Source organism: Bariatricus sp. SGI.154, from assembly GCF_050313795.1.
Lineage (GTDB): Bacteria > Bacillota > Clostridia > Lachnospirales > Lachnospiraceae > CAMBRQ01.
The window spans coordinates 1-53,350 of the sequence record NZ_JBNPMC010000025.1; the positions used below are offsets into that span (position 1 = coordinate 1).

Here is a 53,350-nt window from a genome sequence, read left to right on the forward strand (position 1 = left end):
CCAATATCTTCTGACTCCCAAAACCGTCCTGTAATTTGCCGGAGAACTTGTCTTAATTCCTCCCGCCGGATATGGCTTACTGTTAGATGCATGTACAATCGTATTGTTTCCAATATAAATCGCCACATGGTTGCTATATACAATAACATCGCCCGGAAGCATATCAGAATAATTCACCGCTTTTCCTCCTGCTAATTGTCCCCAGGAATCTCTTGGTGTTGAGATACCAAATAATCTATGAATCTGCTGCACAAACCCTGAACAGTCAATACCATTCGTCAAACTATTACCGCCATATACATATGGATTCCCAATATACTGGCATGCGCGGTTGGCAATCTGCTGACCAAGCGACGCATTACTAGGCTTAGATGGTGCTGGCGTGCTATTATTATTATTTGTATTAGTATTTGTGTTAGTATTTGTATTATTGGTATTAGTATTTGTATTTGTGTTAGTATTTGCATTAGTTGGCTTTGAGGTATTGTTGGAATTATTGTTTGTAGTATTTCCAGTTGTATTAGCCGGTTTATTCGTTGCGGCCGGTTTTGAGGTCTGTCCGGATGAATTGCCATTTCCCTTACCGTTATCCGCTGATGCGACCACCGTCTCCGTCTGCTCGATCAACTGATTCAACTGTGCCGCTGCTTCAGCCCTGGCGATCTCCAACTGACTGTCAAAATCCGCAATCTGGCTTCTCATGCTGGCAAGCGTGCTTTCCATCCCAGCCTGCTGCTCGCTTAATTCCGCAGCCATCACTTCCATATCCGCCTGTCCGGATTCCAGTTCAACCTTAAGATCTGCTACTTGCTGCTTAGTGTCTATGTATTCCTGCAACTGCTGCCTGTCATAATTATGTACATTCTGAATATACTCTGCTTTATTCATCAATTCTGAGAAAGAACCTGCTGTGATCAGTGTCTCAAACAGAGAATCTTCATTCTCCTCATAAATGTACTGAATCCTCAGTTTCATATCTTCATACTGTTTTCTTTCTTTCTCCTCGGCTGCCGCAAGATCCACTTCCGCCTGAGCAATTCTCTCTCCCTGATTCTCAATATCTTTCTGTAAAGCCTCATAATTCAGCAGCAAACTTACCAACTGACTCTGTATATCATTGGCCTGGCTTTCCATCTCGCTTTTCTGAATCTCCAATGCCTGAACTTCATCATTCGGTTCTGCCATAACAGGCGTTACAATAAAAGAACTCATCACAAGAGCTGTGATGAGCGTCTGTACATATCTCTTCTTCATATTCTCACCCATCCCGATTAATTATTATGTATACCAGTCATTCTCCCTCTCACCAGCATACTATACTCTCCCAAGTACATCTTAAAGTCAGGATACTACATTATTAAACTATTTTCAATCTTTTTACTGAAAATTCCTCCAGAAATTGTAACAGTTCAGCCCGCGCCATTCGCAAAACGCATCTGCGATGCTTCTCCGCTGCTACGCAACTCTTTTTGCTCATAAAATGGCGCTCTGCTCATAAGCCGGATTGTGTGTTCATTCATGCAAGCATGATTCGCCCACAATCTGGCTTATGGCTGAACTGTTACCAGAAATTCAAAAGATATATTACAGTTCAACCATAATCGACCTGTAATATATCTTTTCCTTCTAATCTCTATACGCTTTCCATTCTATCGACGAACATAAATCATACCAGACTGTACCGGAGAGATCTTAACCACATCACCAGTATGCGGTGCATGAATCATCATTCCTCCACCGATATAGATACCACAATGGGTAGCCGTTGTTACTACATCACCCGGCTGCGGATTACTTACTCTTGTCCAACCCATGAACGTCATCGTCGTTCCGATACGTGTGTAACTTCCTGTCAGACAGTAGCCTACCAAACCAGAGCAATCGAAACTATTCGGTCCTGATGCTCCCCATACATACGGCTTTCCAAGCTGACTGTATGCTCTGCTGACAACCGTGCCGCCATCAACAGAACTGCTGACATTACCGGAAGAAGTCGATCCACCCGGTTTGCTAGTTGAAGTTCCTGTAGAAGGAGTATTGGTGTTACCAGAATTATTCGTAGTTGCCGCCTGCTGCTGACGCTGGCGTTCTGCTTCTTCTCTTTGCCGACGCTCTTCCGCCTCACGCGCTGCCTTTTCCGCTGCTTCCTGAATCTCTGCATCCAGATTCGCAACCTCTGCCTGCTTAGACTCAATCGTTGTATTCAGTTCTGTTTCTTTCTCTTCATATTCAGCCTGCTTAGACTCCATCACCTTCTGATCTTCTTCAAGTGTTGCCTTCAAGTCTGCAATCTGCTGCTTCGTCTCTACGTATTCCTGCAACTGCTCTCTATCATAATTATGTACATTCTGAACATATTCGGCTTTATTCACCAATTCTGAGAAGTTCTCTGCTGTTACCAGAGCCTCAAGCGCTGAGGTATCTCCTTCTTCATACATGAACTTGATACGTTTCTTCATCGCCTCGTACTGTTCTTTTTCCTTCTCTTCCGCAACCACAAGATCTTCTTCAGCCTGGGTAATCTCCTGTCCTTTCGCAATCAGTTCTTCTTCCAACGTTGCAAGTTTTGACATAAGATTTGTCAATTCATCCTGCAAAGATTGCACCTCACTTTGCTTCGCTGCTTTCTGATCTTTCAACTCATCAACTGATGGCGCTGCCATAACCGGAGTCACAATCAAAGAACTTGCAACCACCGCTGTCAATAATCTTGCTCTAAATCTTTTCATCATTAAATCATCCTTTTTATTTACTTTTATACTCTTTATACCTTTGTTCGGTATGAATACTCTTATACCCAGTACCCATTATACTCTACAGCGCCAAAATTTGCAACATTTTTTAATATTTATGTAACATTTTCCATTTGGGGAACTGGGAGATGTCAGATAGAAGATCAAATCATGAGCAACTTGACCTTCCACCGTCCACTTCCCACAATCCCCCAATTTTCCCATCAAATTCCTACTGCACATTCATATTCGTATACCCCATAAGACTGATATCCACTTCCTGTGCCACTTCCCGACCTTCACGAATAGCCCATACGACCAGGGACTGTCCTCTGTGCATATCACCCGCGGTGAATACATTCTTTACATTCGTATGATATTCGCCTGCTGGTGTTGCCACATTCGTCCGTTCATTAACCTCAACGCCGAATGCTTTCGTGACATAATTCTCGCTTCCTAAGAATCCGGCTGCGATCAGTACCAGATCTACATCTACGGTATATTCACTGCCCGTAACTTCTGCCATCATCATGCGTCCTGTCTTCTCATCCTTCTTGGATTCCAGTTTTACAAGAACTGCCTTACATACATTGCCATTTTTATCCTTTTTGAATTCTTTGACTGTCGTCTGGTATTCTCTCGGATCTTTACCGAAGACTGCCGCTGCCTCCTGCTGACCGTAATCCGTCTTGCAGACTCTCGGCCACTCCGGCCACGGATTCATCTCAGTACGCTCATCCGGGGCTTTTGGCATCATTTCTAATTGAAGGACAGATTTCGCACCGTGACGCATGGAAGTACCCACACAGTCATTACCAGTATCTCCGCCACCGATTACCATAACTTTCTTACCTTTTGCAGAGATATATGTGCCGTCTTTTAACTGCATATTATTAGACCAAAGTGCTTTTGTCGTCGATTTTAAGAAATCAACTGCAAAATAGATTCCTTTTGCATCACGTCCAGGAACTTTGATATCCCTTGGATTGGATGCGCCACAACAAAGAATCACACGATCGAACTCTTTTAATAAAGAAGCAGCCTTTTTATCCTTGCCGATATTGCAATTCGTCACGAAAGTAATTCCCTCTTCTTCCATAATACGAATCTTACGATCAATGATCTGTTTCTCAAGTTTCATATTCGGGATGCCATAACGAAGCAGTCCCCCCACTTTATCCTCGCGCTCGAATACAGTAACGCTATGTCCTCTTCGGTTCAGCATATCCGCTGCCGCAAGTCCGGACGGACCGGAGCCTACGATTGCCACTTTCTTTCCGGTGCGTACTTTGACCGGCTTTGCAGCGGCATAACCTTTCTCATATGCATTTTCAATAATTCCATACTCATTCGCCTTTGTAGAAACAGCATCTCCATTCAAAGAGCAGGTACATGCTGCCTCACACAGCGCCGGACATACTCTTGATGTGAATTCCGGAAAATTGTTCGTCTTCTTCAGACGGTAATACGCTTCCTCCCAGTTGCCATGATAGATCAGGTCATTCCACTCCGGCACCAGATTGTGCAGCGGACAGCCGCTTGCCATCCCCATGATCATCTGACCAGCCTGGCAAAATGGAACTCCGCATGCCATACATCTGGCTCCCTGTCTTTCCTGCTCTTCTTTAGACAGAGGCGTGTGGAATTCGTTAAAATGCCTGATTCTTGATTTCGGTTCTTCTGCTAATTTATCCTGTCTTTCATAATCCATAAATCCTGTTGCTTTTCCCACTGTTCTCGCCTCCTATCTTCCACCTTTGATTGCGTAAAATGCTTCAATCTTCGCCTGCTCACTGTTCATGCCTTGTTCTTCCATCTGCAGGATTGTCGTCAGCATCCGTTCGTAATCAACCGGTATAATCTTCTTGAATTTTGGCAGATAATCTGTGAAATTATCCAAAATCTCTTTTCCAATCTCTGAATTGGTGTAAGATACATGTTCTTCAATCATGCCTTTTAGCTCATTTACATCGAATTTTGAAGTAATCTTTTCGATGTTGACCATCTGTTTGTTGACGTTCATATACAAGTCATTATTCATATCCAGAACATATGCCACGCCACCGCTCATACCTGCTGCAAAGTTCTTGCCAGTCTTACCGAGGACAGCCACGCGTCCTCCGGTCATATACTCGCATCCATGATCACCTACGCCTTCGACAACAGCCGTCACGCCAGAGTTACGTACTGCAAAACGTTCTCCCGCGACACCATTGATGAATGCCTTGCCGCTGGTTGCTCCGTAGAGCGCAACATTTCCTATTATAATGTTCTCATTATGTTTGTACTTCACTCCCTTTGGCGGATAGACGATCAACTTACCGCCGGATAATCCTTTCCCGAAGTAGTCATTGCTGTCTCCTACCAGTTCCAGAGTCAATCCCTTCGGAATGAATGCACCGTATGACTGTCCGCCTGCACCGGTACATTTGACCACATAACTGTCTTCTGCAAGTCCTTCCGGATACCGCTTCGTAATCTCCGATCCAAAGATAGTTCCAAACGTACGGTTGATATTCGTTACATCTACTTCGATGATTCTCTTCTGTCCTTTCTCCAGGGATGGAAGCAGTTCTTTCACCAGAACCTTCTCATCCAGTGTCTTCTCTAATTCAAAATCGAATACCTTCTTCGGATTGAATGTAACCGGAGTCTTGGTTCCTTCATATGGATTATAAAGGATCTGCTCCAGATTCAAGGTTGCTGCTCTGTCAGAAGTCGCATGTTCCTTCACTCTCAGAAGGTCGGTACGTCCAACCAGTTCATCGATTGTGCGTACACCTAATTTTGCCATATATTCTCTTAAATTCTCTGCCATGAACCGCATAAAGTTCACAACATATTCCGGTTTGCCGGTGAAACGTTTCCTTAACTCAGGATTCTGGGTTGCCACGCCGACCGGACAGGTATCCAGATTACATACCCGCATCATCACACAGCCCATCGTTACCAGAGGTGCTGTTGCGAATCCGAATTCCTCTGCTCCAAGGATCGCTGCAATCGCCACATCACGTCCGCTCATCAACTTACCGTCTGTCTCGATACGGACCCTCTCTCTTAAGCCATTCTGAATCAGTGTCTGATGGGTCTCTGCAAGTCCCAGTTCCCAAGGAAGCCCTGCATTGTGGATAGAACTCCTCGGAGCCGCACCGGTTCCTCCGTCATATCCGGAGATCAGGATCAACCCTGCACCCGCCTTCGCAACACCTGCCGCAACCGTACCAACACCTGCCTCAGATACCAGTTTTACAGAGATTCTGGCATCCTTATTCGCGTTCTTGCAGTCGTAGATCAACTGCGCCAAGTCCTCAATGGAATAGATATCATGATGAGGCGGTGGCGAGATCAGACTTACTCCCGGCGTGGAGTGACGAGTCGTAGCAATCCAAGGATATACCTTTCCTCCCGGAAGATGTCCTCCCTCTCCCGGTTTCGCGCCTTGCGCCATCTTAATCTGAATCTCTTTCGCACTTACCAGATATCTGCTGGTCACGCCAAAACGTCCGGATGCCACCTGCTTAATCGCAGAGCATCTGTTTGTATCCAGACGGCTGGTCTCCTCTCCACCTTCACCACTGTTAGATTTACCATGAAGCTGGTTCATCGCAATCGCCAGCGTCTCATGAGCCTCTTTGGAAATAGATCCGTAAGACATAGCCCCCGTTTTAAATCTGGTCACAATAGAATCCACGCTTTCTACTTCCTCAATCGGGATTCCTTTCTTCGGATAATTGAACTCTAACTGTCCTCTAAGATTGATATGCTCACCTTCTGCGTTGACCATCTCCGTATATTTCTTGAACATCTCATAATCGCCGCGTCTGGTAGACTGCTGCAACATATGTATGGTCTGCGGATTATAGAGATGCTTCTCCCCTCCGCTCTTAGACTTATGCTGTCCCACGCTGTCCAGTGTCATATCCACTTCCAGTCCCAATGGATCGAATGCCTGGGAATGACGCGCTACATAATCTGCTGCAATCTCTTCGATTCCGATACCGCCGACACGGCTGACCGTATCTGTAAAATATTTCTGGATAAATTCTTCTTTTAATCCAAGTGCCTCGAAGATCTTCGCACCCTGATAGGACTGAATCGTAGAGATACCCATCTTGGATGCAATCTTTACAATGCCATGGATCACTGCATGGTTATAGTCATCCACTGCCGCATAATAATCCTTCTGAAGCATATTCGTGTCGATCAACTGTTTGATAGACTCATGTGCCAGATATGGGTTGATCGCACAGGCGCCATAGCCAAGCAGTGTCGCAAAATGATGTACCTCACGAGGCTCTCCTGTCTCCAAGATGATCGCAACCGAAGTCCTCTTCTTCGTACGTACCAGATGCTGCTGCAGTCCGGATAGTGCCAGAAGTGACGGCATCGCAACATGGTATTCATCCACGCCTCTGTCTGAGAGGATCAGGATATTGGCTCCTTCACGGATTGCACGGTCCACTTCGATGAAGAGGTAGTCGATCGCTTTCTCAAGCCCGGAATTCTTATAATAGACAATCGGAATCTCTGCAACTTTGAATCCATCCGCCTTCATATTCTTAATCTTCAGAAGGTCCGTGTTCGTAAGAATCGGGTTGTTTACCTTCAGCATCTTACAGTTCTCTTCTTTCTCCTCAAGAAGGTTACCATCCGATCCAATATAAACGGTAGTTGAAGTAACCACTTCCTCGCGAATCGCATCAATTGGAGGGTTCGTAACCTGAGCGAAAAGCTGCTTAAAGTAGCCAAACAGATTCTGGTGCTTATCTGACAATACTGCTAACGGTGCATCAATACCCATAGCAGCCGTTCCTTCTCCGCCGTTCGTTGCCATGGTCAGGATTGAGGATTTTACTTCTTCATAAGAGTAGCCGAATGCTTTCTGAAGCCTCTTGCACTCTTCTGCTGTATAAGTCGGCACTTTCTGATTCGGGATCTTCAGATCTTCTAATTCCACAAGATTGCTGTCCAGCCATTCTCCGTACGGCTGTCTGCTGGCATACATCTCTTTTAATTCTTCATCATCTATCACTTTGCCCTGAACCGTATCAACCAGCAGCATCTTTCCGGGATGCAGACGTTCTTTTACCAGGATCTTTCTCGGATCAATATCCAGGACTCCAACCTCGGATGACAGAATCAAAGTATCATCGTCCGTAATGTAATATCTGGAAGGACGAAGTCCGTTACGGTCAAGAACAGCACCCATACAGTCACCATCACTGAACAGGATAGATGCCGGACCATCCCAAGGCTCCATCATAGTTGCATAATACTGATAAAAGTCCTTCTTCTTCTGGGACATATTCTTCGTATTCGCCCATGGCTCCGGAATTGCGATCATAACAGCCAGCGGCAGATCCATTCCGCTCATAACCATGAACTCAATGGCATTGTCAAGCATCGCAGAATCAGAACCCGCAATATTAATAGCCGGGAGGACTTTGTGCAGTTCACCTTTCAGATGTTCGGATTCCATATTCTCTTCTCTGGCACGCATCTTATCCGCATTACCACGGATAGTATTGATCTCACCGTTATGTACGATGAAGCGGTTCGGATGTGCGCGCTCCCAACTTGGATTCGTATTAGTACTGAATCTGGAATGCACAAGCGCAATCGCAGACTCATAGTCCTCGTTCTGCAGATCCTCGAAGAAGGAACGCAGCTGGCCTACCAAGAACATTCCCTTATAAGCAATAGTTCTGCTGGACAGAGAAGCCACATAAGTGTCATCACTGCTCTGTTCAAAGATCCGGCGCACAACATACAAACGTCTGTCAAAATCAATTCCTTTCGCAATCTTCTTCGGACGCTCAATGAATCCCTGCATAATACATGGCATACATTCTACCGCACGGCTTCCAAGCACATCCGGCTTCACCGGAACCTCTCTCCAGCCAAGGAAATTCATTCCTTCCTTCTTAACGATAACCTCGAAGATCTTCTTTGCCTGATTCTTCTTCAGTTCATCCTGCGGGAAGAAAAACATACCCACGCCATAATCTCTCTCTGAACCTAAAAAGATGCCGAGAGGTTCACAGACTTTGGTGAAAAAATTATGGGAAATCTGTAATAATATTCCAACTCCATCGCCCGTCTTACCTTCGGCATCCTTGCCAGCTCTATGTTCTAAATTCTCTACAATCTTCAAAGCATTCGCCACCGTATCATGGCTCTTCTGCCCCTTGATATTAACGATCGCGCCAATTCCGCAGTTATCGTGTTCAAACTGGGAACGATACAGCCCGACCTGATTGTTTACAATCTGTTCGTTCATATATCTATTCCTTTCTTTATTTTTTTCCTACTATACTACTTTTCTTCCCAGTTGTAAATAGGAAATTTTTATCAAATTATCAGATAATTAGAAAATATCGTTTTATTCTATAAAAAATCTGACATCTTATGCAGATGCCAGATTTTCATTCTCCTCTGAGGTACCGGATTGATCCGGTTTTTCTTCAATTCTCTGTACCAATACAAACATTGTCGACGCTACTGCCGCACACACCACTGTTACAATACCAATCCGCATAGGATCTTCCAGCATCCAGTCCATTAACTTGAACTTTGTTGCTAATACGGACAAAAGATTCATCGCCATATGCGCCGCAATCGGCGCTTTAACTGAGCCGTATTTTTCATACAGATACGCCAACATCATTCCCAAAACAAATCCATAGAGCATCTGTACCAGATTCATATGCATCAGCCCAAACACAACTGCCGAATACAAAGCCGCCTGCATATACGGAGCGCGTTCTCTTAACCGTTTAAAGAGAAGACCTCGGAATACCAATTCTTCACTGATCGGCACCAGAATGGCCAGACAGATAATCTGTACCGGAAGCGCCGCTGAATAGAACGCATTGATCGTCTCCTGATATGCTTCGCTGACATCTGACAGATTGCCAATTGCAATCAGGTTATTCAGTGCCAGGCTTAATGCAAGCGCCATAAGAATTCCGGCCGCATATTGCCAGATCGGCGCTTTTTTATTCGGTATCACACCATTCGCCTTCTCTCTCACGCGATCCCGGTGAAAGAGATACCACATAACCGGAATCGAGAATGCTGCCGCAACGCCTTCAATCAATGTCGAAAAAGACAGATATAGTTCTAATATCTTATCATAGAGCCCCATCATCTGCGCTTCGCTTTGCATGGCTTCCATTGCTACGTCCGAATGTATCGATACATATATAAAGGTCAGTACTCCCATCGCAATCATGCTAACGCCAATCCCGATTCCCCACTTGATCAGAATCGGTCCCCATAATTGCCACATACGCTTCCCATAATTCTCAGGAGATATAGGAGGCACCTGCCTGTTCTGCTGTTCCATAATCGCCCTCGCTTTCATCTATTGCTAATATCTTTAGTTATCATTACTGTACTATTCTACTTCTAAGGGTGGGAACATGCAATAAAAAAAGTATTAAATTTGTCTATAAGGTGATATCCTACAACTTAATCTTCACCACATCCACATCCAGATCCCACAAGAATTTATCCAGATCCTTGAATGACAAGAATACCGTCGCCGTATTCTCCAATGGATGAATTCCCAGGCTCTTACATCTGCTCAAGTCCTTATCGATAAAGAACTCCACCGCATGATCCGTATCATTCATCAGACCAAACGGAGACACGCTTCCCTGCTTCAAGCCAAGGTATTTCTCCAGGCGATCCTCGGATGCAAAACTCAGATTGCCACCACCAAGTTGTCTGCCAAGTGCCTTTAAGTCAACCTTCTTGCTCTCCTCGCAAGTTACAAGAAAATGTCTCTTCCCTTTCGAATCTCTCAGAAATAAATTCTTACACAACGTTCCTTTTGCGGGAAGTCCCAATCTATCCATATCTTCCATTGTATGCACAGGCTCATGCTCTACAACCTCATACTTAATCTTCAACTTGTCCAATGCGTCATATACACGCTGCTTCTGGTTCTCCATGCTGCATAACTCCTTTCTAATCCGGATAATGGACCACAATGCTTGCAGTTACCATACCCTTTCCTGTGTTTTTATATATGTATTCATCGAAAGCATTGTAAGATGCCGCATCCCCTGCTTCCAATACATATTCCCGATCCTTAAATATCAGGGTAAGTTCCCCGGCATATACGGTAATAAACTCCCTGGTTCCATTCATCTGCCTGTTTCCCGGCATCATACCGCCTTCGTCAAACTCCAGGTCGAATATCTCAAAGTCCTGTCCGTCCCTGAAACTGAAGATCGGATATAGACGGTACTTGCCATCATTCCCCACAAGCGGTGTGACTTCTGATTTTCCCGTTCTAGAAAAAGGCTGGGGCTTATCCGCGGTAAATGCCGTAACCGGAACTTTTAACCCAAGTGAAAGTTTATATACGGTTGAGATCGTCGGATTCACTTCACCACGCTCCAACTGGCTTAACATGCTCTTACTAATCGAAGTCAGGGAGGATACCTGTTCCAGGCTTAATCCCTTTTTCTTACGCATTTCCTTCAAATTGTCTGCAATAAGTTTATTTAAGTTATCCAATCAGAGCCCTCCTCAGAATTCCTGTATACAAAACTTTTTTCTATTATATTGCATTTTTCTATAAAAGTAAAGGTAAAAATAAAGACTCCCCTTAGCACCTTTCCACAACAAATTCTTTGGCTGCATTATGCAGAAACTTGAGCAGATCTTCCACATCAAAAACCTTCAACTCTCCAATTGCACTAACCGGAACCACCAGATATTCCTGGAGTTCATCCAGCACACGGCTGATATCTGCATAATCCACTTCCTCAATCCCTGGATTCTCCACGCTAATATCTAACGCTCCCGGGTATATTGGAAGATGATAGCGCTCCATCAGATATGTATTCATGTTCGTGTAATCACCATAATAATATATGTCCGAAAAAAACTTTCTTACAGGAATCTTCTCCCCTGTTCTTCTTATGTGCACCCATGCAACTTCAGCCGTCCGTATCGTCATCCGCCCTTCATAATCCATGAATTCTACGATTTCCGGCAGATATTCTCGAAAGAATCTACGATCGATATACAGATGAAAATAATATCCAAGGCAACTGCGATTCCCCATCAGATGCCTATATTTCCGAAAAAACAGATCAAGATCCGGATATTCAACAATATTCCCACAACCATCAGGATTGCGGAAATGTGATACCGCCTTCTCTTTTACCACGTCCGGAAGAAGACTACCTATCAGAAAATCATTCTGCGATTTCGGATTGCGGTGCAATTCACTCGACTCCGGCAGCATATCCAGAACCATACGCGCGGCAGTCAGATGTAATATATATCCCGGCATATCTTTCAACTCCCTTTTATCATTCAATTTTCTTTTTTAATGATAGAATCTCACAAACAGCATCTTCATACCGGTCAAAATGCTCTGCTTTTTTAATCTTCTTCAACAGTTTCTCACATCCCGAAAAAGACTGCCCCAGATAGCACCAGATCTCTTTCATCTTAAAAAGCACATTCTTCTCCCCCATATTAAGTTCCTGATACTCTTGATAAATCTGATCATGAAACTTACGGATCTTTTCTTTCGTTGCTTTGCCTTCACCTACAATCTCATCCACCAGCCCCGGATTCGAGATAATTCCACGTCCCAGCATAATGGTAGACACTGTTTCAAATCGCTCTGACAGACTTTTCGCATCCTCCACGGTAAATATATCACCGTTATAGCATACTGGCATCTTACACGTCTCCAACGCTTCGCCAAATACCTCAAGATTCGGATGATTCTTATAGAAATCTTGCTGCACTCTCGGATGAATGATCAGTTCTTCCACCGGGTACTGATTATAGATGGCAAGAATCCGCTCGAACTCCTCCGGGCTGTTCTTTCCAATCCTTGTCTTGATAGAGATTCTCGCTTTGGTTCCTTCATAGATCTGATCCAGAAACCGATCCAGTTCCTCCGGCTGCGCTAGGAATCCAGACCCTCTATACTTTGATACAACCGTCTTGGACGGACATCCAAGATTCAGATTAATCTCATCATATCCATAATATTCTAACTTTTCTGCCGTCCTTATGAAATCCTTGGCATGATTCGTTAAAATCTGCGGAATCAGCCGCATCCCTTCGTTGTTCTCCGGCAGAATCTCCCTTAACTCCTTAGCCGCAAATCCTTTCTTCTCATGCGGCGACAGAAATGGAGTAAAATACTTGTCCATGGGGTGAAAATATGTATGATATGCCTTTCGGTATATGCTCGTGGTAATGCCCTCAAGCGGGGCAAGATAATATCGCATCTTAATCCTCCTATCCTGGGAGGGGACGGGGGTTTTTTCAATTTCCCCCGTCCCCAATTAAAATATCCCTGTCCCTTTTTCAATTTGCCCTGTCCCTTTTTGATTCTTCGTATATTCTTACGCAAAATCCCTTGTCAACAGCGTATCGTCCTGAAGCAATCCTTCCACCGTCTCAAACCCAAGTTCTTTCAATATCTTTAGCACATATGGATTCTCAAGCGGTGTCCGAAATTCTGATTTACTCCCGTATTCATCTACATGTCTGGTGCCTTCTTCCACATCCAGTATGGCTTTGGGACCACCTACGCATCCGCCGGGACATCCCATTCCTTCGAAGAAATTAGCAGTTGTCTTTCCTTCTTTGATCCTTTGGATCATCTCCATACATGCTTTTGTTCCATCTGCCTGTTCTGCATGGACGGTGATGCTTCGATCCGGTCTCAGTTGCTCTACCATCTCGGAGACCGCTCTGCTGACTCCTCCGGTTCTTGCGTAGAGCCTGCCGGCTTTTGATGCATGTTCTTTCTCATCGTCTGCCAGTTCTTCAGGATGAATGTCTGCCGCCTCGAATATATCCTTCACTTCCCGAAACGTAAGCACATAATCAACTGCATCTGCAATATCCGCCTCTTTTGCCTCTTTCTTCTTCGCCAGACAAGGTCCTGCAAATACCGTTATCGCGTCCGGATGAATACGCTTGATCATACGGCCGCACGCAATCATTGGAGAGACCGCTCCAGGTACGTGTGGCATCAATTCATGATAGATCTTACGGATCATAGCAATCCACACAGGACAACAGCAGCTTGTCAACTGATAATCTCCTCGATGCTTTACGTGTTTATCGAACTCCAACGCCTCTTTTAATGTAAGAATATCTGCAAATAACGCCACTTCCACCATTCCGGTAAAACCTAGCGCCTTGAATGCCGTTCGTAACTTTCCCGGCGTCACCGCCTCGCTGAACTGTCCCAAAAACGCGGGTGCAATCATCATATATACCGGTCCTTCCGCTTCTCTTACCGCCTTCATCGCCGGCAACACATCACGACTCGCCGTAAGCCGTCCGTTCTGACATGCTTCAATACATGCCTCACACCCTGTACAAAGAGACGGATTAATCCGCATCTTCCCTTCTCCGTCCCATTCAATCGCATCAAAGATACAACTATTCTGACATGCCTTGTCATACGCACACTGCTCACATTCCTCTACATGAAGCACCGTCGCATACCGCTCCGGATGTAACAGACAATCCAGATGGTAAGGATTATATCCCTCCGGTAATGGCTCATCCAGTAATACTTTTCTGTTGATAAGATCCTGATAAAGTTCTTCGAATGTCTTCATCTTTTTCCATCTTCCTCTTTCTTCCATATAAGTTCTTATACCTATTATGGACAGAAAATGGCATTTTCATTACGAATAATCAGGAGTATCCTTTTTCTTCTTATGTTCATGTATAAAATAATCCAGACAATCCAGTGATTTCTGCTTCTGATGGATCTCCTCCAGAAGATTCTTCCTATGTTCTCTCAGAATCCGAATCTTTACATCATGATACCCTTCTTCCGGAATATCCATGTACCGGATGATATCCTCCGGCTTCATCCCTATATTCATCAAAGTATTGACCAGGCAGATTCGATAACTGTCGTCTGTATAGCCGCCATCTTCTTCCATAAGATATTTTAACAATCCTTCCTGCTCCATGTATTCCATCTTCTCTTTCGCAATGTTAAATGTCTTGCAAAATTCTTCCGCATTCATTTCATTTTCTCCTCTTTTTGAAGATTATTTCCTATAGATTTTTAGAACCCCTCTTTAATCATCTTCTTAGCCAGTTCTAAGAATTTGCAAGTCAAGGTACTGCACGTCTGGAACTTCTTCCACACCATCACTGTTCCGGTCAGCAATTCAGGATAGAATGGCCGAAAACACAGGTTATCATTCTGATATATATCTACTGCTCCTTCTATCGTAATCGCATATCCCAGCCCCTCCTCAATCAGCCTCGCCGTATTGCCAATCAGATTATGCGTTGCAAATATATTCAACTGTTCATATTTTCCTTCAAACCAACTGGAAATCTCCTTCTGAACCAGCGAGCGCCTTGTCATATAGACAGGAAGCCCCAGCAGATCATCTGGCACAATATATTCCTTCCGTGCTAATGGCACATTCGACGGCATCAACACTCCCCATCTTTCCTGCTGATTCATACGCACAAACTCATATCGTTCCACATCAACAGGTTCCAGCAACAGTCCCACATCAACCAATCCTTTATCTATCTTTTCCTTAATATCTTCCGCATTACCCGTGAGCAGGTTGTAGCGTACTTTCGGATATCTCTGACTGAATTCCCGAATCAGTTTTGGAAGAATACGTGTAACACTTGCCTCTCCGCTTCCAATCGCGATTTCCCCACTTAACTCTTCATCCTGTCCAACAAACTCACTCTCAGTCTTATCCACCAGTTCAATAATCTCCTGCGCACGTCTGCGAAACAACATGCCGTCATCCGTCAAAGTAATCTTCCGTTTCCCCCTGATGAACAATTCCACACCCAATTCTTCTTCCAACTGGGCAATCTGACGGCTAAGGGTCGGCTGTGTAATATGTAATACCTCAGCCGCATTCGTAATATTCTCTTCCCTGGCAACCATTAAAAAATACCGCAGCACTCGAAGTTCCATACCGTTCCTCCTCATATGGTGTCTTATCGTCATTAATGATGATACAACATCTTTTTCCATGAAGCAATATTTCCATTCTTAACTTTTGCATATTTCACATCTGCAGGGAGTAATTGGGAATTTAGTTCTTGAAGAGTATATGTGGAGTGTACGGCAGAGAGGGGCAGTATGGCAGTTCATATCCGACTCCAATCGCCTACAATCCGTAAGTTCAAAAGAGGTCTGAAATCAGGAATCGAATGTAATCGTCGGAGAAACTCTGAAAGATTTTTCCGACTCAGACATTCTTGAATTCTGTGCTTGTGGCACAGAATTCATCCTGATTTCAGACCTCTTTTTTACCAACGGATTGTACGGCTCTTCTACGGATATGAACTGCCATACTGCCCCTCTCTGCCTGACATTCTTATGTGTGACTCTTCATGAACTGGGAGGATTCCTGGCGGGGATGTGGGAGGAAGGGTATTGGATGGATAACAGATTAGGAGTGGAACGGATTTATATTCATGAAGTAAACAGGAGTTTTCTTTATTCCCCTTCACTTCTAATATGTTTCCTCACCGATACCGTTCCACACGCACCCCCGTCGGAATCTCCCACTGTAGAAAGCCTTGAGTCCACGGAGATGTCAGGTGCAAGGGCAGGGAAGCTGTGGGCTGTGGCCGTATCATTTTACCTTAGACCCCGTTACAGAAAAAGATACCGTTAGTTCGTGCGAAACCAGGACCACAAGTCCTGGTTTCGAGGGCATCTGAGTCATAAGACCATCAAGGGCTTACGGCGAATATGCCCGGTTAGAACGGACGGTATCTTTTTCTGCTACGAGGTCTTGGCGAAACGATCCGGCTACAGCCCACAACTTCCCTGTCCTTGCGCCGTACACTTCCCAACACTCCACTTTCTACACTAAATTCCCATCAAAACCTCTATTCATTGATAACTGCCGCAGTATGTGCAACGTAGATTGCCTGTACATCTGCAATTCTCCCCAGGCCTTCCACCTGAGCCTCAACACTCTCAAAGTCTCCGGATGCCTCAAACATGCTCTTCCATGAATCCTCATCGTCACCAGCCATATCATTATTCGCATGATCCCCGGCAACAACCATAAGCGGACGAAGAATCACTTTCGTATAACCTGCTTCTTTCACTTTCGCGATCACTTCTTCACAAGCAGTTTCCTCTGGTTCACCCTCAACCGTTCCAATGAAGACATTCTTATATCCAAGAGTCTCCATCTCTGTCTGCATCTGGCTATAGGTTACCTTCGCTGTATGAGAAGTACCATGACCTAAGAATACAAAAGCAGTGCCAGCCTCTGCTGATGCATCCAGACTGTCGAATCCAGCCTTTGCTACCGCCTCTGCCGTAAGAGCCTTTGCTACTGCTTCTTTGTCCGCATTGATTACAGTTGCATCCGCTCCAACTTCGCCAAGCAACGGAGCAGCAATCTTAACAGACTCGAACTTATCAGCATAACTGTCAACAGACTCCTTCATCTCATCGTACTCAGCACCATACATCAGATGCGTCGGCTGTACAACAAGATTCTTAACACCATTGTCTACTGCACGCTGCAGAGCCTGATCCATGTTGTCAATCTTCTCTTCATCACGAGCTTGAACATGGTTAATGATGATCTGTGCAGTGAACGCTCTTCTTACTGACCAATCCGGATATGCCTCCTGAAGTGCTTTCTCAATTGCACCAATATCAGTAGCACGGCTTTCATTGAAAGAAGTACCAAAACTTACAACCAAAAGTTCATTTTCACCGATATCATCGCCATTGAGCGGGTCATCAGCAGATGCATCTCCGGTATCTCTTCCGAAATAATCCGGATCTGCCTCTTCACCTTCAACTAACTCTTTCTGAGCATCCGTCAGCGCGTCCCATGCTTTCTTTGCCTCTTCACACTGTGTGTCCGTCTCATCCGTTCTCTCCTGAACGTAGATCGCATCAATCAGAGCCGCAACCTTGTCAGCCGCCTCCTGATCGGAGACTTCCTCACTTTCAGAAGAAGCCTTGTCGGAACTGTCATCAGAACTGTCAGAAGCACTGTTTCCACAGCCTGCCAGCATAGTGCCAACCATTGCAGCTACACATAAGATAGATACAATTTTCTTTTTCATACTCTTTTTTTCTCCTTTCTGGTATGAGATTTTTTATCATGAAATATCAAAAAACCTGACTGAATATCACAGCCAGGCGGTTTTATGTATACATTGTCGGGCAGAGCCCGCCAGCCGAAGGCATGTATTACGGGATGCTCGAATGAGTACACCAAAGGAAAGCATACAGTTTCCCGTATACTCTTTGGCTCAAACCAGTTACTTGTGGCTGCTCCATTCTGTTCAATGGCAGGTCTCCTGGCTTACAGAAGTTACCGCCAAGCCGCCTTCCCGTTTCCAGTGACTGAAGAGTCTTCCCCTTCATTGCTTGGCTAATCTGCTCACAGTGACAAGTTCGCTCAGGATTCTCACCTGATTCCCTTTTCATCAGTTGTACTGACACCGATTGAATCTATTTAATTTGATATATCATTTCTTAACTATTATAACACATCCCCGATACATGTAAATGCAGATCAGGATTTTTACTGTGGCTGAGGATCAGACACAGATACCTTATGATCGTACCACTTGTCCTTTTTCCCAAGCAGAGCTACGTCGAATTCTTCACCAATCGCCGGAACAGGAATGTCGAACCCATAGACTTCCTCGTTCATTCCGTCACTGTAGGTCACCGTATCTGTTGTCGGCTCAAGAATATTGGCTCCATCTTTCTGGGCATCTTCTGCTGTTCCTACAAACAGGTTAATGATGTTCTTAGATACCAGACTGACATGGATGCTCATCTCACCATTTTCAACCGTCAGAACACCTTTGCCTTCATTCGCCTCATTCACATGGAACATGCTGCTGTCCGTATCGAACTTGGCACTGTATACTCCATCCGCCAGTTCTACACCTGCTCCTTCTGATTCCGACGCATCTTCCGTTCCAGGTGCCTCTCCAGATTCTGACGCATCTTCATCATCGGATGATCCATCAGCCGAATCTTCCGATACGGCATCAGAAGAACCGCCATCTGAGTTACCAGTGGATGCATCCTTGCCACAGCCAGCGAGCATAGTACAGATCAGTACGGCTACACATAAGATAGATACCATTTTCTGTTTCATACAACTTCCTCCTTGTAACACATCTTCATAATTCTAATTATAGATATATTTTTTCACAAAATAATTCAGTATTCCACCAACCACGATAATCGCGAAAGCCACACACAGAACTCTTTTCGCTGCCTCCTGTGGCATCTCTGCTTTGCTTCCTATTGAATCAGAATAGAATATCATCTGGTAGTGGATCTCAATGGGCTTTCCCATGGCTGTTGTATCTGCAATCACTTCCATCGGTTCATCCCATCCGGGAACCGGAATCTCAAACACAGAGTTCATCCCTTCTTCGCTCTGGTTCAGGTATTTCACTCCATCCACGATCATATAATCATAATTAGCACTACTCCACTGAATACGGGCGGTCTCCTTACCATTCTCAACCGTCAGAATCGTCGGTGAAGTGACAGATGCCTTGCCGCTTCCTCCGGATATATCTACGGTTACGGAATACTCTCCATCCTCCATGGCAGATACATGCTGCGCCGGCGCCAGGAAAAATACGGTCAGCATAAACATAAGCCCTGATATAATAGTTCTACGATATCTTTTTGTCATATCAACCTTTTCCTTCCATAAATAGCATCCCCGTTATAGATTCTGTTTCCGATACACGAACCACAGTCCGATCATCATGAATATCACAAGATAGACCACCAGCACCAGGATTCCCACAGGATTCCAAGATTCTCCATAGGCAATGCTTCTCACCATGCCGCTGGTCTCCGACAGCGGAAGGAAACCAATCACCTCGCGGATTCCATGAGGCATATTCTCCGTAGAGAAGAAAGTGTTACACAGGAATGCCATTGGCATAATAAAATAACTTGAGAACCTCGGTACATCCGCATGATTCCTTGCCAAAAAGGACACTACCACTCCCAACGCCGAGAACACCGCGCCATTTAAAAATAAGATCAAAAAAGAGAATCCATTGAAGATCAGCCCCGTATGGATCGGCCATACCAGAAGCAGGATAATCCCTCCTGCATAGATTCCTCTTAATGACCCGGCAATAATCTGCCCAATGATAAACTGCCACAAAGGAGTCGGTGAGATCATCACCTGATCAAATGCCTTCTCATAGAGCCTCTGAACATTCAGGTTCTGTGCGATTGCATTGAAACTTCCATTCATAGTAGTAAGTGCCACGACTCCCGGAATCAGATAATGCAAGTAAGGCTTGCCATGTGAGACCGTCTGAATTCCCAGTCCGAATACCAGAAGGTACATGAGCGGTGCGATCATTGCAGACAACGTAATCTTATAGAAATCCCTGCGGAATTCCACCCATTTTTCCCATAATATCGTAATGATTCCCATTTTCTTCCCCTAACTCAATCTTTTTCCTGCCCGTTCTACAAAGACATCCTCCAAAGTGGTATCGCGCAGACTGAAACTGTAATCTGTCCGGTCTGCGAATGCCAGGGCTTCCTTCTTCTCATGGAAATAGTGCGTCACCATTCCCTCCCCAGTCGTCTCATCAATCGCAAAACTTCCAAGTTCCTGTATAAAGCCTGCCGGTGTGTTGATCTCTTCTATCTTCCCATGATTCATCATTGCCACTCTCTTACATAAGGCTTGCGCCTCTTCCATATAATGCGTCGTCAGTAGAATGGTCAGATTCTGTTCATTAAGCCTCCGAAGCAGACTCCACATCTGCCTGCGTGACAATGCATCCATTCCAGCCGTCGGTTCATCCAGCAGCAATATCTCCGGCTCAGTCAGAAGCGCACGGCACACCATCAGTTTTCGTTTCATTCCGCCGGATAGTTTGCGGACTGTCTTCTTCCTGTCATTGATCAATCCACAGAATTCCAGTAATTCTTCACTCTTTCTTCGAATCTCTTTTTTCGACATATAGTAGAGCCGCCCCTGATATTCCATGATCTCATTCATATTCATATCCTGACGCATGGAATATTCCTGGGTGATCACACTGATCTTCCTTTTAATGTCCGCTCTGTTTCTCGTAAGCAGTTCCCCATCAATATAGATTTCTCCCTTGGTTGGCAGAAGAAGTGTGGAGAGCATTCCTATTGTTGTCGTCTTGCCAGCTCCGTTAGGACCAAGAAGCCCAAAAAACTCTCCTGTTTCAACCGTCATATTGACTGAATCTACCGCCGTAAACTGATCGAATTGCTTGGTCAGATTCTTTAACTCTATCATATTACTTGACCTCTTTGGTGATAATCAGAGAATAGTACCCTGCGGTATCCGGTATCTCATCTACATGAAAGTACACCTGCTCTTTTTCAGTTCCGCAGTTTTCCACCATAACCGCATCACGCCCGCTCTTTTTAATAATTTCCTTCACCTGTTTCATCTTACTTCCCGACTTCATCAGCACACAAGTCCCTGTAGATGGCAGATCTTCAGCCAGATTATGCACCGCCGGAAATATATGGATCTGTTCATTCCAGATGGAAAGGGGCATATTGACTCGTGCTGCTGCCGCGCAGAAGGATGGCACGCCGCTGACAAGCCGCGTCCTGAAGCCATCTTCTTCTACCATCTCTTGAATATAAGTGAATGTAGAATAGACGGTAGGATCTCCCAGCGTAAGATATACGACGTTCTTTCCTTTTTTCAGATATTCTTCCACAGTGTTTGCACCAATTCTGTGATGCTTCTTCTGTTCTTCCTTGTCATGCGTCATCGGCATGTGAAGGGAGATTAACTGCTTATCTTTAAGTTCCGGAACCGCGCAGACGGCAATCTGGTATGCAACCGTCTCTCTCGGCTCTGCTCCCGGCAAAGCTATTATCTCATTCTCCCGAATTAATCTGACTGCCTTTAAAGTCATAAGTTCCGAATCTCCCGGACCGACTCCAACTCCATATAATATTCCTGTCATATCCCGTCAACCTCTTTTTTCTTATTCTCAATAACTTTCCTTGCTGCAAGATCCTCATTGTAATCAGCCTTCGGAATCCTTCACTGTTTCCAGCAACGCCTGGAGCATTGCTTCCACTGTTGCCGAAACCGCGACAATTGGCTCCTTCTGAAAACACTCCCGAAAAGCATCCGCACAGATCTTCCCGATGCAGATTCCACGGGTCGTCTTTCCCATCTGGTATCCCGACCGGAAGAGCGCCTTAACACCTCCTGCACTTCCAAACAGGATATATTCCAGTGCCTCCATCTGCCTATTATCACATACAAACTCTGTATCATACACATCAAATCGCTGATAATCCACCTGCTTTTCCAGCAATCTCTCTGTCAACAGATTGGTTCCTTGCTTCGAAGAGAACAGATAGACTTTCTCCCCTTCTTTTACCTGAAGAAGTAATTCCTCTGCCAAAGCAGGCGAAGTATATTCCTTCGGGCAAAGATCCGGGATGAATCCATATCCTTCCAGCGCCTTTCCGGTTGCACTTCCAATCACTGCGAACTTGCAGGATGTAAATGCTCTGTGATCGATTCGCGCCTCTTTGCATCTTAGAAAGAAGTTCCGGATTCCCTGCACACTGGTAAAGACAATCCACTTATCTTTCCCATCTATGATCTCCTCCCATGGAATAACTGCCGCCAGTTCCGTACATCTTCCTCGCATCATAGAGACAGGCTTTGCCCCGAATGGCTGTAGTCTATCCCGAAGTTTTGCCTGGAAATCATCCGTTCCTGTCAATCCGATTCTTACATCCGAAAGCGGAAGAACAGCGTCTTTTTGAAGATCCAGAGCCACTACTTCTCCAACCACGATAACTGCCGGCGTAACAACTCCTTCTTCCCTTGCCTTCTCTGCAATATTCTCCAATGTGCCAGTTACCTTGCAGCGATGCAGAGTATTTCCACCAGATAAGATTGCAGCAGGTGTATGCTTATCTCTTCCATTCTCGATCAAAACACTTACAATCGTTCCAAGACTCTCCAGTCCCATCAAGAAGATCAGTGTCCCCTCAAGTCGTGCGAACTGTTCCATATCCCGCCGCAGCACATCTTCTCTCGTATGGGCAGTCATAATATGAAGGCTTCTGCTCACTCCCCGGTGAGTAACCGGAATTCCCGCTTCTGCCGGAATCGCCAACGCCGAACTGATGCCCGGAACTACATTCCAGGGAATCCCATGTTCATTCAGAGCCTGTATCTCCTCACCGCCTCTTCCGAACACAAACGGATCTCCACCCTTCAGTCTGACTACATGCTGATTCTGTCTGGCACGATCTACTAATATGCTCTGAATATCCTCCTGTTTTGCAGAAGACCTATGACTTCTCTTTCCAACATAGATCCGCTCTGCCTGCGGCGGCACCTCATGAAGCAATGTGGCGTCAATCAGATCATCATATACAACCACATCGCAGGATCTTAACAGCGCAAGTCCTTCCACTGTAATCCATTCTTTACTTCCGCAGCCTGCACCGACCAGACTGACATGCCCAATCCCAGCATTCTTATTCTTCATGTCTCCCTATCTCCATACTAAGAATATAATCTCATTCCCCAAAGGACCCTCTCCTTCAATCAGCCCTTTTGCTTCCTATTGGTTAAGAATCAACTTTTGGAAGATGAATCTTAACCGATTGGAAAGAATCACTGCCAACACACAGAGCAGCGCATCCTCGAATATCGTCAAAAGACAACAGTTAATCAGAACCAGTTTCCATCCTACCGGCATATGAATCACATAATTACTAATAAAGTAAAAATAGAGTATACCCACGCCATAATAGGCAACCAGACCCACAAAGGAAGTAAGCAGCATCCATAAGAAAGAAGCCTTTCTCTTTCCATCCATCATCATTCCCATCACAAATGCCGCCAGAGCGAATCCCAGCAAGAATCCAAAGGTAGGCCGGATCAGATAAGCCGGTCCACCACCTGATGCAAATACCGGCACTCCCGCCAAACCAATCATCAGATAGACACAGACACTCATTGTCGCTCTCTTCTTCCCTAACAGCATGCCTGCCATCAGAACAAAGAACCATTGTAATGTAAAATGCATCGCATACGGTTCTACCGGTATCTCAATCCTGATAAAAGCACCAACCGCAATAAGCGCAGCAAAGAATCCGCACAATGTCAGATCGATTGCTTTTGATGCCGTACCTTTTTCTCCAGTCTTTATCATAACTTTTATCCTTTCCTATGCCTCCTGCCATTGTCTGTGCAGTTGATCAGCCGCTTCCTTCGCAACCATAATCGGATCTTTTCCGACAGCATTTGCAAAAACAAGTTTCTCACCAGTTTCTTCGCCATACATAACCCTAAGACAGACCTCTTCTCCCTGCAGTTCACCGATTGCCCCAACAGGTACATGACATCCGCCGCCCATTAACGCCAGAAAATGTCTCTCAGCAGCAACTATTCTCATGGTCTCCTCGTCACCAAACGGCTGCAGCAATTCATGTATATCCCTTCGGTCTTCTGCTACCTCGATAGCAATCGCTCCCTGTGCCGGTGCCGGAATCATCTCATCATAATTAAAATATCGGGTAATCCTCTCTTCCAGATGCAAGCGCTTTAATCCTGCTGCCGCAAGCACAATTCCATCCAGTTGCTGTTCTTCCATCTTGCGGATGCGTGTCTCTACATTGCCACGGATATCTACAATCTTAAGATCTGGTCTAAGTTTAAGCAACTGGTATCTGCGACGCAGACTTCCTGTTGCTACCACTGCGCCATAAGGCAATTCTTCAAGCGTGGAAGCCTCCCTCAAGACCAGAACATCTCTTGGATCTTCCCTCTTCCATGTCTTCGCCAAAGTCAATCCCTCCGGCAGATTTCCTGGCATGTCCTTCATGCTGTGTACAGCCAGATCAATGGTTCCATCCAGAAGCTGCTCCTCAATCTCCTTGATAAATATCCCCTTTGTTCCGATCTCCTTCATCGACACATTGGAGAACTTGTCTCCGGTAGTCTTGACAACCACCAATTCAAACTCATGCTCCGGAAAATATTCTGTTAATCTTTTTTGTACGTACTCTGCCTGCGCAAGCGCAAGTCTGGAGCCCCTCGTCCCAACCCTATATAACATAGCATCCTCTTCTAATTTATTTTGCAAAAATGCCTGGTAACACAAAGGGCGCCTCTTCCAAGAAGAGTACGCCCAATAAAGATCTCCTTCCAGGAGATCCTAAAAAACGTGTTTCTGGTTCCGGCAGTTACACTGTCATCTCCCGTGTATCTGACTTACCTCTCCCGATTAAAAGGATCACAGTGACCGACTCGCTGGGCCTCTCACCCAATTCCACGTTCCTTACTGAAAAGGTGGAGAATGACATTTATGCAATTTTATTTAAATTCTAACAAATAATACGAAACAATACAACTATTAATTAATTTTTTTCAACACTGTTCTTTATATGTTCTTTATATGCAGTCAATGCTTTCGTATACTGTAATGTATGTTCGTCCAACAGCCTCGCTGCTCCCAACGGATAATGGTCCGGCAGCATCTCCCGGTTCACTTCTGGCTCCCAGTAGAATACGCCAAGTCCCTGCTCCTTTAGTTCCGCCAATGCATCCATCGTATCCCGAATCAATTGATATGTTCCTTCTTCATCGTGATCTTCACCGCCCACTTCTGTAATCATCACCGGCTTATGATATCTCTGATTATATTCTTTCAGGCATCCTGCCAGGAGTTCCTTATCGCTCACAGATTGGCTCCAGTAAGGATAATATGAGAATCCCAGAATATCTGTCTTTCCCTGGTTCTTGAAAAAGTTATCCAAAAACGGGATACACAGATCCCTATTCTCTCCACCGGCAAGATGTGTGATGACCTTGCATTCAGGGAAGCACTCCTTGACAGCATCATATCCTGCATTCAGGAATCCAACCAGATCTTTCGGATGTTCTGTTAGGCTGCCGTTCGGAAGCATAACGCCAGGATTGATCTCATTGCCTACCTGTACCCATTCCGGAGCAATATCATTTTCCTTCAATAACATCAGTACGTCTTTTGTATGCTGATATACCCGTTTGGTCAGTTTCTCATAATCATCATCTTCCCATTCCTTCGGAATGTCCTGAAGTGTCGGATCTGCAAAATAATCACTGTAATGAAAATCAATCATCAGACGCATCCCCTGATCCTTCACCCGTTTTGCCATTTCCAGGACTCCAGCTGCATCACAATGTCCAAGCATACAATAGTTACTTTCTAACGCTTTCCACCACATGCCATCCGCGGGCGGATTAACAAATACCCTTAATCTTACGGAATCTGCCCCCATATCTCTTGCCGCACGAAATGGATCCACTTTATTTCCTTCATAATCTATCCAGCAAAATCCCTTCTCCTCTAACTGGCTTACCCAACTTACATCAACTCCAAATGCAAAATTCTGTATCATTTTCTGTCCTCCTATATAATCATCTTATAGTTATTATCTTGTATTATTGATAATTTTATATATTTTTGCACATATCTGCAATATCTGAAATAGATTATTTCTATAATTTTTGTCTCAACCTTCAAAAGAATACCATAGGCCATAATTATCATTTTGGTTAATTTTAACCTTGTTGCCAAGCCCCTGACTTCATGATATCCTTGAATGAAATATTGTTTTAAAGGATGCTATTCTATGAAGAAAAGATGTTTTGACGATTCAACGACAATAGATATACTGGAAAAGAATGCACAAGAGGGCATGGTTCTAATGGTCGAGCAATATACCGGTCTGCTTTGGAAGGTAATCTCTTTTCACCTCGCCAATCCAGAAGATATCAAGGAATGTATCAATGATACTTTTACCCAGTTCTATCTGCACCGGGACCGTTTTGACGCCGGCAAGGCTTCTCTTCCGGTCTACCTGACATCCATCGCACGTAATCTGGCAGTCTCTCGCTATCGGAAGGAAATCCGCCATAAGTCAGAACCCCTTCCCATGGATTACGCCCTCACAGATCAGCAGATCGAAACGGCGGAAATTAAGACTGATCTGAAAGCAGCACTGGCAGAGTTGCGAGAAGACGAACTTCAGATCATACGCATGAAATATTATGGCGGCATGACCGTTCAGGAAATTGCCGATTCCTTAAATCTTCCTTATGAAACGGTGAAAAAACGGCATCAGCGCAGCATCAGCAAACTGCGCCGTATTATGCTGCTCATGCTTCTGGTACTACTGCTGGCGCTGGCATCCGCATGTGCATACAGGGTTCTGGTCTACTACGAGATCATTCCGGATTTCCTGCATATCGGAATACTGGAAGACACGGAAGATGACATGGCAGATGATACGGATATTGGGGATGATACACGTTCTGCTACGCCTTTGGTCATCGATTCTTCTCCTCTTGATGACATGAGTGAAGAACTGCCAGATATTCAGATAGATTATAATAATACTGAAGCTACGGAAGCCGTTTCTGAAGAAACAGATGATACACTCCCCAGGCTTACATGGATTCCCGGCTATGGAAGCGCAGAAAACACTTCATCACCTGATTATACCCTGCTTTCACCTGTAACTGTGGAAAGCGACTCCTATACATACAAACTGGATACCGCATATTATAAAGATAACATACTGTCTCTGGATATTATCCTAACTTCTGATAAATGGGAAGTTGATAATGTGGAAACGCAAAATCTAGATGCCTGTTTATCCTCCATCCGGAATCTTCCGAACGGAATTCTCTATTGCGGAGACCAGATTTACACAACCGTTGTACAGAGTCTTTGTTTTCGCGATGATGGAATCCATCAGGAAATTGACTTTAAGTACATAGACTTGCCAGATTCAGACAAAGATAGCCTAGAACTTATCATTCAATCCTACGGTACTTTGATTCCATTTACACTGACACGTTCTGCCGGAGTAACTTTGGACAGTTATACTTCCGAGACGGGCAAATATGGTAATCTTGCCATCTATCCCCGTCTGGAAAACGGCTCATTGATCATCGCCATCTATCCGATCAATAAAGGGGATGCTACGATTTCTCCTGCCCTTATCCGTGACTACTCTATCAGTCCTCCGGAAGATGATATCACTGCGGTGGCAGACGATGGCACCGTACTAACCGGGTCTTGTATCAGATATAGTCCTATGAGTGACCGGACATACTATGAATGGGATTTTGGTAAGGCTTCGCCCGGAAACTATACGTTGCGTGTGCCATATCTATGCCTATCGGAAAGTTTCCCGGAGAATTTTTCTATCTCTGTGAATTTGAAAGAACTTTCCTGGGAAGATACTATTTATCAGATTCCAGGAGGAAGTGTCCATATTGAAGATTGCAAAATCTTAGATGTTACTCCCTGGGAAACTATTGATGACCGGCATATTCCAATTGATAAGAGCGATTTTAATTACTGGAAACTATGGCTGCATTATGATTCCACAGATACGGAACGCACGATAACCGGTGTCCATCTGTTGGAATATTGCTCGTTTCTTCCTAATGTAAATGATGTGGAGCATAGCCCGTATTATTATACTCCTCCTTATTCTTCTTCCGGTCCCACCAGAACTTACCCGGTTCCTTACGAACCAATGACCGATCTTTATGACTTAAATAGTATATCTGCTTCCGGAACAATGGAATATTTTATTCCAATTGATGAAGAATATTTCGATGCCACTCATTTTCAACTGGTTGGCAACAGCATGGGGAAGTCTTATAAAATCTGTATTGATTATCGGTGGAACCAGAGTTTTGATATACTATTTCATGTGGATAGCATGGAATGATAGATTCTGCAGGTGCTACATCCCTTTCCCATATAAGAACCAGATTTTCTTCCACCCTTTCAACTCTTTTAAGACTTCTTTTCTGAATCTACGATACAGCAGATAGCACTGCTTGCACTCTTCTCTGCCAACGCTCTTTCCGGCGAATGCCGAGCGCACCGCACAATCATACAGCCACTCCCACTCCTCGTCTGGCAATTGCGGAAATCCTGCCTTCATCTGTTCCAATATCTGGCGTTCCGTCTGCAATTCCCGGTCTGCTGCTGTGTCACTGCTTCCCTTAATCTACACCAAAAACGTTTCCTTCCAAATAAAAAAACCGGTGTAAAATTTAACCCACACCAGTTTTTACAATCAATCCTATATCTTGCTATTAAAATATTCTTGTGTAACTTGAAGTTGCTTCTTTAGTATACTCTGCCACATAGCCCGATGAATTTCTCCACTTCCTTTTGAAACTTTTGTTCTACGGATATTTCCATCTTCATCTCTCTTCCTATAGAAATAATGATCCGTATCCTTATATAATTCCCAGCCATCTCTTTCGCAGAACCGTTTTAGTTCTTTCCATTTTGGCATATAATACTATCACCTAACTCCTCTACATCATCCATAATCAGTGCCTTAAATACATACGGAATATGTGCTTTACGATTCGGAGCACTACTCCAATAAGAATAATCCTTATAGTAATCTGCCGCATAATCCATGATGGAATATGCCAATAATCTTCTTGCTTCTTTCTCCGTGGAGGCATTCTCTACCAATTCAATCTCATTCAAAGATAATGTAATAGAATCATCCTCCTCTACATATCTTTCCGCTGTAAAATGATATACCTCTAAAATCTCCGACATCGTCTCAAGATTGGATAGCCACATACGATCTCGGGTCCTTTTGATAAATTGTGGTTTATCTCTCACCACACTGTCCACTACGCGACTCCATTCCTTTCTAACATCCGTAGCATTCATTGTCAACATATCAATCATCTCCTTTGATACCTCCATAATATCAAAAAACGTACATATTGTCAATAACGTACACTTTTTATCGCATGAAATCTAAGAATTTATATCATTTGACTTTTTATTATTATTTCTACAATAATATTTTCATACGCAGTTTAAATAAACTTTCACACATTTCAGACACATTTTGACTTAATTCAAAAATCCCAAATCTTACTATTGACTTTATTATGGTAAATTGTTACTATAGTGACGTGGTTTTTATATTACATATATTAGGAGGATTTATTAAATTATGAAAAAATTTATTGCACTTATGATGACTTTACTTATGGTCATGTCCCTCACTGCCTGTGGCGGTTCATCTGATTCTAGTTCAGACAGCGATGCAAAAGCAGAATCTGATTCAGGCTCTTCTGATGGAAGCGATATGGAATATGTAAAGGATAAAGGAACTTTAGTCGTTGGTATCACAGATTTTGAGCCAATGGATTACAAAGATGAGAATGGTGACTGGATTGGTTTCGATGCTGACATGGCTGCTGCCTTTGCGGAAAGCCTTGGCGTAGAAGTCGAATTCGTAGAGATTGACTGGGACAACAAGATTATGGAATTAGACGGCAAGACCATCGACTGTGTATGGAATGGTATGACTCTTACCGATGAAGTAACAAGTTCTATGGAATGCTCCAATGCTTACTGTAACAATGCTCAGATCGTAATCGTTCCTGTTGACAAGGCTGATGATTATCAGGATGTTGACAGCCTGTCTGATCTGACATTCGCTGTAGAGGCAGGAAGCGCCGGTGAAGAAGAAGTCAGCGCTCTTGGACTTAACTACACACCAGTAAAGGCTCAGTCTGATGCCCTGATGGAAGTTGCAGCAGGTACTTCTGATGCAGCAGTGATCGATTCTCTGATGGCAGCTGCTATGGTAGGAGAAGGAACAGGTTACGCTGATCTTACTTACACGGTTGGGCTGAACAGCGAAGAGTATGGTGTTGGTTTCCGTAAAGGTTCTGATCTTGCAGAGGCACTGAACGAGTTCTTTAAAACAAGTTATGAAGATGGAAGCATGCTTGAGACTGCAGAGACTTATGGTGTACAGGCAGCGGTCATCGAGCAGTAATTACTTGAATATTGATTCATTACATTTTACAAAGGAATAGAGAGCGGAATCTTCCGCCCTCTATTTTTCACCTACAGGACCTGCCACCGGCAGTTCCTTTCGGATGCTTCGGCAACTGAAATTCTAAGAGAAAGCAGGAAATATCATGGAACTGATTCTACAACAGATGCCCATCGTTATTCAATCATTGAATGTCGGCTTTTTACAGACGTTAAAACTATTTTTTGTAACACTGATCGGCGCGATACCGCTTGGACTCATCATCTCATTTGGCTCAATGTCCAAATTCCGACCGCTCAGTTATCTCAGTAAATTTATTGTCTGGATTATCCGGGGAACTCCACTGATGATTCAACTTCTGATCGTCTATTATTTCCCTGGTCTGGTATTACATAATCCGATCTGGGGAGGCGGCGAAGCAGGGCGATTCCTGGCTGCATCCGTAGCATTTATCATCAACTACGCCTGTTACTTCTCCGAGATCTACCGTGGAGGCATCCAGGGTGTTCCGGTGGGTCAAGAAGAAGCCGGACTCGTACTGGGCATGACCAAGAGCCAGATCTTCTTCAAGATCACGCTGCTCCAGATGATCAAGCGTATCGTTCCGCCTATGTCCAATGAAATCATAACACTGGTCAAAGATACCTCGCTTGCGCGTATCATCGCCCTTCAGGAGATTATCTGGGCAGGACAAGCGTTCATGAAAGGTTCGCAGGGTATCTCCGGAGCCATCTGGCCTCTGTTCTTTACCGCTGTATACTATCTCATCTGTAATGGTATCCTGACGGTTCTGCTTGGACGGTTAGAAAAGAAATTAGATTATTTCAGATAGGAGGAGCACCATGCCAATATTAGAAGTAGAACACATTCGCAAATCATTCGATCATACAGAAGTATTAAAAGACATCAGTTTCTCTCTGGAAAAAGGGCAGGTTGTCTCCATCATCGGTTCCTCCGGAAGCGGAAAGACAACACTTCTTCGATGCCTCAATTTCCTCGAGCGTCCTGATAAGGGTGTGATCCGTGTCAACGGAAAGACGCTGTTCGATGCCGAAGATCCTGCCACCATGCAGGAATCTCAGATTCGTAAGAAGAGACTTCATTTCGGCCTGGTATTCCAGTCTTTTAATCTCTTTCCACAGTACACAGCACTGGAAAATGTTATGTTAGCAAAGGAACTTCTGGCAAAAGAACAGCCAGATTATAAATCACGAAAGAAAGAGATTCTTGCTGAGATTAAGGAACAGGCAGAAACCCTTCTTAACCAGATGGGACTGTCTGACCGGATGAATAACTATCCGCATCAACTCTCAGGCGGCCAGTGCCAGCGTGTTGCAATCGCCCGCGCCCTTGCACTCCAGCCGGATATTCTCTGCTTTGATGAACCGACTTCCGCTTTGGATCCAGAATTGACCGGAGAGGTATTAAGAGTAATCAAGGAACTGGCAGATCAGAAGACGACGATGGTAATTGTTACTCATGAGATGGCATTTGCCAGAGATGTGGCTGACCATGTAATCTTCATGGATGACGGATGTATCCTGGAACAGGGCGATCCGATCCAGGTGATGGAACATCCGAAGGAAGAACGTACACGGCAGTTCTTATCAAGATTCACACAGGAATAAATGAATATAATTATTTAAAAGACAGATGCCCGTGCGACATCTGTTTTTTAATTGATAACTTGGTTTTTGTTAAAAGTCAATATATTAAAATCGCAAAATTTATAGTACAATGAAGACGGCATCTGCCATGCAATATCTTGCAGGAGGACATTTACTATGGATAAGACTTGGGAACAGCGTCGAAAACGTGTTTTTGAGATTGTGGAAGTTGGAAATGATATTGACAGTATCAGTCGTGGCTACGACTTTCTGAATACCTTTTTTATTATCCTGAATCTTACAGTCAGCGTTCTGTGTACATTCGATCATATCAATCTTCAATATGGTACCTGGCTTCTCGTGCTGGAAAAAATCACCGTTGCAACTTTCTGCATCGACTACATATTAAGACTATGGACTGCCAAATACCGGTATCCCAATCTTAGCGAACCAAAAGCACTTTTAAAATACATGATATCATTTATCGGGATTGTAGATCTGCTCTCCTTTTTGCCATACTATCTGCCTATATTCTTCCCATCAGGCGCAGTTGCATTCCGGATGTTCCGAATCGCCCGCATCTTCCGGCTCTTCCGGATCAATGCCTATTATGATTCATTGAATGTTATTACAGAGGTTATTACCAGCAAGAAGCAGCAACTCTTCTCCTCTGTCTTCATTATATTAGTTCTGATGCTCGCATCCAGCCTGTGTATGTATAGTCTGGAACATAATGCCCAGCCAGAGGTATTCACGAATGCCTTCTCCGGCATCTGGTGGGCTGCCTCTACTCTGCTGACCGTTGGATATGGTGACATCTATCCCATCACAACACTGGGAAAAATGTTCGGCATATTCATTACCTTCCTTGGTGTCGGTATGGTTGCAATCCCTACCGGTATCATATCCGCAGGATTCGTTGATCAATATTCTCACATCAAACGAATGAGCGAATATGGACATGAGGCAGCCATTCACTTCATCAAGATGCATCTTTCAGAGCATGATCAGTGGGTTGGACACAGCATTGCCGAACTGGGCTTGCCGGAAGGTGTTATCGTAGCAGCAATCCAGCGTAACCATAAGATTATCATCCCACGTGGCAATATCGTGCTGAAAGCAAACGATACTATGGTACTGGGCGCAGAATCCTTCCATGATCATGAACATATTGACCTTAAGGAACTGATTCTTCAGAAGAATCATCCATGGAACGGACAACGCATCCGGGATCTGGATATCTCCCGCCAAACTCTTATTGTATTGATCAAACGTAAGAAAAAGGTACTGATTCCGAATGGGAATATGGTGTTGAGAGAAGGGGATACTGTGATCTTGTATACACAGATGCATATGAATCATGTGAATAGTATTGAAATTTAGTTCTTAAAGAGTATATGTGGAGTGTACGGCGGAGAGAGACAGTATGGGCGTTCGTATCCGACTCCAGTCGCCTATAATCCGTAAGTTCAAAAGAGGTCTGGAATTAGGCACCGACTATAGCGGACGCAAAATCTTGATGATTTTCCGCCCACGATAGTCTGGACTTCTGTACTGGTAGTACAGAAGCCCTCCTAATTTCAGACCTCTTTTTCACTAACGGCTTGTATGGCTCTTCTACGGATATGAACGCCCATACTGTCCCTCTCTGCCTGACATTCTTATGTGTGACTCTTCATGAACTGTGAGGATTCCTGGCGGGGTGCAATGGGGAACGGTATTGGCAGGAAACGATGGCTGAAATAAGATAAGGTAAGTAAATTAAGACAAGCAAACTAGGACAAGCAAACATGTTGATAGTTAGAACCACTTGGAACTAGTTGGAATTAGCGGAGACCGGATTGCTGATGGATGTGTATGAAGTATTGCCACCAGCGGCAGTAATCTTGGCAGTGTTAGACCAGATTATTGATGATTACATACTATGACTCAGGGTTTTGGCATTAGGGTATGTAATATTGGCGAAAACAGCGGGTGAATCACTCGAAATTACATACCAAGACAGATAAAACAACTATACGCACCCTGCCAAGAATCCTCCCCGTTCATGAAGAGTTACACACAAAGAATGTCAGGCATAGAGGGTAGATTGGGTGGTTCAGTGTCGTAGAAGAGCCATACAAGCCATTGATGAAAAATAGGTCTGAATCAGGATGAATTCTGTGCCACTAGCATAGAATTCAAGAATGTCTGAGCCGGAGAAATCTTCAGATTTGTCCGGTGATTACATTCGATTCCTGATTTCAGACCTATTTTGAATCTACGGATTGTAGGCGACTGGAGTCGACACTGAACCACCCAATCTATCCTCTATACCGTACACGCTTGAACAACTCTTCATAAACTAAATTCCCATCAAAATCATCGACAGCATCCCCGGTCCCGTATGCGCCCCAATGATCGGCGACAGCATCGTCCGGCGTATAATAACATCAGGTGCTGCTTCTTTCACCTTCTCCACCAGAGCGTCTGCAAGTTCCGGCGTATCTGCATCACAGATATAGATGATCTTACTCAAGTTAGGATTATAATTCTCCTTAAAATATGTAAAGAGTGATGACATAGCCGCCTTATTGCCACGCTTCTTATCCACCGTTACTAACTTACCATTCTCATCAATTTTAAGCATCGGCTTAATATTAAGCGCCGATCCTACCAATGCTGTTGCCGCACTGACACGACCGCCTCTCTTAAGGTACATCAGATCCTGAACCATGAAATAATGACGAATCTTCGGAATCAATACTTTGATTGCTTCAAAGTTCTCATGGATATCCATACCATTCTTCTTGTTATCGATGGCAATCTCTGTAAGAAGCCCGATACCACCAGTCGCTGACAAGGTATCAATCGGAAGTACTTCCACATCCGGATACTCCTCTTTCAGATTCTCTGCTGCAAGCGTGGCACTCGCATAAGTGGATGACAGACCACTTGAAAGACAAAAATACAACACCGACTGTCCCTTTTCCAAAAATTGTTTAAAATACTCTTCGTACATGAATGGTGATATCTGAGACGTCTTCGTCAGGTCTCCATTCCTCTGTCCATCGTAGAACTTCTTCAATATCTCTTCACTCTCACAGCCATGGGATGTCCGCATCTCGTCGCCCAGAGAATACTCCATTGGTATAAAATTGATGTTATTAACTCTGGCTGCTTCTTCGATAATATCTCCAGAAGCATCCATACAAATTATATAATCCTTCATAATTAACCTCCAATTATTGAAATTACATGTTACATTCTTACGAGTTTTGTAACATTCTTTCCGTCACAATTGTACCACTATATCAAGAGATACACAATCGATTTCCTCACTGTTCTCATTTTAATTCATCATAATCCAACTCTTAACGTACTTTTTTTATCAACAAACAACCTACAGGATCTACTACTGATAGTTTCTCCGGATTCACATCTGGTGTCCCCTTTCATGATTTCCTTCTCAAATATTACATATTGCGAAATCTATAATCCCGGCTGCACATCCTCTTACTCTATCATCCACCTATGACAATCTTCCATTATCCATCTCATATACCACATCTGCCAGATTCATGGTAGACTTCCGATGCGACACCAGAATCACCGTCTTTCTGTCACAGGACTCTTTCAGTGACTTCAGGATAATCCCCTCATTCAGAGAATCCAGATTACTGGTAGGCTCTATCGGGACGATGATTTTGATACAATTTGATTTTTACATATACCTTTTAATTTTGCCCTGTACTTTTTAACTTTGCCTGTTTGGAGTGTGCAAAGTCAGAAAGCAAAATTAAAAAGTATAAAGATAAAAGAAAAAGCCCGGAATCATGCAGTCTTTGGTTTACCACATAGCTCCGAACTGTTTGTCTCTTAAAATCTCTATTGTTTTCTGATCTTTTTCTCCATGAGAAATATATCACTCTTCCTCGGTCAAAACCACTTTGATAGGGGGCTAAATACTTTTTCTATTTCTGAAATAACATTATTATCTTGTACATATTTTGTAACTTTTATTTCATACACACCCCACTCTTTTTTCAACCTCTCATTACCATAAACGTCCATTATACTATGCAACACTCGTATCATAACAGTAAGTACGGAATTTAACAATAATACATGATTTTCAAACATCCTAAAAGGCTTAAAATTAAATTTACCTCTTCCTGGCACAATGTTTGTTTCCATATGGCTAATCTCATGCGTTTCAATACACAATGGTCTGTAAAGATTAGTATATATATCCTGCCAGCCAACTATACCAAACAAATCCTCTAAAGTAGTTCTCTTCCCTTCACAATAACTATACCAATTAGAAAATGGTTTGTCTCGTTTTAATACTTCAATATAATCTTTATAGCAACTATATTCTTCCATTCTCTTCCAATATAGTCTTCCATCAGCCGCTGTTCTTTTAATATCCAGCATCTGCAAAATAGTTGCTCTTTTTTGCATTTCGTTCTTATCTGATATCAAATAGCATAATTGAACAGCACTTTCAATCAATGAACGTAAAACAATAAATCCCGAATTAATCAAACTATTTTCAGTCATAACTTTTAATGTATCTAACAATTCCATTATTCTATAAAAGTTTGAGTATATAGTCAATTCATAATCTTTTATTGTATCATCAAAGCACTTATCTAAAATACTGTTTCCAAATTTGAATAAATCTGCATAAAACAGTTTATGTTCTTCGACCAATTCTTTCTCCTCTTCTGTTAATTCATATATACCATTTCCATACTCCTGTCTCATAAAATATTCCTCCTACTAACTTCCAAGTTATTTGAATAATCTTATTTCCAAACAGCCTCTATCCAACGTATACACTCTTTACCCATTATGTCTCTTTCAGTATAACAAGCACCGGGTGAATGTCCACCTACGAGGCTTTCACTGTAAAGCCACGAAAGGGTTTTCAAAATCACACCGGATAATTCCGCATCTTTTGACCATATATGTTACACATCAAATGTCTCCTTTAAAATAAATACATATCTGTCTCTTTACTCGTATTGCCAGTATAGCATATAGAAAGGACTTCTTCCAATAATTCTCTTTGCCATCACAAACTATTCTGCCTCCGGCATTCACAAACACAAAAAATCCCCAGCTTATCCAGTTCCGAAAGGAACAATTCAATCTCTGCCTTCCGTGCCTGCTTCTGATTGATGATACTGTCCGCCTCGTCAAGCCGATCCTTTGCTGTATCATACCGCCGTACCAGGGCATCGTATTTCTTCTGGTATTCCCCCTGGTCCTGCGCCACCCTTGTGTTCTCCCGGATGCACTGGTGGATCAGTTCTGATACCACGTTCATTTCCTCCTGAAGCTGTTCCCGTTCCTGTACCCACTTGTACACCCGTATTTTCTGCTGGACCATATCAAAGACTTCCGGCTTTATGATGGCGGAATGGTTGTTCTGTACATAATACTGCGGAACCTCTCCTTCGTTGACCTTCGTCTTTTTTGTCAGGAAATCCACCGTGTAGGATTTCTACAAAAAGGCATCCCCCTTGTACTTTTCATTGGTCAGGATGCTCCAGATAACTGTCGCACCCCACTTCTCCTTTCCAGCCGGAGTCGGGATTTTTTCCTTCGTCAGCTGCTTTGCGATGGCATTCTCTTATTACCTACCTTCTTGAATTTCGTTTTGGTCAATCATATTTCATACCATTTATCGTTAGTATGTACTAACTCATATAGTTAAAAAAAGCAAAATTTTCATTCTGCCTTCACAAGTTAGGGATAACTACCCATCAATGTGTATAACATACCGTTTTATAAGATGTCAATTTGTTTTTTATTTGTTATGTTATTTTGCCTATACAGTTGCACATATCTCTGCCTCAGACTTCGCAATCTTTCTCACGCACATATAACACATCGGCACAATATAGCAACATGCTGCAACCCACGCTGTCTGATCCGCGAAACAGATCGCCGTATATCCATAATATGCCACGAACCCAAGACTAACAATACTCCTTGCAAACATCTCCGCCACACCGGAGAAAACCGCTCTTCCCGAAAATCCCAGTCCCTGAGTACTCATACGGCATATATTCAAGAATCCAAGGCTCCAGAAAAAGTATCCTATACACCGCAGGTACTTCGCAGATGCATCCAGCACTTCCACCGCTTCTTTGCCGACAAAAAGCATAGAAAGTGTTCTGCCACAAAAGATCATTACCAGTCCCGCAATCATTCCATAGGAAACCGCAATCACAAGCCCCTCACGAATACCTTTGCGAATTCGCTGAATCTTTCCTGCACCGAGGTTCTGTCCACAGAAGACAGACACCGCAGAACCGATTGCATCAAACGGACACATGACAAACTGCTTAATCCTCATTCCTGCCGTGAATCCTGACACATAGATGCTTCCAAGCCCATTATTAGCCGACTGCATCACCATACTTCCAATCGCTGTAATCGAAAACTGAAGTCCCATAGGCACTCCCATCATAAGCAGATTCTTCGCCACATTCGGCTTCATCGCACAATTTAAAGCAGATGGCTTTAAAACCGTTACCTTTTTCCAGATAAATACCAGACATAGGATGCCGCTTACTGCCTGCGCCGTGATGGTTGCAATCGCCGCTCCTGCACATCCCCATCTCAATACCACAATACAAAACAGATCAAGTCCAATATTCAGTACCGTAGAAACTGCCAAAAACATAAACGGTGTCCTGCTGTCTCCCACAGATCTGAGGATGCTGGACAGCAGATTATATAATAATGTAAATGGAAGTCCTAAAAAAATCACCAATTGATATTCATAAGCATCTCTATAGATCTCACCTGGTACAGTGAGAATATGTAGAATCCACGGACACAAAAAACCACAGGATACCGTCAGCACCACCGCAAGTCCTGCTGTCAACACCATCGCATTGAAAATATAATCCCGCATGTCTTCTAATTTTCCAGCTCCAAAACTTTTCGCTATCGGTACTCCGAATCCTGTACATGAACCAATGCAGAATCCAAGCACCAGGAACTGAACGCTGCTGGTCGCTCCAACTGCTGCCAGTGCTTTGGTTCCAAGTATTCTTCCCACAATCGCCGCGTCAATAATGTTATAAGTCTGTTGTAATAGATTTCCAATCAGAAGAGGAACTGCAAACTTAAGAATTAATTGAAACGGCCTTCCCTCTGTCATATTCCTTGTCACGATACTCACCTTCTATGCTATCTTCTATATTCCGTCAGAATACCTGACCTCAAGTATATGATTGTACCACAACTCAATACAGAATGCCATTATAACAAACTACTTATTCATAACAAAAATAATTCCCATCCAGCTGTTTCCAGACTCCGCCTCCCAGCGGCGTCAAAGACTGGTACAGCACATTCTCCGGAATCTGGCTCCCGTTCTGATACACATATGCCGCACTTTCTATGGATGCGTCATTCGGCGTCTCATTAAACTTACTCCCCGACACCGTCGTATACTGCCCTGACTGGTAGATGACTTCAGAGATTGTATCTGGGAACTTATCGCTGTTCACCCGGTTCAAAATCACAGACGCAACTGCAATCTGCGTCTCCCTTGATACATCTCCTGCTTCAGCATTCACCAGCCTTGCAAGAAGTTCCACCTCTGCATCAGGCGAAGAAGCCCCCGTCACCTCTGCTTCATCCTCGGCTGGCGCGCCTTCTTCTGACGAATCACCGTCCGGCGAGGCATCGTCAGAAGACACTTTATCTTCTGATGAAGCCTTATCTTTAGCGGATGCAGACGTTTCCTTTATGACCTTATTACTTTTTTTCGATTCTCCTGCATCCGCACTCTTCACAATGTGAGCAATCAGCAAACTGAGAAGAACAATGATTACAATCAGGAGTACGAATGCCGTACCTAAGAATTTCACCACGAATACCTGATCTTCCCGCGGCAGTCTGCGCCATTTTCTCCGATACGCTTTTATAATTGATCTTTTTCTAGTTGATTTCTTTCGTTTCATAAATAATAGTCCTTTATCATCTGTAGACGGGTTTCTTTCTTCCATTCTACTACAAATGTCAGGTCTTTAAAACTATTTTTCCTCTATGATGCTTACCCCCCAAGGTGCAATCTGCATCACATCCTGTGTCGTAATCTCTGTTCCTGTCAGTAATTCTACTCCTTCAGAGAACCTATACTCTGTTGTCTGCTCCTCTGCAGAATAATTGAAATAGAATCTAACCGTCTTTCCAAGATCATTCTTTCCCTTTCTTACAATGACAGGGAATCTCTCTTCAATCTGCTCCACACCTGCGTCCTGCAGCGCACTTCTCAGAACTTTCTCAAGAGTCTCCTGATCCGTCATGCATCCAAGATACACTGCCGTTCCCTCGCCATAATGATTCTTAGTAATCGCAGCATACTCTTTCCAGTTATAATGATCATAGGATGCCAGAACTTCTGCGCCATCCAGCACTAGCAGTTCCATGAAAGTCTTCGCTTCTCCTGCCTTCTCTCCTGTAATCTCACCAGTTAGGCCAACATTTTTCGGGAAGGTAAACTGATGATATCTTACGCCCAGGCAATTCGTCAGAATATGAGGCTGCACTTCATGGCTCACCTTCACATTCTCATTGGCAAATGCACTTTTGAACGTAGCAACCAGATTGCCTCCATTCTGAACATATTGATTCAATCTCTTAAGCAAAGCATCCGGAGCCGCATAGAGAGCCGGTACTACAATCATCTTATATTGTTCCAGATTCTCTGACTCCGGCCAGATAAAGTCACATTCCACATTCATCCGGAACAATGCATCATAGATCCAGCGAACCACATCATTATATCCGATGCCGCCGTTACTTGCAGCAGTTGCCTCGATTCCAAACCATTTAAGCGCCGTTAATGCTTCGTTGCTTACAAGGATTGCCACCTCATTCTTCTTTTTCAGATTCACCAGATGGCTTCCGATCTCTGAGAACTCCCGTCCAATGATACATGCCTCCCGGTATGCATCATTCTCCTGGAAATCATGGCTTAACAGTCCTTTCCAATAAGTTTCAAAAGAATTATGTATCGAATGCCAGTGCCAGTACATCACACTGTTCGAACCGGATGCGATATGGCTGTATGCCTGCAAGCGCAGCTGACCTTTATAAGGTGTCCATCCCGGATACCCCTGCGCTTCCGTCTCAAGGATCAGATAATTATCCTGTTTCAAAGATCTCGTCATATCACCGCCAAAGGCAATCTCCGCTCCGGTCAGATCATCCTGGGTAGGATGATAGATATCCGCACCGGCAATGGTCAACGCCTTCGCCGCATGGTAATGGTTGACATCCGTCTGCACACCAAAAGAGTATCCACGCCATTCAAAATCAAGATTATGCGTGATAAACTGATCCTCTCTTCGGTACTCATTCACGATATCAGCCTGCCAGCTTAAGAACTCTGCAACCAATGACCGCTGGAACTTCTCGAATTCTGCTCCCAGACTTCCATTGATCGTTCCTCTCACATCCGGGAAATCCTCCCAGGCATTGATGCGGTTACTCCAGTAATCCAATCCGAATTCATGATTCATGGCATCCAGATCATTGTGAAATTTCTTCCGCAGATATTTTACGAATCTCTCCTGAACATTCCTTCCTGCCGTTCCATAATACTTCGTCTCATTGTCCAGCTGGAAACCAATCACGCATTTCCGATGTGCTGTACGTTTCATCAGTTCACGAATCACCCGCTCACTATAGAACAGATACGCCGGATTGGTAATGTCCATAATCTGACGCGCACCGTATATTCCTCTTCCCTTCACGGTAGTTGCCAGCACATCCGGATGAGACTTCACCATCCAGGTAGGGACAGCGTAGGTAGGGGTTCCGATAATTACATGAATCCCTGCCTCCTCCATCGCATCCATAACCCGTTCCACATGGGAGAAATCAAATACCCCTTCCTGTGGTTCACAAGTGCTCCAGGTAGACTCTGCAATACGTACTGTATTGATTCCTGCCTTTTTCATCATCGCAACATCCTGATCTAATCTCTCATAGGGCATATACTCATCATAGTATGCCGCTCCAAAAAGAAGTTCTTTCATGCTTATATTCCTCCGTTTATTCTACATTTTACCCATCTGCCAGCCTACTTAAGACCGCCACTCGCAGTTCCTTCCGGATGCTTTGGCAGCCAAAAGCAGTGGCTTTCATTGCCATTATAGTACCAAAGAATCCGAGCATAATATATCATTTATTTTGGTATAATATCATTTATTTTTGTTATTTTCTATTGTTTTTGTATTTTCCGTACTTCTTTCTGTATTGCATTGGACTCATGCCCGTCTGCTCTTTAAAAATATGTCCAAAATAACTTTGCGAACAAAACGAAAGGTAATTTGCGATCTCTTTTACATCATATTCTGAATAGCGCAGCATATTTTCTGCCATCCGTATCTTCTCCCGCCGTATGTAATGCTGGATCGTCATGCCCTCTATCTTATGGAACAGATCCGACAGATAACTGGAATTCACCCCGATCTCGTACCCGATATTACCGATCACGATCTCATTATGAAGATTCTGGAAGATATAGTTCTTTGTTCTCTCAATCAACTCATTCTTCTGCCTCTTCTTGTGGATTCCGGCAACTGCCTTTGCATATTCATATTCCGCCTGACGTGCCATCGCGTTAATCTTAATAACGCTATTCATCTCTTCTATCTGTAAAACATAACCATCTACCATAGAGAATGCCTCCTCCGGGAGCATCCCGCCTTCGATCGCCGCTCGTGATGCCAATGTAATCACGCAGATCGCAATATTCTTTGCCTGACGCACCTGATCCTTCGACAACCGTCCTTCTTCTCCCTGATAGGTTTCTTTAAGACTCTGCCTCAGCATCTCCACATCACCGCGCCTGATGCTGTCTAATTCCCGCACCTCCTGGTCATATGGGTTATGCGGCAATTCATATTCCTGACGCTGGAAGATAACATTCGAAACACTTGCCCTCGTTTCATCTACATCATAATCTTGCAGTTCATTCTTTCTCCACAGTTCGTCTAAGGACATCTCTTCTCCGGTCAAAAAATGATGAAGCATTAATACGCATGCGCCAAATGTCTTGATATCACAATACGGCAATCGGAATCCTGCTTCACCGAGATGGTGGGTCTGAAGCATATAATCCGTCAATTCTTTGTCGGGGATTTCTATGCTTACAGGTCCCATCACCAGTTTTCCCGATTCTATAGGGAAGATTGCATAGAAGATGGTACTGTACTCACAAAAAATATACGGATATGTCCTTGGTTCTCCAGAGAGAATCTGCTCCCTAAAATCGGTATCTGCGAGTACCGGATTCTGTTCATCAGCGTGACTGCCGAAACATTTGCCAGGTTTGCCGTCTTTATGGATATGACAGATACTGCTGTGTGTAATTTTTATAATTTGACTACATATATATTCAAGATTCATATTTTTTCCTGCCGTATAAACCTTTTCATAATTTATTTTAAATCGTAAAATCCAAAAAACTATTTAAACTTAATTATAACACGACTATATCTATAATAAAATCGCAAATTTTTTAATGCATATCCATTAAAAAGCACCGATCAGATCGGTGCTTCATCTAACATATACACTATTTCGTATGTTTTTTAATGATTTTCATAAACAAGATATCCCCTGCTGCACATTACCTCAATCTCAACCTTTGCTCCCATTGGTAACGCAGCCACCTGAAAGCAAGAACGTGCCGGACAATTCTCCGGGAAATATTCTGCATAAACCTGATTCATTTCCGCAAAATCATTAATATCTGCAAGAAATACTGTCGTTTTAATCACATTATCGAATGACAACTGTCCTTCCTTTAAAATCGCTCTGATATTTTCAAGGCTTTGACGAGTCTGCTCCCGAATATCATTACTCTCAATTTTCCCAGTTCCCGGATTCACTGGAAGCTGCCCGGATGTTACAAATAATCCATTTACGCAAATCCCCTGTGAATAAGGTCCAATCGCCTTTGGTGCATAATCTGTATTTACAATTGTTTTTGTTTTCATTATTTTTCTCCTTTTCATCAATTACTCATTTTGTCTATTTTTCCATGCCTGCTCCATACGCTGTAAAGCCTCCTTAAGCACCCATGTAGGACATGCCAGATTGATTCTCTCAAATCCCTCGCCTGGCTCACCAAACACATAACCCTCATCCGTGAATATATATGCCTCTTCTATCATGAACTTTTCCAACTCCTTGTAGGAAAGTCCCAATTTGCGGCAGTCCAGCCATTGTAGATAAGTTCCTTCCAACTGAATCACTGTAATCTGTGGGAACTTCTCTTTCATGAAGCCTTCTACCAATTGACGATTCCGATCCAGAACTTCTAAAAGTTCAATTAACCAATCCTCACAATCATTATAAGCAATCTCACATCCTTTGTAGCCAGCCATATTACAGAAAAATACTGCCTGGCTCTCACGATATTCATATACCTTTTCCTTAAGTTCTGGATTTGGTATAATCAGATTGGAAGTCATCATGCCTGCCATATTAAATGTTTTGCTGGGAGCAGTACAGATGATACAGTTCTGTGCTATTTTTTCAGAAACTTTTGCATATATAGTATGCTTGTACCCCGGCATTATCAGATCATGATGAATCTCATCCGATACCACCAGAATATTATTCTCCAGACATATTTTTCCGATACGCTCCAGTTCTTCCTCTGTCCATACGCGACCTACTGGATTATGGGGATTACACAACAAGCATAACTTATTCTTGGACTCTTTCGCCTTTTTCTCAAAATCTTCGAAATCAATCTCATAGCGATTACCGTTTAATATAAGCCGAGTCTCAACCAGAGTCCTTCCGCTCTTTCTTACTGCATTGTAGAATGGATAGTAAACAGGGGTAAACAGAATAACACCCTCATCCGGTTGCGTAAACAACTGTACCATGTGATACAGTGCCGGAACAACTCCAGGATATTCAACAATCCATTCCTTTTTAATATCCCACTGATGGCGACGCTTCATCCAGCCAATGACCGCATCATAATATGTATCCGTTGCAAATGTATATCCCATAATCGAATTCTTCAAATATTCTGCAATTCCTTCTGCAATCTGAGGTGCATTTTTAAATTCCATATCTGCTACGGAAAATGGAACGATTCCATCGGGTACATCTGGATTCAATGCATACATTCCATCCCACTTGCTAGAGCCCGTATTTTTTCTTGATACCATTGTTTCAAAATCATACTTCATTATCGTTCTCCTCCTAATATACTTATTTTCACTTCTATCATTCTTATGTCTTAGTCTATATTCTCTTCATAACTTGGGCTCAAATCAACTTTGTTCATACGAATCTGGGCAAAGATAATAGAAACAGCAAGCAATATTACATTACCAACTATCAGAGCCGGAGAGAGTTGAACAATATTCAAATAAATATTAAATACTGCACAAATCGTAGAAAATACAACAAAGCAACCTGTTCAACAGGAAGTACACCCGCAGCCACAACACCGATAATGCCGTAAATAACTGCTACAATCAAGGTGGAAACCAACATGACAATCGGAATATCACGAGTAGGATTTTTTGCCTCTGCTGACAGATTCGCAACAACAGTACTTCCACCTACGGCAAAAGTCAGAAGACCTCCTGCCTGCAATAGGCCCCCAATTCCATTCGTCAGAAATCCTTCTGTCAAGTAATCAGGCTGTATATGGCCAACACCAAACGCAGCAAACAGTCCCAAAGCAACACACAGCATTATAACAATAATATTTTGGAACTTCGCCATAACATCTACGCCGACAATGTTGATGACAAAAAAGAGCGTGGTCACAATAAGTGCAATAATCTTTTCGTTGCCAAAACCAAATAACGAAATGAAATAACTGGCAAATGAGAGTGAATACATAGCCAAAGACAGGTTACTGAGAGTATTTACAACTGTATAAATACCAGCCATACGTTTGCCGGCCAACATAGCAACCATTGTATACTCCCCACCGCGAACACGCGCGGCACCACAAATTAAAATCTTCGGAATAGAATAACCAACAACCATAACTGCTGAAATGAGAAATGCAATCGGTACCGAACGCCCTGTCAGAGCGATAGCTGAACCAAGCAGCGTCATAATACCAGCGCCAATAATCTGACCAATCGCTGTACTCATCAGATCCATGAACCCTAAGGTCTGCTTTAATTGTTTTGTAGAACTTCCTTGAGTTGCCATAATAGAATCTCCTCCTTTGTCTTATGAAATTTTACTAAAATCTGCAGATTTTCCGCATGTATATCCGTCATCAACGGGAAGTATCACACCATTGATTCCGTATGCTTCTTCACTTGCAAGGAAAAATGCAGCATCAGCGACCATTTCCGGCTGTATCCACATATTACGGATATGTAAACCAGCAACCGTATCATACACCTCTTTATTCTCCCATGATGCACGTGCCATTGGCGTAACTGTTGCACCTGGAGATACAGCATTCACACGGATTTTATATTTGCCAAGTTGGAACGCGCAAGTACGGGTCAGACATCTCATAGCTCCCTTGCTTCCGATATAACCTACCGGATCCCATGTTGCAATATCTGCATTGATAGATGTCGTATTAATAATACATCCCTCCAATTTCCGTTCTACCATAGTTCGCGAAACCAACTGAATCATATACATACTTCCAAACACGTTGGTCTGAAATGCTTCTTGAAATGCTTTATGATCAAAATCCAAAATTCCCAGACGATCGCCAAGAACTCCTGCATTATTGTAAAGAGCATCAATTTTCCTATAATGTGCAACCACTTTTTCTACAGTATCATTACACTGTTCGTAATCCGAAACATCGCATAAAAACGGTTCCACATCCCTCCCTTCTTTTTTTAAGTCCTCACTCACTGCCATTAATGCTTCTTTTTCCCTGTCAATCATAGCTACGGACCAATCATTTCTGGCAAATTTGCAGGCCGCCGCTCGACCAATCCCCATGGCAGCACCAGTAATTAGAATTACTTTTTTGTTACTCATGTCCTTTCCTCCTTGTATTTTTATAAATTTGAAAGACTTAAACCAGCCTCAAATCCTTCTCTAATTCCCATATATCCATTTTTGACGCCATTTGCATCTCCAACTTTTATAACCGGGCAGTTTACTCCTTCCAATTCATCCAGAAACTTCCTTTCGGTCTTTACACCTACTGCTATAACCACTGTATCCACATCCCTAATAACCGATTCTCTACCACCACATTCTACTATTACAGTATGATATCCAATCTCCTTCAATTTTGTTGATGTAAATATATTCACATGGGCTTCTTTTAAACGCTTTTTTAAATACATAGACGGCGAAGGTTCTCCATCACGAATAATTTGCGGCAGCATCTCTACAATCGATATTTCTACTCCTTGTTCAGCCAGCATATCTGCTGTTTCAGCACCGACTAGTCCCCCACCAATTACTACCACTTTGTTTCCCACGGTTACTTTTCCCATTAGGACATCATGTGCATTTACTACGAATGACTGTTCACTACCACTAACTGGCGGAACGAACGGGCAACTTCTAGTAGCTGCAATGATCACATCAGGATTTTCACTAAGTATCATTTCCATATCGGCTTCCGTATTTAATAAGATACGAACCCCATATTTTTTCAATTGACACTTTTGCCAGTATATCAGCGTGGTAAATTCTCCTTTTCCAATCGGTACAGATGCCGGAATCCATTGTCCACCCAATCGATCTTCCTTTTCGACTAACGTTACTTTATGTCCTTTCATGGCTGAAGCAACTGCTGCCTCACATCCGGCAACGCCACCGCCGACTACCAACACCCGTTTCGGATTCCGGACAGGATTCAAATCATACTCATTTTCCATGCCCGTTACGGGATTTACAAGACACCGTACATATCTTCCATTGGCACTTTCCGCACTGCATCCCTGAAGACATCCAATACAACGAAGAATATCTTCTTCCTGTCCATTCATCACTTTCTTAGGAAGGTCCGGATCTGCCAGAGATGCCCTTGCCATCGTCACCAAGTCTGACTTGCCTGACATAATCACATTTTCTGCCACCTGAATATCATTGATTCTTCCGACCGCTATTACTGGTACAGATACTACACTTTTAATCTCTGCCGCATTATTTACATAGGCTGCCTTTGGCACCACAGATGGTGGAATGATTGTATGCGTAGACGCATATACCCCTTGTGAACAATGGATGCAATCTACACCATTCTGTTCCAAAATTCGGGCGATTACCTTTGTCTCTTCAATCTCTAGACCACCATGCACATATTCCACAGTTGACATCCGATAAATGATCGGAAAATCCTCCCCACACTTTTTTCGAATATCTTGTACAATCTCCACAGCAAACCGCGCACGGTTTACTATACATCCCCCATATTCATCTGTGCGCTTATTCGAAAATGGCGACATAAAAGCCCCAATCAAATAGCCATGTGCGCCATGTACTTCCACAGCGTCAAATCCTGCATCTTTTACTCGTTTGGCACAATCACCAAACTGCCGGATTAATAGATGGATTTCTTCTACTGTCAGTTCCCGTGGAATCTCCGGCATTGTCGGATCTTTCAACGCAGACGGTCCTACTGGCTGTTCGCCTGTCACTGCACTACTGGTCTCACGCCCCGCATGATATATCTGTGCTGCAATTTTTCCTCCTGCCTGATGAACTCTCTTTGTCAACTTTTGATGACTAGCAATCTGCGCATCATCCCATAGTCCTGGAAGATCTTTAAAACCTCCAGCTGTCGGATTAATCTTATAGTCTTCCGTAATAATAAGTCCCCAGCCACCCTGGGCTTTTCGCTCATGATAAGCAATAAACTTTTCTGTCGCCAATCCATCCTCCCTACAGTAATTGGTTACCATTGCCGAGACTATCATACGATTTTTTAATTCCATTTCCCGTATCTTTATTGGCTCAAAAACTTTCATTCAACGCTCTCCCTTGTTTTTTATTAATCTTATCCCTCTTTCACACTTCCTTCTCCATCATGTGAGGGAAAGTAGTATTTTTTCGCAAAAAAAATAAAGCATATTACAATATACATTGCTCTATGCTTTATCTTCTTTATAAAATAATTTTAATTATATTAAACCATCTTCCTGTACATTATCACGCATACCAAGCGTACAATAATTCAATAATTTTTCTTTATCTAATATTGTGATTTGCTTTCTAGATGTAGATAATACCTTTTCGTCTTTTAACAACTTGATTGTTCTCTCCATCTGCGCCTGCGACGCACCTGCTATACTGGCAAGTTCTGATTGCGTCAATGGTATAACATCCTTATTAGGATGTACTTTCATAATATATAGATACAGAATATCACAAATACGGCTTAGGCATGGTTCGAATGTCTGATTAATCGTATCTAAGAACATATAACCGATAAAATCACAATTCTCTTTCAATAATTCTCCGGCAAGCATTCCATTTTCCTGCACAATCTTCTTCAATGTCGGATATGACATCTCATATACTTCAAGGTCCGTAAACGCCTGCAACATCATCTCATATTCAGCACGAAACTTATGGATTTCAACCCCCACGGGAAAAATAGTTCCAATACCAAACAAACATAGCGATTTTTTCCCTTGATCATGCCCCAGAGACAAATGAATGATGCCTTTTTTTATATAATAGGCAGTATTATTCACTACTCCATATTGCGTCAAAAATTCACCCTTTTTAATTGTTTTTAGTGTTACATCGTAATTCTGTATCGTACTTTCAAATTCATTTAGATAGTTTGCAAGATAAATACTTGGTACAATGTGTGGTGCATACTTCTCCACATCTTTCCCTCTTTCTTCCCTTTTCCAACGTCATCTATCACAGTTTTATAATAACGATATGAATTTTACATGTCAAGATTCAATATTTCCATAAAACACGCATGTTATTATTTTCGTACAAAGAGTTCTTTCGCATCTAAAATGTATTGAACAGCGGAATGATCTCCCAGATCAATATGAAATACGATGAACTGCCAATCATGGACAACAATTTATGGAACACTGTGAAACGATGTGTCCGATTTTTACGTTAGGACTTTTCTTTTTGAAATACCACAGGGTGACAGCAGCCTGGATAAACTGCAAAAGAATAGTTGCATAAGCCGCTGCTTCAATTCCCATACCATAAGGCTTCATAATCGTGATAAAAATCGGATCAAGAATAATATTCAAAATAGCACCGCTGGCAATAATCGTCATTGCCTTTTAAATGTTGTCACTGGCTCCGGCAAAAGTCAAAAGTTGTCTGGCAAACATCATCCCTTGTATCAAGTGTCTGTTTCAACCTTTGTTCCTCCTGTTCTATCATTAGTTACTTCTAACCATATAAAGTATATACAATCTTGGCTGTTTTGTACGCTCCTAACAGCAGGAATTACAATCCAACCGGAAGAACTCGGGAACAGAAACGTCTCTCCCAGATTCGTCAAATCCACCACTTTTTCCTGTTTTTTTCTACCTTTCGTCCAAATAAATTTATAATGGGCTATGCTATAATAGCATTATTGATGAACGGAGTTTCATAAAGAAATATCAGAAACAGGAGGCCAACCAGCACTTATGGGAATTATTTTTAATGACAAAAGCAAGACACTTACTTTACACACGAAAAATACGTCCTATCAAATGAAGATAGGCAATTTAGATTATTTACTGCATCTCTATTATGGTCCAACTATTCATGACGCTGATATGACCTATCAGATTATGCAGTACGACAGAGGATTCTCCGGGAACCCATATGAATCCAGGAATTCCAGAACATTTTCCCTTGACGCACAGCCACAGGAATTCAGCACACAACAGCAAGGGGATTTCCGAACTACCAGCATTGAAGTCGTTAATTCGGACGGAAGCTACTCTTTTCATGGCAAAGCACTGAATTTTGGAATCATCGAAGGAAAATATCAGTTGGATACCCTTCCATGCACATTTGCAAATGACGATGATACCGTAGATACATTGGAGATTACATTATCCGATGAGGTAAGCAACGTACAGGTAACTCTTCTATACAGCGTATTTGAAGAGGCTGACATCATTACCCGTGCTGTCAAGGTAAGAAATATCGGCGAGAAATCCATCCATCTTAAAAAGATTATGTCTGTATGCCTGGATTTCCTGAACGGTTCCGATATGGATCTGTTAAGCCTTCCGGGACGTTACGGTCAGGAACGCCAGGTAGAACGCCAGCATCTGACCCATCACATACATACCATCGGAAGCGTGCGCGGCTCTTCCAGCCATCAACAGAATCCTTTCGTGGTCTTATGTGATCAGAATGCCACGGAAGATTATGGCAAATGCTATGGCTTCTCTTTGATGTACAGCGGCAACTTCCTTACCGAAGTAGAACTTGACCAGTATGATCAGCTTCGCCTGGTCATGGGAATCAATCCAAAACAATTCGTATATGAAGTAAAGCCAGGCGAGACTTTTGAAGGACCTGAAGTCGTAATGGCTTTCACCGAACACGGATTCACAGGACTTTCACACTTGTACCATGATTTCTACCGCACCAACCTCTGCAAGAGCAAATTCGTGACAGACGTGCAGCGTCCGGTATTGATCAATAGTTGGGAAGCCGCTTTTATGGATTTTGATGATGTAAAATTAGTAGAGATTGCCAAGGCTGCCAAGAATATGGGTGTAGACCTGTTAGTTATGGATGATGGCTGGTTTGGCAAACGTGACGATGACAACAGCGGTCTCGGAGACTGGGTAGTCAATGAGAAAAAGATCAAATGCGGTCTTCACAAGTTGGTAGAACAGATCAATGATCTCGGCATGAAATTCGGTATCTGGTTCGAACCTGAGATGGTATCAGAAGACAGCGACCTATACCGCGCACATCCGGAATGGGCAATGCAGATTCCAGGGCGCCACGCAGTGCGAAGCCGTAACCAGATTGCCCTTGACATGAGCCGCAAAGATGTACAGGATTATCTGATTGAAAAAGTGAATGCCATCTTGGATGATGCTAATATCTTCTATGTAAAATGGGATATCAACCGCTCACTTGCTGACATCTGGTCCAACGAACTTCCAGCAGACAAGCAAGGTGAAGTATATCACCGCTACGTACTCGGTTTATACCGTGTTATGGATAACATTATTAAAACACACCCGGATATCCTCTTCGAAGGCTGTTCCGGAGGCGGCGGACGATATGATGCTGCTATGCTCCACTACTATCCACAATACTGGGTAAGCGATAACAACAATCCAATTGACCGCCTGAAATTACACTACGGTACATCCTTCGTATATCCGACCTGCACGATGGGAGCACACATCTCCGACAGCGGAAAATTCGTACCACTTAAGACCAAAGCCGTCGTTGCCATGTGCGGAACCTTCGGATATGAATTGGATGCAACCCATCTAACGAAAGAAGAACAGACAATCTGCAAAGAACAAAGCGACCTGTTCCGCAGATACTATCATATTACCTTTGAAGGCGACTTCTACCGCTTAACCAATCCTTTCGAAGTAGGTAATATGACTGCGTGGCAGCATGTAACCAAGGATAAGAGCGAGTCACTTCTAAGCGTAGTGGTTACGAATCTTACCTGTAACGGACCACAGGAATATGTACGCGCAAAAGGACTGGAGCCACATGCTATGTATACGATTAATGATGGTGAACGCATTCTTTCCGGGGCTGCACTTATGAATGCAGGGCTGCCGATTAATCGGGAAGTACCGGAGTATACGGCATTTCAGTTTCATCTGAAGAAGGTGGAAATTTAATGGAGAAAATAGATTCTTGGAAAGTGTACGGTAAAGCAGAAGAAGATGGCTGGGACCAACCGCCATTTCCTGCCAATACCGTTCCCCCCTTGCACCCCGCCAGGAATCCCCACAGTTCATGAAGAGCCACACATAAGAATGACAGGCAGAGAGGGGCAGTATGGGCGTTCGGATTCGTAGAAGAGCCGTACAAGCCGTTAGTGAAAAAGAGGTCCAAAATCAGGATGAATTCTGTGCCACACGCACAGAATTCAAGAATGTCTGAGCCGGAGAAATCTTCAGATTTGTCCGGCGATTACA

General features: G+C 43.4%; 45 protein-coding genes, 1 pseudogene and 1 riboswitch. Of the genes and pseudogenes, 6 read left to right on the top strand and 40 right to left on the bottom strand.

All coding sequences use genetic code 11. The features are described from left to right. From ACQRBN_RS11570 to ACQRBN_RS11675, 22 genes are all read right to left on the bottom strand, one after another. The coding region (locus ACQRBN_RS11570) for an NlpC/P60 family protein (RefSeq protein WP_427739148.1) at positions 1 to 1,254 on the bottom strand (1,254 nt) is incomplete at its 3' end. 395 nt (positions 1,255 to 1,649) lie between these two features. Continuing rightward, positions 1,650 to 2,729 carry a coiled-coil domain-containing protein gene (locus tag ACQRBN_RS11575; protein ID WP_427739197.1) on the bottom strand — a complete coding sequence of 360 codons (1,080 nt, stop codon included), beginning with the start codon at positions 2,727 to 2,729 and terminating at the stop codon, positions 1,650 to 1,652. 235 nt (positions 2,730 to 2,964) lie between these two features. Next, positions 2,965 to 4,464 carry a glutamate synthase subunit beta gene (locus ACQRBN_RS11580; RefSeq protein WP_427739149.1) on the bottom strand — a complete coding sequence of 500 codons (1,500 nt, stop codon included), beginning with the start codon at positions 4,462 to 4,464 and terminating at the stop codon, positions 2,965 to 2,967. 12 nt (positions 4,465 to 4,476) lie between these two features. Further along, entirely contained in the window at positions 4,477 to 9,012 is a 4,536-nt protein-coding gene (gene gltB, locus ACQRBN_RS11585) for a glutamate synthase large subunit (protein ID WP_427739150.1), read from the bottom strand. Between the two features lie 126 nt (positions 9,013 to 9,138). Next, positions 9,139 to 10,080 (bottom strand): CPBP family intramembrane glutamic endopeptidase, encoded by a 942-nt coding sequence (locus tag ACQRBN_RS11590; protein ID WP_427739151.1) that lies wholly within the window; start codon positions 10,078 to 10,080, stop codon positions 9,139 to 9,141. Between the two features lie 118 nt (positions 10,081 to 10,198). After that, entirely contained in the window at positions 10,199 to 10,690 is a 492-nt protein-coding gene (locus ACQRBN_RS11595; RefSeq protein ID WP_427739152.1) for a prolyl-tRNA synthetase associated domain-containing protein, read from the bottom strand. 16 nt (positions 10,691 to 10,706) lie between these two features. Then, positions 10,707 to 11,261 carry a helix-turn-helix domain-containing protein gene (locus ACQRBN_RS11600; RefSeq protein WP_427739153.1) on the bottom strand — a complete coding sequence of 185 codons (555 nt, stop codon included), beginning with the start codon at positions 11,259 to 11,261 and terminating at the stop codon, positions 10,707 to 10,709. 91 nt (positions 11,262 to 11,352) lie between these two features. After that, on the bottom strand, positions 11,353 to 12,045 hold the full coding sequence (locus ACQRBN_RS11605; protein WP_427739154.1) for a hypothetical protein: 693 nt from the start codon (positions 12,043 to 12,045) through the stop codon (positions 11,353 to 11,355). Between the two features lie 19 nt (positions 12,046 to 12,064). Then, positions 12,065 to 13,003, bottom strand: coding sequence for a tRNA dihydrouridine synthase (locus ACQRBN_RS11610; RefSeq protein WP_427739155.1), 939 nt, complete (start codon positions 13,001 to 13,003; stop codon positions 12,065 to 12,067). Positions 13,004 to 13,120: 117 nt separating this feature from the next. Continuing rightward, positions 13,121 to 14,353 carry a [Fe-Fe] hydrogenase large subunit C-terminal domain-containing protein gene (locus ACQRBN_RS11615; RefSeq protein ID WP_427739156.1) on the bottom strand — a complete coding sequence of 411 codons (1,233 nt, stop codon included), beginning with the start codon at positions 14,351 to 14,353 and terminating at the stop codon, positions 13,121 to 13,123. A gap of 69 nt (positions 14,354 to 14,422) precedes the next feature. Continuing rightward, positions 14,423 to 14,773: a hypothetical protein gene (locus ACQRBN_RS11620; protein ID WP_427739157.1), complete on the bottom strand. Its 351-nt coding sequence runs from the start codon at positions 14,771 to 14,773 to the stop codon at positions 14,423 to 14,425. A 41-nt stretch (positions 14,774 to 14,814) separates the two neighbouring features. After that, a complete protein-coding gene (locus ACQRBN_RS11625) occupies positions 14,815 to 15,702 on the bottom strand; it encodes a LysR family transcriptional regulator (protein WP_427739158.1) in 888 nt (295 codons plus the stop codon). A gap of 926 nt (positions 15,703 to 16,628) precedes the next feature. Continuing rightward, complete coding sequence (locus tag ACQRBN_RS11630) at positions 16,629 to 17,834, bottom strand: sirohydrochlorin cobaltochelatase (protein WP_427739159.1); 1,206 nt, start codon at positions 17,832 to 17,834, stop codon at positions 16,629 to 16,631. A gap of 210 nt (positions 17,835 to 18,044) precedes the next feature. Next, positions 18,045 to 18,236, bottom strand: a riboswitch (cobalamin riboswitch). Positions 18,237 to 18,298: 62 nt separating this feature from the next. Beyond that, positions 18,299 to 18,886, bottom strand: a complete 588-nt coding sequence (locus ACQRBN_RS11635) for a hypothetical protein (RefSeq protein WP_427739160.1) — start codon at positions 18,884 to 18,886, stop codon at positions 18,299 to 18,301. Between the two features lie 33 nt (positions 18,887 to 18,919). Continuing rightward, entirely contained in the window at positions 18,920 to 19,438 is a 519-nt protein-coding gene (locus ACQRBN_RS11640) for a hypothetical protein (protein ID WP_427739161.1), read from the bottom strand. Positions 19,439 to 19,471: 33 nt separating this feature from the next. Continuing rightward, positions 19,472 to 20,203, bottom strand: a complete 732-nt coding sequence (locus ACQRBN_RS11645) for an ABC transporter permease (protein WP_427739162.1) — start codon at positions 20,201 to 20,203, stop codon at positions 19,472 to 19,474. A gap of 9 nt (positions 20,204 to 20,212) precedes the next feature. Beyond that, positions 20,213 to 21,049, bottom strand: coding sequence for an ABC transporter ATP-binding protein (locus ACQRBN_RS11650; RefSeq protein WP_427739163.1), 837 nt, complete (start codon positions 21,047 to 21,049; stop codon positions 20,213 to 20,215). 1 nt (position 21,050) lies between these two features. Next, the gene (gene cobI / locus ACQRBN_RS11655; protein ID WP_427739164.1) at positions 21,051 to 21,737 is read right to left on the bottom strand and encodes a precorrin-2 C(20)-methyltransferase; all 687 of its coding nucleotides are present in this window, start codon (positions 21,735 to 21,737) and stop codon (positions 21,051 to 21,053) included. Between the two features lie 63 nt (positions 21,738 to 21,800). Then, a complete protein-coding gene (cobA, locus tag ACQRBN_RS11660) occupies positions 21,801 to 23,291 on the bottom strand; it encodes a uroporphyrinogen-III C-methyltransferase (protein WP_427739165.1) in 1,491 nt (496 codons plus the stop codon). 75 nt (positions 23,292 to 23,366) lie between these two features. Beyond that, positions 23,367 to 23,960: a biotin transporter BioY gene (locus ACQRBN_RS11665; RefSeq protein WP_427739166.1), complete on the bottom strand. Its 594-nt coding sequence runs from the start codon at positions 23,958 to 23,960 to the stop codon at positions 23,367 to 23,369. A 15-nt stretch (positions 23,961 to 23,975) separates the two neighbouring features. Beyond that, positions 23,976 to 24,866 carry a hydroxymethylbilane synthase gene (hemC, locus tag ACQRBN_RS11670; RefSeq protein ID WP_427739167.1) on the bottom strand — a complete coding sequence of 297 codons (891 nt, stop codon included), beginning with the start codon at positions 24,864 to 24,866 and terminating at the stop codon, positions 23,976 to 23,978. Between the two features lie 301 nt (positions 24,867 to 25,167). Continuing rightward, complete coding sequence (locus ACQRBN_RS11675) at positions 25,168 to 26,190, bottom strand: glycoside hydrolase family 53 protein (protein WP_427739168.1); 1,023 nt, start codon at positions 26,188 to 26,190, stop codon at positions 25,168 to 25,170. A gap of 234 nt (positions 26,191 to 26,424) precedes the next feature. On the opposite strand from ACQRBN_RS11675, the gene ACQRBN_RS11680 reads away from it, so the two are divergent. After that, positions 26,425 to 28,539, top strand: coding sequence for an RNA polymerase sigma factor (locus tag ACQRBN_RS11680; RefSeq protein ID WP_427739169.1), 2,115 nt, complete (start codon positions 26,425 to 26,427; stop codon positions 28,537 to 28,539). Between the two features lie 15 nt (positions 28,540 to 28,554). Here ACQRBN_RS11680 and ACQRBN_RS11685 read toward each other — a convergent pair whose 3' ends face one another. The 3 genes from ACQRBN_RS11685 to ACQRBN_RS11695 form a co-directional block, all read right to left on the bottom strand. Further along, entirely contained in the window at positions 28,555 to 28,788 is a 234-nt protein-coding gene (locus tag ACQRBN_RS11685) for a hypothetical protein (protein ID WP_427739170.1), read from the bottom strand. 111 nt (positions 28,789 to 28,899) lie between these two features. Next, positions 28,900 to 29,118: a type II toxin-antitoxin system HicA family toxin gene (locus ACQRBN_RS11690; protein ID WP_427739171.1), complete on the bottom strand. Its 219-nt coding sequence runs from the start codon at positions 29,116 to 29,118 to the stop codon at positions 28,900 to 28,902. Then, positions 29,097 to 29,522: a hypothetical protein gene (locus tag ACQRBN_RS11695; protein ID WP_427739172.1), complete on the bottom strand. Its 426-nt coding sequence runs from the start codon at positions 29,520 to 29,522 to the stop codon at positions 29,097 to 29,099. The genes ACQRBN_RS11690 and ACQRBN_RS11695 overlap by 22 nt, the downstream gene beginning before the upstream one ends. A 283-nt stretch (positions 29,523 to 29,805) precedes the next feature. On the opposite strand from ACQRBN_RS11695, the gene ACQRBN_RS11700 reads away from it, so the two are divergent. The 4 genes from ACQRBN_RS11700 (at position 29,806) to ACQRBN_RS11715 (ending at position 33,629) form a co-directional block, all read left to right on the top strand. Further along, positions 29,806 to 30,639 (top strand): transporter substrate-binding domain-containing protein, encoded by an 834-nt coding sequence (locus tag ACQRBN_RS11700; protein WP_427739173.1) that lies wholly within the window; start codon positions 29,806 to 29,808, stop codon positions 30,637 to 30,639. A gap of 145 nt (positions 30,640 to 30,784) precedes the next feature. Continuing rightward, a complete protein-coding gene (locus ACQRBN_RS11705) occupies positions 30,785 to 31,471 on the top strand; it encodes an amino acid ABC transporter permease (protein WP_427739175.1) in 687 nt (228 codons plus the stop codon). A 10-nt stretch (positions 31,472 to 31,481) separates the two neighbouring features. Then, entirely contained in the window at positions 31,482 to 32,267 is a 786-nt protein-coding gene (locus ACQRBN_RS11710; protein WP_427739177.1) for an amino acid ABC transporter ATP-binding protein, read from the top strand. A 156-nt stretch (positions 32,268 to 32,423) separates the two neighbouring features. After that, positions 32,424 to 33,629, top strand: a complete 1,206-nt coding sequence (locus tag ACQRBN_RS11715; RefSeq protein ID WP_427739178.1) for an ion transporter — start codon at positions 32,424 to 32,426, stop codon at positions 33,627 to 33,629. Between the two features lie 961 nt (positions 33,630 to 34,590). Here ACQRBN_RS11715 and ACQRBN_RS11720 read toward each other — a convergent pair. The 15 genes and pseudogenes from ACQRBN_RS11720 to ACQRBN_RS11790 all read right to left on the bottom strand — a co-directional run. Beyond that, entirely contained in the window at positions 34,591 to 35,457 is an 867-nt protein-coding gene (locus ACQRBN_RS11720; protein ID WP_427739179.1) for a DegV family protein, read from the bottom strand. A gap of 707 nt (positions 35,458 to 36,164) precedes the next feature. Next, positions 36,165 to 36,995: a DUF5677 domain-containing protein gene (locus ACQRBN_RS11725; RefSeq protein ID WP_427739180.1), complete on the bottom strand. Its 831-nt coding sequence runs from the start codon at positions 36,993 to 36,995 to the stop codon at positions 36,165 to 36,167. Between the two features lie 310 nt (positions 36,996 to 37,305). Further along, entirely contained in the window at positions 37,306 to 37,725 is a 420-nt protein-coding gene (locus ACQRBN_RS11730; protein ID WP_427739182.1) for a hypothetical protein, read from the bottom strand. A 12-nt stretch (positions 37,726 to 37,737) separates the two neighbouring features. Beyond that, positions 37,738 to 37,857 (bottom strand): recombinase family protein, encoded by a 120-nt coding sequence (locus tag ACQRBN_RS11735; RefSeq protein ID WP_427739198.1) that lies wholly within the window; start codon positions 37,855 to 37,857, stop codon positions 37,738 to 37,740. 207 nt (positions 37,858 to 38,064) lie between these two features. Next, complete coding sequence (locus ACQRBN_RS11740) at positions 38,065 to 39,420, bottom strand: MATE family efflux transporter (protein WP_427739185.1); 1,356 nt, start codon at positions 39,418 to 39,420, stop codon at positions 38,065 to 38,067. A gap of 103 nt (positions 39,421 to 39,523) precedes the next feature. Next, positions 39,524 to 40,216 carry a cell wall hydrolase gene (locus ACQRBN_RS11745; protein ID WP_427739186.1) on the bottom strand — a complete coding sequence of 231 codons (693 nt, stop codon included), beginning with the start codon at positions 40,214 to 40,216 and terminating at the stop codon, positions 39,524 to 39,526. A 72-nt stretch (positions 40,217 to 40,288) separates the two neighbouring features. After that, positions 40,289 to 42,298, bottom strand: a complete 2,010-nt coding sequence (locus tag ACQRBN_RS11750) for a beta-galactosidase (protein ID WP_427739187.1) — start codon at positions 42,296 to 42,298, stop codon at positions 40,289 to 40,291. A gap of 178 nt (positions 42,299 to 42,476) precedes the next feature. Beyond that, positions 42,477 to 43,673 (bottom strand): helix-turn-helix domain-containing protein, encoded by a 1,197-nt coding sequence (locus tag ACQRBN_RS11755; protein WP_427739188.1) that lies wholly within the window; start codon positions 43,671 to 43,673, stop codon positions 42,477 to 42,479. Between the two features lie 185 nt (positions 43,674 to 43,858). Beyond that, the gene (locus tag ACQRBN_RS11760; RefSeq protein ID WP_427739189.1) at positions 43,859 to 44,266 is read right to left on the bottom strand and encodes a RidA family protein; all 408 of its coding nucleotides are present in this window, start codon (positions 44,264 to 44,266) and stop codon (positions 43,859 to 43,861) included. Positions 44,267 to 44,287: 21 nt separating this feature from the next. Continuing rightward, complete coding sequence (locus ACQRBN_RS11765) at positions 44,288 to 45,478, bottom strand: MalY/PatB family protein (RefSeq protein WP_427739190.1); 1,191 nt, start codon at positions 45,476 to 45,478, stop codon at positions 44,288 to 44,290. Between the two features lie 178 nt (positions 45,479 to 45,656). Further along, positions 45,657 to 46,463 carry an APC family permease gene (locus ACQRBN_RS11770; protein WP_427739191.1) on the bottom strand — a complete coding sequence of 269 codons (807 nt, stop codon included), beginning with the start codon at positions 46,461 to 46,463 and terminating at the stop codon, positions 45,657 to 45,659. Positions 46,464 to 46,484: 21 nt separating this feature from the next. Next, positions 46,485 to 47,264: an SDR family NAD(P)-dependent oxidoreductase gene (locus tag ACQRBN_RS11775; RefSeq protein WP_427739192.1), complete on the bottom strand. Its 780-nt coding sequence runs from the start codon at positions 47,262 to 47,264 to the stop codon at positions 46,485 to 46,487. 20 nt (positions 47,265 to 47,284) lie between these two features. Next, the gene (locus ACQRBN_RS11780; protein ID WP_427739193.1) at positions 47,285 to 49,210 is read right to left on the bottom strand and encodes an FAD-dependent oxidoreductase; all 1,926 of its coding nucleotides are present in this window, start codon (positions 49,208 to 49,210) and stop codon (positions 47,285 to 47,287) included. A 153-nt stretch (positions 49,211 to 49,363) separates the two neighbouring features. After that, on the bottom strand, positions 49,364 to 50,077 hold the full coding sequence (locus tag ACQRBN_RS11785; RefSeq protein WP_427739194.1) for a Crp/Fnr family transcriptional regulator: 714 nt from the start codon (positions 50,075 to 50,077) through the stop codon (positions 49,364 to 49,366). A 231-nt stretch (positions 50,078 to 50,308) separates the two neighbouring features. Continuing rightward, positions 50,309 to 50,572: pseudogene (locus ACQRBN_RS11790) on the bottom strand (MATE family efflux transporter); the annotation flags it as partial. A gap of 285 nt (positions 50,573 to 50,857) precedes the next feature. On the opposite strand from ACQRBN_RS11790, the gene ACQRBN_RS11795 reads away from it, so the two are divergent. Further along, entirely contained in the window at positions 50,858 to 53,050 is a 2,193-nt protein-coding gene (locus tag ACQRBN_RS11795; protein WP_427739195.1) for an alpha-galactosidase, read from the top strand. The last annotated feature ends 300 nt before the right edge of the window (positions 53,051 to 53,350 follow it).

Bases quoted from the DNA above. Each gene is read 5' to 3' on its own strand.
- ACQRBN_RS11575 (WP_427739197.1), bottom strand. From the start codon at position 2,729: ATGAAAAGATTTAGAGCAAGATTATTGACAGCGGTGGTTGCAAGTTCT.
- gltB (WP_427739150.1), bottom strand. From the start codon at position 9,012: ATGAACGAACAGATTGTAAACAATCAGGTCGGGCTGTATCGTTCCCAG.
- ACQRBN_RS11590 (WP_427739151.1), bottom strand. From the start codon at position 10,080: ATGGAACAGCAGAACAGGCAGGTGCCTCCTATATCTCCTGAGAATTAT.
- ACQRBN_RS11595 (WP_427739152.1), bottom strand. From the start codon at position 10,690: ATGGAGAACCAGAAGCAGCGTGTATATGACGCATTGGACAAGTTGAAG.
- ACQRBN_RS11605 (WP_427739154.1), bottom strand. From the start codon at position 12,045: ATGCCGGGATATATATTACATCTGACTGCCGCGCGTATGGTTCTGGAT.
- ACQRBN_RS11610 (WP_427739155.1), bottom strand. From the start codon at position 13,003: ATGCGATATTATCTTGCCCCGCTTGAGGGCATTACCACGAGCATATAC.
- ACQRBN_RS11615 (WP_427739156.1), bottom strand. From the start codon at position 14,353: ATGAAGACATTCGAAGAACTTTATCAGGATCTTATCAACAGAAAAGTA.
- ACQRBN_RS11620 (WP_427739157.1), bottom strand. From the start codon at position 14,773: ATGAATGCGGAAGAATTTTGCAAGACATTTAACATTGCGAAAGAGAAG.
- ACQRBN_RS11625 (WP_427739158.1), bottom strand. From the start codon at position 15,702: ATGGAACTTCGAGTGCTGCGGTATTTTTTAATGGTTGCCAGGGAAGAG.
- ACQRBN_RS11630 (WP_427739159.1), bottom strand. From the start codon at position 17,834: ATGAAAAAGAAAATTGTATCTATCTTATGTGTAGCTGCAATGGTTGGC.
- ACQRBN_RS11635 (WP_427739160.1), bottom strand. From the start codon at position 18,886: ATGAAACAGAAAATGGTATCTATCTTATGTGTAGCCGTACTGATCTGT.
- ACQRBN_RS11640 (WP_427739161.1), bottom strand. From the start codon at position 19,438: ATGACAAAAAGATATCGTAGAACTATTATATCAGGGCTTATGTTTATG.
- ACQRBN_RS11645 (WP_427739162.1), bottom strand. From the start codon at position 20,203: ATGGGAATCATTACGATATTATGGGAAAAATGGGTGGAATTCCGCAGG.
- ACQRBN_RS11650 (WP_427739163.1), bottom strand. From the start codon at position 21,049: ATGATAGAGTTAAAGAATCTGACCAAGCAATTCGATCAGTTTACGGCG.
- cobI (WP_427739164.1), bottom strand. From the start codon at position 21,737: ATGACAGGAATATTATATGGAGTTGGAGTCGGTCCGGGAGATTCGGAA.
- cobA (WP_427739165.1), bottom strand. From the start codon at position 23,291: ATGAAGAATAAGAATGCTGGGATTGGGCATGTCAGTCTGGTCGGTGCA.
- ACQRBN_RS11665 (WP_427739166.1), bottom strand. From the start codon at position 23,960: ATGATAAAGACTGGAGAAAAAGGTACGGCATCAAAAGCAATCGATCTG.
- hemC (WP_427739167.1), bottom strand. From the start codon at position 24,866: ATGTTATATAGGGTTGGGACGAGGGGCTCCAGACTTGCGCTTGCGCAG.
- ACQRBN_RS11675 (WP_427739168.1), bottom strand. From the start codon at position 26,190: ATGATACAGAATTTTGCATTTGGAGTTGATGTAAGTTGGGTAAGCCAG.
- ACQRBN_RS11680 (WP_427739169.1), top strand. From the start codon at position 26,425: ATGAAGAAAAGATGTTTTGACGATTCAACGACAATAGATATACTGGAA.
- ACQRBN_RS11690 (WP_427739171.1), bottom strand. From the start codon at position 29,118: ATGCCAAAATGGAAAGAACTAAAACGGTTCTGCGAAAGAGATGGCTGG.
- ACQRBN_RS11695 (WP_427739172.1), bottom strand. From the start codon at position 29,522: ATGTTGACAATGAATGCTACGGATGTTAGAAAGGAATGGAGTCGCGTA.
- ACQRBN_RS11700 (WP_427739173.1), top strand. From the start codon at position 29,806: ATGAAAAAATTTATTGCACTTATGATGACTTTACTTATGGTCATGTCC.
- ACQRBN_RS11705 (WP_427739175.1), top strand. From the start codon at position 30,785: ATGGAACTGATTCTACAACAGATGCCCATCGTTATTCAATCATTGAAT.
- ACQRBN_RS11710 (WP_427739177.1), top strand. From the start codon at position 31,482: ATGCCAATATTAGAAGTAGAACACATTCGCAAATCATTCGATCATACA.
- ACQRBN_RS11715 (WP_427739178.1), top strand. From the start codon at position 32,424: ATGGATAAGACTTGGGAACAGCGTCGAAAACGTGTTTTTGAGATTGTG.
- ACQRBN_RS11720 (WP_427739179.1), bottom strand. From the start codon at position 35,457: ATGAAGGATTATATAATTTGTATGGATGCTTCTGGAGATATTATCGAA.
- ACQRBN_RS11725 (WP_427739180.1), bottom strand. From the start codon at position 36,995: ATGAGACAGGAGTATGGAAATGGTATATATGAATTAACAGAAGAGGAG.
- ACQRBN_RS11745 (WP_427739186.1), bottom strand. From the start codon at position 40,216: ATGAAACGAAAGAAATCAACTAGAAAAAGATCAATTATAAAAGCGTAT.
- ACQRBN_RS11750 (WP_427739187.1), bottom strand. From the start codon at position 42,298: ATGAAAGAACTTCTTTTTGGAGCGGCATACTATGATGAGTATATGCCC.
- ACQRBN_RS11755 (WP_427739188.1), bottom strand. From the start codon at position 43,673: ATGAATCTTGAATATATATGTAGTCAAATTATAAAAATTACACACAGC.
- ACQRBN_RS11760 (WP_427739189.1), bottom strand. From the start codon at position 44,266: ATGAAAACAAAAACAATTGTAAATACAGATTATGCACCAAAGGCGATT.
- ACQRBN_RS11765 (WP_427739190.1), bottom strand. From the start codon at position 45,478: ATGAAGTATGATTTTGAAACAATGGTATCAAGAAAAAATACGGGCTCT.
- ACQRBN_RS11770 (WP_427739191.1), bottom strand. From the start codon at position 46,463: ATGGCAACTCAAGGAAGTTCTACAAAACAATTAAAGCAGACCTTAGGG.
- ACQRBN_RS11775 (WP_427739192.1), bottom strand. From the start codon at position 47,264: ATGAGTAACAAAAAAGTAATTCTAATTACTGGTGCTGCCATGGGGATT.
- ACQRBN_RS11780 (WP_427739193.1), bottom strand. From the start codon at position 49,210: ATGAAAGTTTTTGAGCCAATAAAGATACGGGAAATGGAATTAAAAAAT.
- ACQRBN_RS11795 (WP_427739195.1), top strand. From the start codon at position 50,858: ATGGGAATTATTTTTAATGACAAAAGCAAGACACTTACTTTACACACG.